The organism is Streptomyces sp. HSG2, from assembly GCF_016598575.1.
Lineage (GTDB): Bacteria > Actinomycetota > Actinomycetes > Streptomycetales > Streptomycetaceae > Streptomyces.
On record NZ_CP066801.1, the window covers coordinates 978,664 to 1,036,334 of the forward strand.

Sequence of the window (57,671 nt, forward strand, 5' to 3'; positions counted from 1 at the left end):
CGCGTACGCCACCGAGGACAACGGGTCGGAGGCGAAGACCGGAAGGGCGACTCGCTTGGGAAGCAGCGTCTCGGCCAGCCGGTCACTGCGCAGGGCGCGCCCGATGAGAATCCGTTTGGGCACGTCGGTCAGTTTGGACACAAGAGAGGATCGTAGGCCGTGGCGGAGGGGGCCGCCCACCCGCCACCCCGCCCGTCCGACGTCCGCTCTTCGGGTGACCCGGCGCCTTCGTGCGGCCCGGCGCACACCGGCGCGTCGGGGCCGCGCGACACCGGTCGATCACGCCCCGGGACCGGTGCGGCCCACCGTTCCTCCGCCGTCTCCGTGCCGGTCGCGGGGCGGCGCCACGCCGGCCGGGGGCCGCGGCGTGCCGCCGTACGGCCCGTTTCGCCGGGACGCCGACCGGCGAGGGGTCGGCCCCGGATCTCCGCAGCGGATCCCCGCCCCGTCCGGCGGCGGGGGTGAGGCCCGGCTCGCGGAACCGGCTCGCCGATCACCCCCGGCGAGGCCCCGTCGATCACACGGCCCGACGTGCCGTGGCGTAGGCTCCAGACCCGATCATCGGCGCGCCCGGGCGACCGGGGCACGGACCGCCCGGAGCGGTCCCCGGTTCCGGGGGCCGGGGGTGCGACGTCCGGGAGAACCTCGGACGCGGCCACCGGCTACGCTTCCGGCTTCGGCGTGACGCCGGACGATTGCCCCATGATGGTGCCCAGCGGTCCGCTGTCGGACCGTGGCGTGCTGCCCGGCGAGCCGAGAGAGAGACATGAGCACGAGATTCACGAGGGCCGGCCGGCCCGTGGGAAGCGTGGTGTGAGGCCATGCACGTCGTCATCATGGGCTGCGGGCGTGTGGGCTCCGCACTGGCCCAGAACCTGGAACAGCATGGCCACACGGTCGCGGTGATCGACCAGGACCCGACGGCCTTCCGCCGCCTGGGGTCCGGTTTCGGCGGGCGCCGGGTCACTGGCATCGGTTTCGACCAGGACACCCTGCGCGAGGCGGGCATCGAGGACGCGGGAGCCTTCGCCGCCGTGTCGAGCGGGGACAACTCCAACATCATCGCGGCCCGGGTGGCCCGGGAGATGTTCGACGTCGCCCATGTCGCCGCCCGCATCTACGACCCGCGACGGGCCGAGGTCTACCAGCGCCTGGGCATCCCCACCGTCGCCACGGTCCGCTGGACCGCCGACCAGATGCTGCGCAGGCTCCTGCCGTCCGGCGCGGAGCCGTTGTGGCGCGACCCCACGGGTGGGGTCCAGCTGGCCGAGGTGCACACCACGACTTCCTGGGTGGGACACAAGATCAGCCGACTGCAGGAGGAGACGGGTGTCCGGGTGGCGTTTCTGACCAGGCTCGGCGAGGCGGTCCTCCCGTCCTCGCAGACGGTGTTGCAGGACGGCGACCTGGTCCACGTGATGATGCGAACGGACGAGGTCGACAAGGTCGAGGCCGCCTTCGCCAAGGGGCCGGAAGGGGAGGGGGGGCACTGATGAGGGTCGCCATCGCCGGAGCGGGCGCCGTCGGTCGTTCGATCGCCGGAGAGCTGCTGGAGAACGCCCACGAGGTTCTCCTCATCGACAAGGCACCGACCGCCATCTCCGTGGAGCGGGTTCCTCAGGCGGAGTGGCTCCTCGCCGACGCCTGCGAGATCACCTCCCTCGACGAGGCCGCCCTCCAGCGGTGCAACGTGGTGATCGCCGCGACCGGCGACGACAAGGTCAACCTGGTCGTCTCGCTGCTGGCCAAGACGGAGTACGCCGTTCCGCGCGTCGTCGCCCGGGTCAACAACCCCAAGAACGAGTGGCTGTTCAACGAGTCGTGGGGGGTGGACGTGGCGGTGTCGACCCCGCGCCTGATGTCGGCTCTGGTGGAGGAGGCGGTCAGCGTCGGGGATCTCGTGCGGCTCCTGCGCTTCAGCCACGGGGACGCCAACCTGGTGGAGCTGACGCTGCCGGAGGAGTCGGCCTTGGCGGGCACCCGGGTCGGGGACGTGGACTGGCCGCAGGACACCTCCCTGGTGACCATCATCCGCGGCAATCGCGTGCTGACACCGTCCGGCGAGGACTCTCTCGAGGCCGGTGACGAGCTTCTCTTCGTGGCCGCTCCCGCCCGGGAGGAACGTCTGGAGGAGCTGCTGTCGGCCAGACGGGACTCCACGACGAACTGAGTGAGGCGGCGCGCGCCGGTCACGACTCGGTGCGCGCCCGCGCCGGTTCCGGCCACCACCGGGCGACGTCACGCCCTTCGGTGCCTGCCCCCGCCGTTGTCCGCCGCGCCCGTGGTGCCCGACTCGAAGGAGCCGGCGACCGGTGCGGCGTCGCCGGCTGGGGCCGTCGCACGGCCGAGGGCCTCGCCGTCCGCGGCCTCGGTGGCCTCGCGCCGCGCTCGCTCGGCCGCCTCCATCTCCGCGAAGACGTCGATCGGTGCGGGAGCCTTCGCCAGGAAGATCCAGGTCAACCACACGGCCAGCAGGAACGGCGGGATCTTCAGGGCGACCAGGACCCAGCCGAGCTGCTCGACGTTCGCCCACCAGTACAGCGGGAAGAGGATCGCGCACTTGCCGAGCAGGATCGCGCCCCAGGCGTAGCTGGCCTTGGTGTAGGCCTTCTTTCGGCCCGGGTTCCGGGAGCGCCAGGAGAGGTTCTCCTTGAAGACCGGCCCGAGCAGCAGACCGATCAACGGGACGCCGGCCATGGCGGTGACGACATAGGCGAGACCGAGGCCGAGGGTGTACAGCATGCCGGGGAGGTAGAAGTTCCGCGCGCTGCCCGTCATCATCGCGAAGACGACACCGAAGGCGACCCCGAAGACTCCGCTGAAGGCGTGCTTGACCGTGTCCTTCCGGACCAGTCGGACGGCGACCAGCACGAGCGCGGCGGCGAGCGCCGCGATGGCGGACATGTGCAGATCGCTGTTGACGGTGTAGATCGAGACGAAGAGCAGTCCGGGCAACACGGTCTCGACCATGCCCCGCACGCCGCCGAAGGCCTCGAAGAGGGCGGCCTCCGTGACCGCCCTCGCCTCGTCCGCTGCCCGACCGTCCGCGGTCGGCTTGTCCAGGGGCGTCACCGGCTACTCCCGTCCGAGGGGGCGAAGTTCGTACTTCGGGTTGAAGAGCACCCGGCGACCTCGGCTCATCGAGATCCTGCCCGATGCGATGAGCCTGCGTCCCGGCTCGATGCCGACGATGGAGCGCCTGCCCAGCCACACCACGTCCAGGGGAGCGGAGCCGTCGAACAGCTCGGCCTCGAGAGTCGGGACGCCCGCCCTGGGTCGCAGCGTGACCGTGCGCAAGGTACCAGTAACCGTGACGATCTGCCGATCCAGGCAGTCGCCGATCCTGGTGCAGCCGGCGGTCGCGGCTTCCTCCCGCAGTTCCGCGGACTCCAGGTCCTCCTGCGAGGAGGAGAGCCGGTCGATTATGCGCCGGAAGCGGCCCACCGGCTTGTCGGAACGGGGAGCACTCATACCTGAAGCGTACCGGGGCGGAACGACGGTCAGGCGGCCACCGGACGACAAGCGCCTCGGGCCCCGAGATCGCGGGCCCGCGTGCGCGCCGGGCCGGGCGATTGGCCCGTTCCGGCCCCTGCCGGCCGGCCGGACCGCCCGATCGACGGCCTCCCGGGCCCTCGATCGGGGAGGGAAGGCCCCGACCGGCGTCTAGCGGACTTCGGTGATCTCCGGCCCGCGCTGCAGCTGGCCCATGCCTCCGGAGAAGCGGGAGCCCTCTTCCTGTTGCACGCCCTCGGGGACCATCTGCGCGTCGTTGGGGAGCTTGAGCACGATCGGGTCACGCGGAGCCATCGGGCCGTCACCGCGTACGACGACGGTGTCCCGGAAGATCTGCTCCAGGAGCCCGGCCGCCTGGGGTTGCACGGCGCCCTGCCCGGAGATCACGCCGCGCAGGAACCAGCGGGACCCGTCCACGCCGACGAACCGGACGACCTGGAAGCCACCGGTGCCGTCCGGCAGCTGCACCGGGACCTGCGCCCGCAGCTCCCACCCGAGCGGTCCCTCGACCTCGTCGATGATGCCACCCTGTCGGGTGATGCCGGACGCGATCTCCTCGCGCACCTCGGACCAGATGCCCTCGCGCCTCGGCGCGGCGAAGGCCTGGAGCTGGATGGCGCTGTCGCGCAGCACCACCGTCGCCGCGACGATGGCGTCGCCGGCGACCTCGACCCGCAGCTCCATGCCGTCGACTCCCGGCACGAAGAGGCCGCCGAGATCGACACGCCCCTCGGCGGGGTCGCCGATCTCGCCGCTGTCCCACGGCCCGTCCGGTCGGGGTTCCGGTTCCAGCCGGACCCGCGAGGTCTCGCCGTCCGCCTCGGTGTCGACGCCGTCGACGACCTGCTCGGCCTCGCCCGCCGCGTCATCGGCGGCGCTCATCTTCTTGCGACGTCCGAACACGTCACTGTCCTTCCCGGTCGGATACGACCGAAGCGTATCGATTCCCGCCCGCGGAGCCACCCCCGGCGGCCGGACCGCCCGGGTTCCCGGCGGGTCGCGCCCCGGCATGGCCTCCGGTGGATCCGAGGCCGCCCTCGCCCCGAGCGGAGTCGGGGAGGTGCGCGACCTCACGGAAGCGGACCCGCTCGACCCGCTGGACGACCAGCTGGGCGATCCGATCGAAGCGTTCGAACCGCACCGGCTCGCGTGGATCGAGATTCACCACGATCACCTTGATCTCTCCACGGTACCCGGCATCGATGGTCCCCGGGGCATTCACCAGGGCGACACCGCAGCGGGCGGCGAGGCCGGAGCGCGGATGCACGAAGGCCGCGTATCCCTCGGGCAGCGCCACGGACACCCCCGTGGGAAGGACGACGCGCTCACCGGGCGCGACGACCCGGGCGACCGTGGTCCGCAGGTCGGCCCCGGCGTCCCCGGGCAGGGCGTACGTCGGGAGAGGTACGTCGGGGTCGACGCGGCGGAGGTCGACTTCGATCCCGCTGTGGCTCACGGGTTCACCTCGAAGGCGCGGGAGCGGCGGACCTGATCGGGGTCTTCCATGGCGGCGCGGATCTCCTTGTCTCGTCCGTTCCGGACGAAGTGCTCGACCTTGACCTCGATGAAGAGGGCGTCCGCCCGGACCGCCACGGCTCCGTCGGGACCGCCGATCCGCCCGGTGGCGGTCGAGTAGATCTTGCGGCCCGCGACGGCGATCACCTCGGCGGCCAGATGGAGCGTGGTGCCGACGGGCACGGGCCGCACGAAGTCGGTCTCCAGTCGTCCCGTGACGGCGACGACCCGCAGCAGCCAGTTGAGCGAGCCGAGCGTCTCGTCCAGCGCCGTGGCCAGAACCCCGCCGTGCGCCAGGCCGGGGGCCCCTTGATGCGCCGCCTGGACGGTGAACTCCGCGGTGAGCGACACGCCCTCGCCGGCCCGCGCCTGGAGATGCAGTCCGTGGGGTTGGTCGCCACCGCAGCCGAAACACTGCTCGTAGTGCGCGCCGAGAAGTTCGCCCGGCGCGGGGGCGTCGGGGTGCCGCACGGGGCGCGCCGCGTCGGCCGGGGGCTGAAGAACCGCGGAAGTACCACTCACAGGCGCAGACCTTACCCGCGCGTCCGCGTCCGGTGGACACCGTGCCAAGCTTGACGACATGCAGTCCCCCGCCGTCCCGTACGAAGAACGCCTCGCCGCGCCCCGATCCTGGTGGTTCGTCTGCCTCCTCCTGGGAGGAGCCGCCGGGCTGACGCTGCTTCCACTGGGCCTCCTCCCGATGCTGGCCGGCCTGGCGGGGGGCACGGCCCTGGCGGCGGCGGCGACGAGCGCGTACGGATCTCCCCGCATCCGGATCGCCAACGGGACACTGCTCGCCGGGGACGCCCGGATTCCGGTGACGGCCCTCGGCGACGCCCGGGTACTGGACGCGGCGGAGGCGCGCGCGTGGCGGACCCACCGCGCGGACGCCCGCGCCTTCCTGCTGTTGCGCTCCTACATCCCCACCGCGGTCCGGATCGAGGTCACCGACCCCGCCGATCCGACACCGTACGTGTACCTGTCGACACGGGAGCCCGAGCGGCTGGCCGAGGCGCTGAGCGCGGAGCGGTCCGTCGGACAGGGCGACCCGGCGGGCTGACGCTCCCCGGCTCCGCGCGGGGACCGTCAGTCGCGGGCTCGACGGCGGAACGGTCCACCGGCCGGACCCATGTCCAGCGCGTCCGGGGGTGTCTCCAGGGCGGGCAGTCCGGTCAGCGTGTCCCACGGGACTTGGCGGTCACGCAGATCACGGCGGATACGAGTGGCGAGCTTCCTGGTGTCCCGCCGGTTCATCACGGCGCCCGCGGCGGCTCCGATCATGAAGGGCAGCAGGTTCGGCAGGTTGCGCGCCACGCGTTTCATGACCTGCCTGCGCAACCTGTGGCGCATCGGCCCGTCCACCGCCGCGGAGTAGGTCGACGGTCTGGTCACGTCGACGCCGCGCTCCTCCGTCCAGGACTCCAGGTAGGCCGAGCTGCGGCGGGCGAGGTTTCCGGGGGGCCGCAGCCCGTAGACCTCGTGGAGCTCGGCGATCAGCTTCAGTTCCACCGCGGCAACTCCGGTGATCTCGGCGGCCAGCTCGGCGGGCATCGCGGGCGGCACGGGCAGCATCGCCGCGGCACCGACCCCGGCGCCCACGGTGGCGGTGCTCCGGGCGGCGCCGGCCACCAGTCGGTCGGCGATGTCCTCGGGACCGAGGCCTGGAAACTGTCGGCGCAGCGTGGCCAGGTCCCGGACGGGGATCCGGGGGGCGATGTCGATGATCCGGTCGGCGAGGCGGGACAAGGCCGCCTTGGCGGCGAATCCGCCTCTGCGGAGGCCCGCGCGCGTCGCGTCGCCGAGCGCGGCCGACCCGCGACGGGAGACGGAGGGGGAAGGAGAGGGAGGCGAGGTGCCGCGGTCCGTCGAGGCGACGACGGTCTCGAACGAGGCCGTCCCCGGATCGGTCGGGCCTCGCTCGTCGTCACGCGCGCGACGGGGGCCGCCGAGCGGCCCCGGGTCAGCCGCTCGCCAGGGCAGGCGGCGCTTCCGGGAAGGGGTCGAGCCGGTCACGGCCGACCCCGCCTCAGTCGCAGTCGCGGCAGATCGGCTGGCCGTTCTTCTCCCGGGCCAGCTGGCTGCGGTGGTGCACGAGGAAACAGCTCATGCAGGTGAACTCGTCCTGCTGCTTCGGCAGCACGCGGACGGCCAGCTCCTCGTTCGAGAGATCGGCACCGGGCAGCTCCAGACCTTCGGCGGCCTCGAACTCGTCGACGTCCACCGCGGAGGCGGACTTGTCGTTCCGCCTGGCCTTCAGCTCTTCGAGACTGTCCGAGTCGACGTCGTCGTCGGTCTTGCGTGGAGTGTCGTAATCGGTTGCCATGTCGCTCTCCCCCTCTGGGTGTCTGTGGTGTCTCCAGCGCACGTAACGCATGAGAGGCCGGACTTGTGCCCGACCTGAGGCGGAGATTTTGCCTCACATCAAGGTCTGTTACTCAATCGACACCCAACCGCACTCCTCACGAGTGATCGGCGTGGATGGCGAAGGGGACCGTACACGCTCTGGTGGCCACACCTCAAAGGCGTCTCCCCCTGTACTTCCCGTGAGGACGACCCCGGGAAACCCGGATTTTCCCGACCATCCGACGGCGGTCGCGGTCACGGAGCGTGGAAGTACGGCAGGCCGAACCTGTGATCGATCACACATCGGAATACCGGGTGCACGGGCGGCGGATTACGCGCGAAGCGAACATCCCGCCGGGTGGCTCGCCGGTCGGCACCATGATCTCAGATCGGCAGGGTGACTCGCATGACGAGTCCACCCCCCTCGCGCGGTACCGCGTGGATCCGACCGCCGTGGGCTCGGGCGACGGAGCGGGCGATCGAGAGCCCCAGCCCCACCCCCTTGTCGCTCCCGGTCCGCTCGGTCCGCAGGCGCCGGAACGGCTCGAAGAGGTTGTCGATCTCGTACGCGGGAACGACCGGACCGGTGTTGGTGACCACCAGCACGGCCTGGCCGTGCTCGACGCTCGTGGTGGCCTCGACACGGCCTCCCTCGGCGACGTTGTAGCGCACGGCGTTCTGCAACAGGTTGAGCGCGATGCGTTCCAGCAACACGCCGTTGCCCTGGACCACTGCCGGCGCCCGCTCGCCGTCGATCCGCACCCCGTTGGCCTCCGCCTCGGAGCGCACCTGGTCCACGGCCCGGTTGGCCACCTCGGCCAGATCGACCGGCTTGCGCTCGACGATCTGGTTGTCACTGCGGGCCAGCAGCAGCAGCCCCTCGACGAGCTGCTCGCTGCGCTCGTTGGTCGCCAACAGCGTCCTGCCGAGTTGCTGTAGCTCGGGGGGCGCGTCGGGGTCGGAGAGGTGTACCTCGAGCAACGTGCGGTTGATCGCCAGCGGCGTGCGCAGTTCATGGGAGGCGTTGCCGACGAAGCGCTGCTGTGCGCTGAACGCCCGTTCCAGCCGCGCCAGCATGTCGTCGAAGGTGTCCGCCAGCTCCTTCAGCTCGTCGTCCGGTCCGTCCAGCTCGATCCGGCGGGACAGGTCCGAGCCCGCCACGGCCCGCGCGGTCCGGGTGATCCGACCCAGGGGGGAGAGCACGCGGCCCGCCATGGCGTAGCCGAACGCGAAGGCGATCACGGCCAGTCCCAGAAGCGCCAGCAGGGAGCGGCTGAGCAGACTGTCCAGGGCGTGGCGTCGCTGCTCGTTGACGCACTCGTTCATGGCCTCGTTGAACTCGCTGGGCGGCGCCTCGATGGGCAGATCACAGACGGCGCTGGTGACGTGCCCGTCCGTGATCCTGAACGGAAGATCACTGCCCACGTTCATCGCCTGCGCCGCCAGCAGGTAGATGATCGACAGCAGCAGGATGCCCGCGATCAGGAACATGCCGCCGTACAGGAGCGTCAGACGCATCCGGATCGTCGGGCGAAGCCAGGGGAAGGACCCCGAGGGCTCCGGGTCCCAGGTGGGCTTGGGGGGAGCCTGCGGAGGCGTGGGAGACGCGGCCACCGGGCGTCAGATCCGATAGCCGGAGCCGGGCACGGTGACGATCACAGGGGGTTCCCCCAGCTTCCGGCGCAGGGTCATCACCGTCACCCTGACGACGTTGGTGAAGGGGTCCGTGTTCTCGTCCCAGGCCTTCTCCAGCAGCTGCTCGGCGGAGACCACGGCGCCCTCGCTGCGCATCAGCACCTCCAGGACGGCGAACTCCTTCGGGGCCAGCTGAACCTCCCGCCCGTCCCGGAACACCTCGCGCCGATTGGGGTCCAGCTTGATCCCGGCACGCTCCAGCACCGGCGGCAGCGGCACGCTCGTGCGTCGCCCGAGCGCACGTACCCGGGCGATCAGCTCGCTGAAGGCGAAGGGCTTGGGAAGGTAGTCGTCGGCCCCGATCTCCAGCCCCTCCACCCGGTCGCTCACGTCACCGGACGCCGTCAGCATCAGCACCCGGGTGGGCAGACCCAGCTCCACGATCTTGCGACAGACGTCGTCGCCGTGGACCAGGGGAAGATCACGGTCGAGGACGACCACGTCGTAGTCGTTGACGCCGATGCGCTCCTGGGCCGCGGCACCGTCGTACACGACGTCGACGGCCATGGCCTCCCGGCGGAGTCCGGTGGCCACGGCATCGGCGAGCAGCTGCTCGTCCTCGACGACGAGTACACGCACGTCGCTGTTCCTTCCTGTATCCGGCCGCACGGCCACGGCGGCACGCGCGAGCGGGGGGCGGGTGTGTCCGGTCCATCCTGCCCTTTTCGGCCATAAGTCGACGGTAAGGCGGCCGGCGCGAACGACCGGCACGGCACCCGCCGGGCTCCGCGCCACCGACCGCGCGGGATTATTCACGCCCTTCGAGAGGTTTCCCCTCCCCGGAGCGAGGGGAGGACGGCTGTACACCCCGCGATCACACTCTGCCGTATCGCCCGATCAGCGGTGCGCAGCGTTCCGCTTCCGCCAGGGCGGGCGGGGGTGTCCGGCCGCACCGCCGCGCGGCGGAGCGGCGCCCGGGCACCCTGTGACACGTGATCGCCCCTCCCGCAGGGCACACCCCCGTGCCATCGACCCACGACCCAGGACGAGGGGGCGCACCATGGACGCTTTCACCACAGGACTGCTGCAGCGCATACAGGCGACCGAGTCCGATCTGTCTCGGGCCCTCGACGAGGGCGACGACTTCCTCGTCGAGGTGGAACTCGGCGAACTGGACGATCTGCGCCGCCTCGCCGCCGAGCACGGCGTGGAGGTGCGTGCGTCCGGCGTCTGACCGGCGGCTCATCCGAGAGACCCCGCGGCGGCTTCCGTCGCGGGGTCTTTCGCTCTCCGGTTCAGTCGTGCCAGGCGCCTGCCTCTTCCAGCAGCATCCGGAGGGGCTCGAAGAGTCCTGGAGACGCCGCGATCGTCAACTCGCCCGAGGGCCGGCGACCGGGACGCCCGCCGGTGAGCGCGCCGGCTTCCCGCGCGACGAGGTCTCCGGCGGCCAGGTCCCAGGGGCGCAGTCCGCGCTCGTAGTAGCCGTCGAGTCGACCGGCCGCCACATCGCACAGGTCGAGGGCGGCCGACCCGCCGCGTCGGATGTCCCGCACCGAGGGAATCAGGCCGGCCGCGACCGAGGCCTGGTGCCTCCGGACGGCGGCGACGTAGTTGAACCCGGTGGCGACCAGAGCCTGGTCGAGGGTGGGCGAGGGTCGACAGGCGAGGGGGCGGGAGTCGCCCAGGGCATCGGTCATCCAGGCACCGACGCCCCGAACCGCCTGGTAGGTCTCGCCTCGTGGCGGGCACGCGACCACCCCGACGACCGTCTCGCCGTCCTGCTCCACCGCCACCGAGACGGCCCAGGACGGAGACCCGTACAGGTAATTGACCGTGCCGTCGAGGGGATCGACGACCCACCTGATCCCGCTGGAGCCCGACACGGAGGCGCCTTCCTCACCCAGCATGCCGTCGTCGGGCCGGCGTTCGGCGATCAGCGCGGCGATGAGCTTCTCGGCTGCGATGTCCATCTCGGTGACGACGTCGACCGGGCTGGACTTGGTGGCGGCGACGCCCAGATCGGCCGGGCGCCCGTCGCGCAGCAACTCGCCGGCCCGTTCGGCCGCTTCCCGCGCCACGCCCAGCAGCTCGGCGTGGAGGGGGTCGGTGACTCGGCTCATGTCGTCCTCACGCTCCCGGACCGTCGGCGCCCGCCGCCGCAGGACGACGGGTCCGTCCGGGACAACACCCCACCGGGCACAGGTCGTGCGAGGGTCCCAGGGCGCCCAGGGCACAAGGCGTCACCGAAAGCCCCCGCTCGGCGGACGCGCGCTCCACGACGAGATCGCGGATCCCGGCGACGAAGCGCGGGTCGGCGCCCACCGTCGCCGACCGCCGCACCGGAAGACCCAGTTCCTCGGCCTTGGCCATGGCCTCGGTGTCGAGGTCGTAGCGGACCTCCATGTGGTCGGAGACGAAGCCGATGGGAGCCATGACGACGGCGGGCACCCCGGCACCGTGGAGATCCTCCAGATGGTCGCAGATGTCGGGTTCCAGCCAGGGGATGTGCGGCGCGCCGGAGCGGGACTGGTAGACGAGCCGCCATGGATGGGCCACCCCGGTGCGCTCGCGAACGGCGTCGGCGATCGAGCGGGCCACGTCCAGGTGTTGTCGCACGTACGCGCCGCCGCCGCCGTGCCCCTCCACGGGCCCGGAGGTGTCGGCGGCGGCCGTCGGAACGGAGTGGGTGGTGAACGCGATGTGGGCTCCGTCCCGTACCTCTTCCGGGAGGTCCGCCAGGGAGGAGAGCACACCGTCGATCATGGGCTCGATGAAGCCGGGGTGGTTGAAGAAATGGCGCAGCTTGTCGATCGCGGGCGGTTCCAGACCCTCGGCGCGGAGCGCCGCGGCGGCGTCGGCGAGATTCTCGCGGTACTGCCGGCACCCCGAGTAGGAGGCGTAGGCGCTGGTGGCGAGGGTGAGGACACGTCGCCGGCCGTCCCTCACCATGTCGCGCAGGGTGTCGGTCAGGTATGGCTCCCAGTTCCGGTTGCCCCAGTAGATCGGCAGATCGAGGCCCGCTTCCGCGAAGTCCTCACGAAGGGCGCTCAGCAGGGCGCGGTTCTGGTCGTTGATCGGGCTGACCCCGCCGAAGAGGAAGTAGTGTCGGCCGACTTCCTTGAGACGTTCGGTGGGGATGCCTCGCCCCCGCGTCACGTTCTCGAGGAAGGGGACCACGTCGTCAGGGCCCTCGGGGCCGCCGAACGAGAGGAGCAGCAGGGCGTCGTAGGGACTGGCGTCGGGCACGTCTGGCATACCCCCGATCCTGCCACCCCACTCCGACGGACCGGCATCCGTGGGGTCGGCGGACGGGGGATCCCCACCCCCGGTCTCCGCGAGCGGAGCGCACGGTGAGCGACTCACCGGGGCACGCGTGGTCTCGGCACGGACCGCCTCCTCGCATTCGCGCCATACATCGCCCGCGCCGGGGTCGTGGCGGTCCCGCCCTCGGTAGGATCCCCTCCCTACCGGTCGGAGCCCTGCCGTTTCCGGCCGTGTCGCTCTCCGGCGCGGTGTCGTCCGCCGCTCCCCCCGGAGCCCGCGGCCGTCGGGCCGCGCCGTTGAGCCCGTGCCACAGGCGCGCCGACGGGCGTCGCCGGTCGGGTGTGCTCGCCGGTGGCGTGGCCACGTCCCGACCCCCCGTCGGGGCGAGGGCCTCCGGGGGTGTCCCGGCACGGGGTCCCGGATCGGGCGGGGCCGTCGCGGCGGCGGTCGGCGCCGACGGGCGTCGTCGGTCGCAGCGGCCGGCTCCGCGCGAGGGGAGGCTCCGTTGAGCGGCACACGCAGAGTGGACAGGGACGGAACGTGGCGCAACTGGGGCGGGACGGTGGCGTCCCGACCGACCCGGGTGGCGCGGCCCGCCTCGGTCGACGAGGTGGCGGGGGTGATACGGAAGGCGGCCGAGGACGGCGAGTCGGTGAAGGCCGTCGGGGCGGGGCATTCCTTCAGCCCGGTGGCGGCGACCGAGGGCGTCCTGCTCGACCTTCGCCTGTTGACGGGGATCCGAGCGAGGGACCGGGCCGCGGGGACCGTGACGGTGGCGGCCGGCACTCCGCTCCACGCGCTGAACGCCGCGCTCGCCCGTCAGGGGCTGACCTTGACGAACATGGGCGACATCATGGAGCAGACGATCGCCGGAGCGACCGGCACCGGCACTCACGGCACCGGTCGGGATTCCTCTTCGATCTCCGCCCTGATCCGGGGGATGGAACTGGTCACGGCGGACGGTTCGGTACTGAGGTGCTCCCGGACGGAGCACCCGGAGGTGTTCGCCGCGGCGCGGGTGGGCCTGGGCTTGCTCGGCGTCGTCACGGCGTTGACCCTCGCCGTGGAACCCCTCTTCCGGCTCACCGCGCGCGAGGAGCCGATGCCCCTGGAGCGCGTGCTCGCGGAGTTCGAGGAACTGCGTCGGGAGAACGAGCACTTCGAGTTCTACTGGTTCCCGCACACCGGAAGCACCCTCACCAAGCGGAACAACCGCTGCCTCGGTCCGGAACGGCCGCTGGGGCGCTTCCGGGGGTGGTACGAGGACGAGTTCCTCGCCAACGGCGCCTTTCAGGTGGTCAACTGGATCGGCCGGGCGGTCCCGGGCACCGTGCCCACGATGGCGGCCCTCACCTCCCGTGCCCTGTCGCCACGCACCTACACCGATCTGCCCTACAAGGTCTTCACCTCGCCCCGACGTGTGCGCTTCGTCGAGATGGAATACGCGCTCCCGCGCGAGGCGGCGACGGTCGTACTCCGTGAGCTACGGGCCATGGTGTCGCGGTCCCGCCTGCGGGTCGGCTTCCCGGTGGAGGTGCGCACCGCGCCGTCGGACGACATCACGCTGTCCACCGCCTCCGGCCGCGAGACGGTCTACATCGCGGTCCACATGTTCCGCGGCAGCCCCTTTCGGGACTACTTCGAAACGGCCGAGCGGATCTTCGCCGCACACGGGGGACGCCCCCATTGGGGGAAGGTGCACACCCGGGAGGCGGAGTACCTCTCCCGGGTGTATCCGCGCTTCTGCGAATTCACCGCCCTGCGGGACCGGCTGGACCCCGATAGGCGCTTCGGCAACGCTCACTCGCGGCGGGTCCTGGGCGGCTAGGGGCCGGCAAGGATCAGGCCGGCGGGCGGCCGGGGCGCCCCTCTTGTCAGAAAACGGGCGGCGTGCCCATCCACGCTGGTGGCCCGAATGGAGTACTGTGGCCAGCCCTGGGTCCGGTTTCCCGCCAGGGAGGATCAGGCGCCGTCAGGGTCCGCCGGGAGGGGGCTGGTTGCACTGGGTGGCGCGGTGGGTCACCGAGCGTTGAGCGGAGGCTACCGTGCCATGTCGACGGTCCGGGGCGCGCGCCCGACACGCCGGGTGCTCCACAAGGTTGTGACAGGCCGCGCCCGGGCAGGTCACACTTCGACAGAGCGGAAGCAGCGACGCACGTGACGTCGGCAGGCACCACCCGGGAGGTCCCCATGCCCGAACTGCGTGTCGTGGCCGTCTCGAATGACGGCACACGACTCGTGCTGAAGGCTGCCGACTCCACGGAGTACACGCTTCCTATCGACGAGCGGCTGCGCGCCGCCGTGCGTGGCGACCGGCCTCGGCTCGGTCAGATCGAGATCGAGGTGGAGAGTCACCTCCGCCCACGGGACATCCAGGCGCGGATACGCTCCGGCGCGACCGCGGAGGAGGTGGCGCAGTCCGCCGGGATCCCCGTCGACCGAGTGCGGCGCTTCGAGGGGCCGGTCCTGGCCGAACGTGCCTTCATGGCCGAGCGCGCACGCAAAACCCCGGTACGCAGGCCCGGGGAGAACCCAGGACCGCCTCTCGGCGAGGCGGTGCAGGAGCGGCTCCTGTCACGCGGGGCCGAGAAGGACACGGTCCAGTGGGATTCCTGGCGCCGGGACGACGGCACCTGGGAGGTCCTGCTGGTGTACCGAGCGGCGGGCGAAACCCGCTCGGCGATGTGGACGTACGATCCGCCGCGTCGACTGGTGCAGGCCGTCGACGGCGAGGCCCGCGCGCTGGTCGGCGAGACGGACGACCTCGCCGCGCCCGAACCGAGTTTCCCGTTCGTGCCGCGCATCGCGCGGTTGCCGCGGGACCGGTCGGCGCCGGCCGGTCAACCCTCCGAGAAACCGGAGGACGTGACGGAGAGCGAGCGCGATTCGCTCACCAGCCTCTTGGAGGCGGTCCCGAGTTTTCGGGGCGACCTGATCGTCCCCGAGCGCTCGCCCGCGACCTCGGAGGCGGGGGAGGAAGGCGAGGAGGCGGAGGAGGAGACCGCGCCCGCGGCCTCGGCGGGCGCCGGGTCCGCCTACGCCGACATCCTGATGCCCCGGTCCGTGGCCAGCCACCACGACCGGTTGATCGGAGCCACCGACCGGCAGGCGGAGGCGGACGGGGTGCGCCCGGGTCGGCGTGCCGCCGTGCCGAGTTGGGACGAGATCGTCTTCGGGACACGCCGGAAGAAGCAGGACTGACGCGTTTCGGGGTGTGCCCTCGAGAAGGTCGCGCGCGGGGCGGGTTTCCCGACCCGCGAGACGACCGGCCCGGGTGCCGCGCGGGCGCGACCGAGCCCTGTGGGTTCCGGCTGCGGGGAACCGGGCGGCCGACACCGCCGCCGCGTCCACTCCCGCCGGCCGGGCGGCGGTCCCGGGCGCGCCTGAACCGGCCAGGGCCGTGACCGCCCAGGCCGACGGGGCTCAGACGGGTGCGGATGTCACCGGGGGTCCGGGCCGACCGCGACCGGGCGTCGCGGGTCCGAGGTCCACTCGGACCACGACCCCACGTACAGCGCGGCCGGAATCCCCGCCACCGCCAGGGCGAGGACCTCGTGCGCGCCGGAGACCCCGGAACCGCAGTAGACCCCGACCTCTCTCCCGGCGTCGGCCCCCAACGCGGCGAACCGTTCCCGGAGTCGCCGGGCCGGCAGGAAGCGACCGTCGGCGGCCGTGTTCCGGTCCGTCGGCGCGGAGACCGCCCCGGGGATGTGTCCGGCGACCCGGTCGACCGGTTCGACCTCTCCCCGGTACCGCTCGCCCGCCCGCGCGTCGAGCAGCAGACCCGAGCGTGCCAGGCCCGCGGCGCCGTCCGCGTCCAGGAGACCGTGTGTGCCCGGGGACGGAACGAAGTCGCCCGGGTCCGGATTCGGGATCTCGGTGGAGAGCGGCCCGAGCCACACCGGAAGCCCACCGTCGAGAACCCGGACGTCGGGATGTCCCGTCCAACTCAGCAGCCACCAGGCTCGGGCGGCGGCCCAGCCCTGGCCACCGTCGTACACCACGACCGGCCGATGGGCCGACACCCCGGCCCGTCGCATCGCGGCGCCGAAGACCTGGAGATCGGGCAGAGGGTGACGACCTCCCGAGCCTGGCGCCGAGGCCAGTTCGGTGTCCAGGTCGACGAAGACCGCGCCGGGCAGGTGCCCGCTCGCGTATGCGGCTCGCCCGACGAACGGCGGAGCCGCGCCGGAGGGGTTGCCGAGTTGCCAGCGGACGTCGAGCAGGACGGGCCCGCCGGCTCCGGTCAGTGCGGTGGCCAGGTCGGATGCGGAGACGATGGGGTTCATGGCCCCCATCCTGACGCACCGTCGCGTCCGGCGCCGCCCTCCTCGAGGTCAGGAACGGACTTCCAACAGCGGGACGAGTTGTTCGGCGGGTGTCATCGAGCCGTGGTTGCCGACCATCGCGGACTCCTTCGGCTCGCGTTCGGACGCGATGAGCAGAACGTCGTCCCGGGCCGCCGCTATGACGTCCCCGATCCGCGGTCGGACCCTGGGTTCCACCACGGGGCCAAACCAGCCCGCGTCGACGGCCTCGTCCCCGGAGGCGATCCAGAAGCTCTCGCCGAGCACCTCACGCCAACAGGCCAGCACGTCGCCCGCCGCACCGGGAAGAGCGTAGACGTGCCGGGCCCGACCCTCGCCGCCGAGCAGGGCCACACCGGCGCGCAGTTCCCAGTCCTGATCGAAGTCGACGCGGTGCGGTTCACCGAAGGGAACGTCGACCATTCCGTGATCGGCGGTGATGTAGAGAGCGCTGCGGGGCGGCAGCCGCTCGGCAAGGCGCCGTGCCAGCCGGTCCACTTCGCGGAGGCGGTCACGCCAGGCGTCGGAGTCGACGCCGAACCGGTGCCCGGCGCCGTCGAGTTCGGCGAAGTAGGTGTACACCAGCGCGCGGTCGGCGGCGGCCAGTTCCGCGGCGGCGACGTCCATGCGTTCCTCGCCGGAGATCCTTCCCAGGAAGGTGCCTCCGCTGAGCGCCACGCGGGTGAGCGGTGTGTCACGGAAGTCCGGGGAGGAGACCTGGACCGCGTGGACCCCCGCTTCGTGCGCGAGTCGGAAGACCGTCGGCTTCGGCTGCCACACGACGGGGTCGGTCCAGGGGTGCCAGCGCAGCTGGTTCATCAGATCGCCGGTGTCGGGGTCGCGGACCGTGTAGCCGGGCAGTCCGTGCGCCCCCGGCGGCAGGCCGGTGCCGACGGAGGCCAGCGAGGCCGCCGTGGTCGCGGGGTAACCCGCCGTGATGGGACGCCCGGTGCCGCCGCGGGAGCTGCCCAGCAGGGACGTCAGGAAGGGCGCCTCCCGCGGATGCGCCAGCAGTTGCTCCCAGCCGAGGCCGTCGACCAGGAACACGCAGGCGCGGTCGACCGGGGCCAGCTCGGAGATCGTCGCCGACATGCCGGGGACCCGCATTCCCGCGGCCAGCGTGGGCAGCAGGTCGGCCAGGGAGCCGCCGCCGTACTCCGGCACGGGCGCCGTCGCCACGGGAAGCGGCTCGGGGTGGGGGTCCCAGGAGATGGCCCGCGTCATCAGCGGCCGGCCTCCGCGGTCGCCTCGGAGAGCGCCTGCGCGAAGGCCAACGCCTGGCGGACCGTCTCCGGTCCGTCCCCGGTCTCGCTGACCCGAAGGCTCAGGTCGTCGGCCGTGGAACTCCCGGTGTAGCCGTGGTCGGCCTCGCACCCTGGGTCTCCGCAGGCGGCGGGTTCCAGGTCGACGCGCGAGACGGCGCCCCACCCGACGGTCAGCACGACCTCACGGGGAGCCGTCCCCGGTCGGTACTTCTCCGGGTTGGCGACCACCCGACTGACCACGACCGAGGAGATCCGACCGATCTTGACGGACTCGGTGGACGTCGTCGCGTACGGCGTGGGCGAGGTGTCGTCGGCGCCCTGCTCGTCGGTGTGGCTGACGATGAAGCGGTTGTGGGTGAGAACCAGCACCGTCACGTGCCGGCGGACCTCGTTCTGATCGAACGTGGTCTCCTGATGGACCAGGTACGAACGGACCGGCTCGCCGCCCACGGCGGCCTCCACCGCCTCGGCAACGAGAGCCGGGTAGTAGCCACTGCGCTCGATCGCCGCGCGCAGCCCCTGTGTCGTCGTACTGGTCTTGGCCATGCGTTCCATCCTACGGGGGTCATGGCCTTCGGGAGACCGCCCGTCCGCTCTGCCCTCGCGGGCGGGAGTGCCGAGCGTGACTCCCCCGGGTCAGTACGAAGGGAGCGTGCGCGGACCGAGATCGTCACGAGCGGGGGGCGGGGCCAGGCGGACCGAGGCGCCCAGGATGGTGAGCCCGCGCGACGCCACGACCACCGGTTCCAACGTGACCGCGACCACCTCGGGGTGATCGTGGACCAGTCGGGACACTCTCAGCAGAAGCTCCTCCAGCGCTGGAGTGTCCACGGGTGTCGAGCCGCGCCAGCCGAACAACAGGGGCGCGGTCCGGACTGATCGCACGAGGGAGGCGGCCTCCCGGTCGGTGACCGGGATCAGGCGGTGAGCGACGTCTTCGAGCAGTTGCCCCGCCGCGCCGGCCAGGCAGAAGGAGAGCACCGCACCCGCGGCGGGGTCGATGACGGCACGGATCACGGTGTCCACCCCCCTCGGTGCCATGGACTGGACCACCGGACGCGTCTGCTCGGGAGGGCCGAACTGCGCCGTCAGCTCCTCGTAGGCGCGACCCAGCCGCTCCTCGTCGGTCAGGTCCAGCCGCACGCCGCCCAGGTCGGCGCGGTGCCGCAGATGGGGGGCGGTGGCCTTGAGCGCCACCGGATAGCCGAGGTCACGGGCGGCGGCGAGGGCCGCCGGCCGGTCGGGGGCGTGCCGGTCGGGCCACACACCGATCCCGTACCGACCGAGCAACTCGCCGGTCTCGTCCGATTCGAGGGTGAGGCCACGCCCGCGAGCGAGGAGGCGGGCGATGAGGTCGGCGGCCCCCTTCTCGTCCACGTCCGCGAAGTCGGGCACCCTGCCGGGGTCCGCGGCCTCACGGCGCCATCGGGCGTAGCCGACGGCCTGGGCCAAGGCACTGACGGCGCGCTCGGCGGCCGGGTACGCGGGGATGAGCCGCCCGTCCTCCGGTGCCGGGGGCGGCGCTTCCCCTCGGGCGACGGGCTCGGCGCCGGGGCGGTCCAGGAGGGGCGGGGCGGTCGCACCCTCCCTGGCCCCGGGCGCCGTGCCGGCGGCGGCGGAGAGTGCCTCGGCCAGGCCGCCGAGCTCCACGTGCACCACGAGGACGGGCTTGTCGGGCGCCGTCGCCGCAGCCGAGCGCAGCGCTTCGGCCAGCTCGGCGTCGCCGGTGGCGACGGAGTCCTCACCGAGCGTCGGGATGGCAGCAACCACGACCGCGTCGCAGCCGGTGTCGGACAGCGCGCGGGTGAGCGCGCGCTGGAAGTCCGCCGGGGTGGCGGAGGTGGTGAGGTCGAGTGGCGCGTGCGGACGAAGCCCCTCCGCCAGGCAGGCGTCGTAGGTGAGCAACCCCAGGGACTCGGAGTTGCCGAGGATCGACACCCGGGGGCCGGCGGGGAGCGGCTGCCGGGCGAGCAGCAGCCCGGTGTCGACGAGCTCCGTGATCGTGTCGACCCGGATCACACCGGCCTGCCTCAACAGGGCGGAGACGGTGGCATGGGACAGCCGGGTGGCCCGCACGGCGTGACCCTGGGGGGCCGCGCTGCGATGGCGCGCCCCCTGCACCACGACCACGGGCTTGGCCGCCGCCGTCCGGCGGGCGAGACGGGTGAACTTGCGAGGGTTGCCGATCGATTCCAGGTACATCAAGGCCACGTCGGTGTCCGGGTCGTCGTACCAGTACTGGAGGACGTCGTTGCCGGAGACGTCGGCACGGTTGCCCGAGGACACGAAGGTGGAGACGCCGGTCACGCCCGTGACCCCGCCGCCCCGCCGGTGGAGTCGGGACAGCAGCGCGATGCCTATGGCGCCGGACTGGGCGAAGAGGCCGATCCGACCGGCGCGGGGCATGCGCGGCGCGAGGGAGGCGTTGAGTCGGACCTCGGGCGAGGTGTTGACGACACCGAAGGCGTTGGGGCCGATGATCCTCATCCCGTGGGCCCGAGCCTGGCGCACGAGTGCGCGCTGGCGCTCGCGACCGTCCGGGCCGCTCTCCGCGTAGCCGGCCGAGACCACCACGAGCCCTTGGACCCCGTGGGCGCCGCAGTCGGCGACGACGTCCGGGACGCGCTCGGCCGGTACCGCGACCACCGCGACGTCGACGGGGGCCGCGATGTCCCGAACCGATCGATGGGCGGGAACGCCGTCGATCTCGCCGCCTCGCTCGGGGAAGCACCGGTTGACCGCGTAGAGGCGCCCGGGGTATCCGGCCTCCCGGATGTTCCCCAGGATGCTGCGCCCCACACCGCCCGGTGTGCGTCCGGCGCCGACGACGGCGACCGAGCCGGGGGCCAGCAATCGCTGCACGGACCTCGCCTCGGCCCGTTGCTCGCGCGCGTACTGCACGGCGAGGCTGCGGTCGGTGGGTTCGAGATCGAGTTCCAGACGGACGACGCCGTCCTCGAAACTGCGTTGTTGCGTGTAGCCGGCGTCCGTGAAGACCTTGATCATCTTGGTGTTGGCGGGCAGTACCTCGGCGGCGAACCGACGGATGCCCCGCTCTCGTGCGACGGCCGCGATGTGTTCGAGCAACGCCGAGGCGACGCCGCGACCCTGGTGCGCGTCCTGGACGAGGAAGGCGACCTCGGCCTCGTCGGCCGGGGCGGGGGCCGACATCCCGTCCGGACCGATCCGGTCGTAGCGCACGGTGGCGATGAACTCGCCGCCGACGGTGGCCGCCAGGCCCACCCGGTCCACGAAGTCGTGGTGGGTGAAGCGTCTGACGTCCTTCGCCGACAGCCGGGGGTACGGTGCGAAGAAGCGGTAGTACTTGGACTCCTCCGAGACCCGTTCGTAGAAGCCGACCAGCCGGTCGGCGTCGTCCACGTCGATGGGGCGCACCCGCGCGGTGCCGCCGTCGCGGAGCACCACGTCGGCTTCCCAGTGGGCGGGGTAGTCGTGCCGGTCCGGCGGCGTCTGCATGGGCCCAGCGTACGACTCCGGGGCGTTGCCCGACGCGACGCGGGCGGCCCGCGTCCGTGCGGCGACCCGCCCCGTCGGTGGGGCGCCGTCGGCCCGGTCCCGTGGGAGACTGGCGCGGACGACCTCGGACGTCCCGAAGGGCAGCAGCACATGGTCGAACGCCGCGTCACCGTCGGCTGGGCGGAGGGCCTCCACGCCCGACCCGCCTCCCTCTTCGTCCGCGCGGCAACGGCCACGGGCGTCCCCGTGGCCATCGCCAGACCCGACGGCGCGGCCGTCAACGCCCGCTCGGTCCTCGCGGTGCTCGGCCTCGGCGTGCGGGGCGGCGAGGAGGTCGTCCTGACCGCTGACGCCGAGGGTGCCGACCCGGCGTTGGACCGGCTGGCGAGGTTGGTGGCCGAAGGCCTGGAGGAGCTTCCCGAAGCGGACTGAGGGCCCCGGTCCCGGAGTGGACCCCATCACGCGCGGTCGCTCGGGTCCCGTGGGGCGGCGAGTGCGACCGAGGCGACTTCCTCGCGAAACCGCCGACATTCCTCCGGTCGGACCGGCACGGACGGAGGAAATGTCATCGGCCGCGCGGGAGAGTCATTTTCGACCGGCAGGCGTTGTCCGTTCCCCCTATTTCCGCTTTCCCTTATCCGACTCGCGTCAAGCGCGTGTGACCGTCGTGTGCACGGGATGTTTCGGGATCCTCGCCCGGCCCGGCGTCCGCGGGCGCGGCCGGTGGGCCGCCGTCGCTCGCTCGACATGCGCGGTGGTGAGCCGACGGGCACGCTCGCCGTCCCCGCGCGCCACCGCGTCGACCACCGCTCCCCGCTCCTCCCACGAAGCCAGCGGGTGAACCTGCGCCTCGACCGTGAACATCCAGGCGATCTTGTGACGGAGCTGGGCCAGCATGGCGACGAGCGGCGGACTGTCCGAGGCCTGGGCGAGCGTCTCGTGGAACCAGCCCTCCAGGGAGCGCAGGTCGTCGCCGGTACCCTGCCGAGCCCGCCGCCGGCCCAGGCGCACCAGTCCGCGCAGCACCTTCAGATGGGCCTCGGTGCGGCGTTCGGCGGCACGGGCCGCGCCCAGCGGCTCCAACAGGAGTCTCATCTCCAGCAGGTCGGCGGCCTCGCGCTCGGTGGGCTCGGCCACACAGGCGCCGGCGTGTCTCCTGGTGACCACGAAGCCCTCGGCCTCCAACGTGCGCAAGGCCTCGCGGACGGGGACCCGCGAGACGCCGTAGCGCCGCGCGAGCGGTTCCTCGGTCAGTCGACTCCCCCGGGCGTGGACTCCGGCGACGATGTCGTCCCGGATCGCCGTACAGACCGACTGCGCCGGAACACGCATGACCGACCTCCGCCTCGATCCCCTTGCGACGTCGCCGACTTGACGCTCGTTCCGTGACTCTATGGCAATGCGCGGGAATCTCCGACGACGGGCCGGATTTTATGACGGACTTTTGGACACCGAAACGGCGGCGAATAGCGGCGAGCCGGGACCTCGCCCCCACGTGGGCGGGTGGTCGTGCCCGCGCCGGGCCGACGACGCCGGGCGCGACGCACTCGCGCCGGCGACGCGCCGGTCCCGCGGCGAGCAGCCGACGGTCCCGGCGGGTCGCCGGTCCCGCGCTATTCCGTCGACAGCACGGTGACTTCGCCGATGTCCAGGGACTCCACCTCGGCCTTGATCTCCGAGGCGTCGCCGACCAGTACCGTGACCAGGCGGTCCACCGGGAAGGCGGCCACGACCGCGGCGGTGGCCTCGACCGTGCCGGTCGCCGCCAGCCTCCGGTAGAGGTCGGCCTGGAAGTCGTCCGGGAGGAACTGCTCGACCTGGTCGGCCAGGGTCCCGGCCACCGCCGCCGCCGTCTCGTACTTCAGGGGCGCCACGCCGACGAGGTTGCGCACGGCGCTGTCGCGCTCGGCGTCGGTGAGCCCCTCGGCGGCCAACGTGCGCAGGACGCTCCACAGATCGCGCAGCGCGGCTCCGGTGTTCGGCGTGTCCACGGAGCCGCTGATGGCGAGCATGGAGGCTCCGGTGCCCTCGGGGTTGGAGAGCAGCACCTGGGCGAAGGAACGCACACCGTAGGTGTAACCCTTCTCCTCGCGCAGAACGCGGTCCAGGCGGGAGGTGAGGGTGCCGCCCAGGCAGTAGCTGCCCAGGAGTTGAGCGGACCACACCGGGTCGTGTCGGTCGGGCCCGGCCCGGCCGATCAGCAACTGTGTCTGGACGGCGCCGGGACGATCCACGATGACGACCCGCCCGCGATCGTCGGCGGACACCGCGGGCACCGGTCGAGCCTCGGCCGACGAGCCCGTCCAGGTGCCCAGTGTCTCGGCGAGGAGCCCGTCCAGGTCGATGCCGGTGAGGTCCCCGACGACCACCACGGTGGTGGTGGCGGGGCGCACGTACCGCTCGTAGAAGGCCCGAACGGCGGCCGAGTCGATGGTCTCGACGGTCTCCCGGGTGCCCTGGCGGGGGCGCGAGACGCGCGCGTCGACGGGGAACAGCTCCCTGGACAGTTCCTTCGCCGCGCGACGGGCGGGGTTGGCGAGCTCGTGGGGGATCTCGTCGAGCCTGTTGCGGACGAGGCGTTCGACCTCGGTGTCGGCGAACGCGGGGGCGCGCAGGGCGTCGGCGACCAGACCGAGCCCCTTGGCCAGACGGGACGCCGGGACCTCCAGGCTCAAGCGGACGCCGGGGTGGTCCGCGTGGCAGTCCAAGGTGGCGCCGCACCGCTCAAGTTCGGCGGCGAACTCCTCGGCGGAGTGCTTGTCGGTGCCTTCAGAGAAGGCACGAGCCATGATCGTGGCGACACCGTCGAGACCTGCCGGCTCGGCGTCCAACGGGGCGTGCGTCGACACCTCGACGGCGACGACCCGCTGGCCGGGGCGGTCGCAGCGCAACACCGTCAGGCCGTTCCCCAGCGTGGCGCGGTCGGGGGCCGGGAAGGCCCACGGCTTGGGCTCCCCCGCCTGCGGCCGGGGGTGGAAGTCCATGGGGGCGAGTTCGGTCACTGGGCCGACTCCTCGGTCTCGTCGGTGGCCTCCGCGGGGGTCGCGGCGTCGGGTGCGGTCGGCTCGTAGACGAGCGCCGCTCGGTTGTCGGGGCGCAGCCGGGCCGCGGCTACGGCGCGGACCTCCTCCGCGTCGACGGCGAGGACGCGGTCGACGGCGGTGAGAGCCAGCTGCGGGTCCCCGAACAGGACCGCGTAGCGGCACAGCTCGTCGGCGCGGCCGGCCACCGTGCCGAGCCGGTCCAACCACTCGCGCTCCAACTGGGCCTGGGCCCGCTCCATCTCCTCGGGCGTGGGGCCCTCCTCCGCGAAGCGGGCCAGCTCCTCGTCGATGGCGGCCTCGATCGTCGGGATCTCCACGTCGCCGGAGGCCTTCACATCCAGCCACCCCAGAGAGGGCGCGCCGGCGAGCCGGAGCATCCCGAACGCAGCGGATGCGGCCGTGCGGTCCCGTCGGACCAGCCGGTTGTAGAGGCGGGACGACTCCCCGCCGCCGAGCACCGTCAAGGCCAGGTCCGCGGCGTCGCAGGCCCGGGAGCCGTCGCTGGGCAGCCGGTAGGTCGCCAGCAGCGCCCTGGCCGGCACCTCCTCCCGCACGACCTGCCGCACCGGCTCGCCGATCACGTCCGGAAGGGTGCCGTCCCGGGGCGCCGGCTTCCCGTCGTGCCCGGGGATGGAGCCGAAGTACTTCTCGATCCAGGCGAGCGTCCGCTCCGGGTCGATGTCGCCGACGACGGAGAGCACCGCGTTGTTCGGCGCGTAGTAGGTGCGGAAGAAGGAGCGGGCGTCCTCCAGGGTGGCGGCGTCGAGATCGGCCATCGACCCGATGGGAGTGTGGTGGTAGGGGTGACCGGCGGGGAACGCGAGCGCCGTGAGCTTCTCGAACGCGGTCCCGTAGGGGACGTTGTCGTAGCGCTGGCGCCGTTCGTTCTTGACGACGTCGCGCTGGTTCTCCATCGACTCGTCGTCGAGGGCGGCGAGCAGCGAGCCCATGCGGTCCGCCTCCAGCCACAGGGCGAGCTCCAGCTGATGGGCCGGCATCGTCTCGAAGTAGTTGGTGCGCTCGAAACTCGTGGTGCCGTTCAGCGACCCGCCGGCGCCCTGGACCAGCTCGAAGTGGCCGTTTCCCTCCACCTGTCCCGAGCCCTGGAACATGAGGTGCTCGAAGAGATGGGCGAGGCCGGTGCGCCCCTCGACCTCGTGCCGGGAGCCGACGTCGTACCAGAGGCACACCGCCGCGACCGGGGTCAGATGGTCCTCGGAGAGCACCACGCGCAGGCCGTTGGCCAAGCGGTGCTCGGTCGCTGTCAGGCCGCCGGAGCCTGCCTCGGCGGTGGCCGTGTGACCCATGGGCATGTACGTCCCTTCGATCGCGGAATTCCTGTGAGGAGGCCCCTCGGCCTCACCGGGTGGGACCGGGGGATCCCCGCCGGTCCTGCCACTGTATGCAAGCGTGCGGGCGATCCGCGAAGTTCCGGCACACCGTACGCCGAGAGCGAGAACGCCACCGAGGTCGCGTCGCGTCGTGCCCGCTGTCGCCGGGGGTCGCCCGACGTCGCGGGACTCACGGGTCGCCGCTGCCGGCCGGGGCGGAGGGCGTAGCCTGCGGGCAGCACCGGACGGGCGGTCCGCGATCGCCTGGTCGGTCGCTGTCACCACCGCGGGCCACAATGGTCCGCGACAGATCACCGTTCACGCTTCAGCAAGGAGCCGGCAGCGATGGCCCGCCGTAGCACGAAGACCCCGCCGCCCGACGAGTCGTACGAGGAGAGGATCCTCGACATCGACGTCGTCGACGAGATGCAGGGCTCCTTCCTCGAGTACGCGTACTCGGTCATCTACTCCCGCGCGCTGCCGGACGCGCGGGACGGCCTCAAGCCCGTCCACCGCCGCATCGTCTACCAGATGAGCGAGATGGGGCTCAGGCCCGATCGCGGGCACGTCAAGTGTGCCCGTGTGGTCGGCGATGTGATGGGCAAGCTTCACCCGCACAGCGACTCCTCGATCTACGACGCTCTGGTGCGCATGGCCCAGCCCTTCTCGATGCGGGTGCCTCTGGTCGACGGCCACGGCAACTTCGGCTCGCTGGGCAACGACGACCCGCCGGCCGCGATGCGGTACACCGAGTGCCGCATGGCGGAGGCCAGTGTGCTGATGACGGAGTCCATCGAGGAGGACACCGTCGATTTCGCCCCGAACTACGACGGGCAGGAACGCGAGCCGGTGGCCCTGCCGGCGGCCTTTCCCAACCTCCTCGTCAACGGCGCGTCCGGCATCGCCGTCGGCATGGCCACGAACATGCCCCCGCACAACCTGCGGGAGGTGATCGCCGCGGCCCGTCACCTCATCCGATACCCCAACGCCGACCTCGACGCCCTCATGAAGCACGTTCCAGGGCCCGACCTGCCCACCGGCGGCCGGATCGTCGGCCTCCCCGGCATTCGGGACGCCTACGCGACGGGGCGCGGCACCTTCAAGATCCGGGCCTCGGTGTCGGTCGAGCCGGTCACCGCCCGCCGCAAGGGTCTGGTCGTGACCGAGCTGCCCTTCACCGTGGGTCCGGAGAAGGTGATCTCCAAGATCAAGGATCTGGTCGGGGCCAAGCGCGTCCAGGGCATCGCGGACGTCAAGGACCTCACCGACCGCGAACACGGCCTGCGCCTGGTCATCGAGATCAAGAACGGTTTCGTGCCGGAGGCGGTACTGGAACAGCTCTACAAGCTGACGCCGATGGAGGAGTCCTTCGGCATCAACAACGTGGCTCTGGTGGACGGTCAGCCTCTCACCCTGGGTCTGAAGGAGCTGCTGGAGGTCTACCTGGACCACCGGTTCACCGTGGTCCGGCGGCGCAGCGAGTTCCGGCGAGGTCGCAGACGCGACCGGCTGCACCTGGTCGAGGGGCTGCTGACGGCGCTGCTCGACATCGACGAGGTCATCGGACTGATCCGCTCCAGCGAGAACTCAGCCCAGGCCAAGGAGCGTCTGATGGAGCGCTTCTCACTGAGCGAGACACAGACCCAGTACATCCTGGACACCCCGCTGCGCCGGCTCACCAAGTACGACCGTGTGGAGCTGGAGGCCGAGAGGGAACGCCTCGGCGAGGAGATCGAGGAGCTGACCCGGGTCCTGGAGTCCGACGCCGAGTTGCGCAAGCTCGTTTCCGGCGAACTTGCGGCGGTGGCGAAGAAGTTCGGCAGCGATCGTCGCACGGTCCTGTCGGAGTCCCCGGCCGCTCCCGCGGCGACGCTGCCGCTCCAGGTGGCCGACGCGCCCTGTCGGGTGCTGATGTCGTCCACCGGCCTGCTGGCCCGCACCGCCGACGACGCCCTGGCCTCCGACACCGCCGCCAAGCGGACCCGGCACGACGTGATCGTCTCGTCGGTGGCGGCGACGGCCCGCGGAGAGGTCGGCGTCGTCACCTCGGCCGGGCGGTTGCTCCGACTGAGCGTCGTCGACCTGCCCCAACTGCCGCCGGGCCCGCTGTCGAACCTTTCGGGCGGAGCGCCCGCGGCGGAGTTCGTGGCGCTCGGGGACGGTGAGTCGGTGGTCTGTCTGACCGGGCTCGACGAGTCCTCGCCGGGCCTGGCACTCGGCACGGCACAGGGCGTCGTGAAGCGTGTGGCCCCGGACTACCCCGCGAACAAGGAGGAGTTGGAGGTGGTCACGCTCAAGCCCGGAGATCGCGTCGTGGGAGCGGCCGAGCTGCGTACCGGCGAGGAGGACCTGGTCTTCGTCACGGACGACGCGCAGTTGCTCCGTTTCCAGGCCTCGCAGGTGCGCCCGCAGGGCCGAGCGGCCGGCGGGGTGGCCGGGATCAAGCTCGCCGACAGGGCCAGGGTCATCTCCTTCACCGTGGTCGACCCGGCGAGCGAGGCCGTGGTGTTCACCGTCGCCGGCGCTCGCGGGACACTCGACGACTCCGTTCAGACCACGGCCAAGCTGACGCCGTTCGACCAGTACCCCCGCAAGGGCCGAGCCACCGGCGGGGTGCGCTGCCAACGGTTCCTGAAGGGCGAGGACTGCCTGGCCCTCGCCTGGGCCGGCCCCGCGCCGGCGCGCGCCGCTCAGAAGAACGGCTCCCCGGCCCGGCTTCCGGACCCCGACCCGCGACGGGACGGCTCGGGGGTTTCGCTGCCCCGACCGGTGTGGGCCGTGGCCGGCCCGATCGCGTCGGACTCCTAGCGCGTGTCCGACACGCCGCGTCGGCCGCCCGAAAGGGCCCGGCGACGGTCGGTGCGTGCGATCGCGAGGTGGAGGGTCGCCCCGATCCCGGACGCGTCGGGGTGATCCCGGCAGCGCGGCGTGCCGGTGCACCGGCACGCTGCCGGGCAGGAGGGGCTTCGACACTCTTCCTAGACGCCGGGGCCCCTCGCGAGACGCTCCGCCACGTCCTCCGTCTCGTCGGGATCCGGGACGTGGCGGAGGACGCCCCACATGCCGATCTCGTCGACGTGCGGGGTGACGCTCCGGCACGCCCGCAGTTCCTCTTCCAGGGCGGCGGCGTCGATTCCTGTCCCGATCAGGACGAGTCGGGTGAGGCGATCCTCGGTGGGCTCCCAGGGGCTCGGGCGCAGGCGGAGGAACCCGCCGACGGCGTGCAGGGAGTACCGGTTGCGGAGGTCGTTCGGGCCGAAGTCGACGTACCCCTTGATCCGGTAGAGCCCGCGCGGGCGGCCGTCCAAAAACCGCGTCAGACGACGAGGGTCCATGGGGACGTCAGAGACGAACGACAGGCTGTCGTACGCTGCGTGCAAGTGTGGAGTCGCGGCATCGGTCTCGACCCGGTCGTGCAAGTCGTCGAAGGAGAGCTGGCCGACGCGTTCTTCCGCCGGTCGGCAGTCGAAGAGGAACGCGGGGTCGACTCGGCCGTGGGTCGCGGGGAGCACCGCCGCGCCGGCCGCGAGCGACTCGACGAGGGCGACGACCCGCTCGCCGTCGGGGGTTCGGTCGAGCTTGTTGACCACGACGAGGTCGGCCATGGCCAGGTGCCGGTCGATCTCGGGGTGCCGGGCGCGCGTGTCCTCGAACTCGGCCGCGTCCACCACCTCGACCAGCCCGCCGTAGGCGACGGTGGGCAGTTCGCTGGCCAGGAGCATGCGCACGAGTTGCCGCGGCTCCGCCAAGCCGCTCGCCTCCACGACGATGACGTCGACTCCGGTCTCCGCACGGGACAGGCGCTCGAGGTAGTCGTCCAGTTCCGCCGGATCGACGGAGCAGCACAGGCAGCCGTTGCCCAGCGAGACGGTCGAATCGCCCAGCGCGCCTGCCACGGCCATCGCGTCGATCTCGATGGCGCCGAAGTCGTTGACGATCGCCCCGATCCTGCTGCCACCACTGCGGTGAAGCAGGTGATTCAGGAGGGTCGTCTTTCCGGAGCCGAGGAATCCGGCGAGCACCACGACGGGGATCTGCGGCCTCGGACGGTCCCCCACGGTGCGGCCTCTCTCACGTGTCCCCCTTGCCCCGGGACGGCTGGGCTCCGCCCGGACGGGACGGCGACAGAACCAGGATACGGGCGGAGCGGACACGGTCTCGGGTGCCCGGGACCGGCCCACTCCGCGGCTCGTCGGGCGGGCCGGCCGGTCAGACACGCCGGGCGGTCTCCCGCTCGGCCGCCCGAACCGGCAGAGGCGCGGGGGCCGGGGGTCCAACGTACCGAGCCGCCGGACGAATGATCTTCGGGTCGGCGGCCTGCTCCAGGATGTTGGCGCTCCAGCCGACCGCGCGCGCCACGGCGAAGGTCGGCGTGAACATCTCCCGTGGCAGTCCGCATCGCTCCATCACCACGCCCGCGTAGAACTCCACGTTGGCGTGCAGTTCCCGGCCCGGCTTGAGCTCTGCCAGGATGTCGTCCACCCTCCGTTCGACCTCGACGGCGAACTCCACCAGAGGTCCTCCCAACCTCAGCGCCACATCGCGGAGCAGGCGCGACCGAGGGTCCTCGGTGCGGTAGACCGGGTGACCGAAGCCCATGACGCGGTCCCCCGCGAGGACGCGTGCCCGGACCCACTCGTCGATCCCGTCCACACTTCCGATGGCGTCGAGCGCGTCCAGGGCGCGGCTGGGCGCGCCGCCGTGCAGCGGGCCCGACAGGGCTCCCACCGCGCCGACCAGGGCCGCGGAGACATCCGCCCCGGTCGAGGCGACCACTCGTGCGGTGAAGGTGGACGCGTTGAAGCCGTGGTCCATCGTGGATATCAAGTACTGCTCGACGGCTCTGACCCGTGCCGGGTCGGGCTCGGAGCCGGTCAGCATGTACAGGTAGTTGGCCGTGTGGGTCAGATCCGTGCGGGGCTCCACCGGGTCGAGACCGCGGCTCAACCGGTACAGGGCGGTGAGCAGCGTGGGCACGGCGGCGACCGCCGATTCGGCGTCGGCCAGGCGCTGTCCCGGATCGATGTCGTAGACGGGGCGGAAACCCCGCGCGGTTCCGAGGAGGCCGAGCGCGGCACCGAGACCGGCCAGGGGGCCGGAAGCGGCCGGTCCACCCACCGCCGCCAGGGCCGGGAGGGCGGCACTCACCCGTTCGGGCAACCGCCGCAGTCCGGCGGTGTGGGCGAGGAAGGCGTCCCGTCGCGCCTCCTCCGGCAACTCGCCGTGGAACATCAGGTGCCAGACGTCCTCGAAGCCGAGGCGCGACGCGAGTTCGACGGCGGAGTACTGGCGGTAGTGATAGAAGCCCTCTCTCCCGCGCACGTCCCCCAGCGCGGTGTGGGTGACGACGACGCCCGCGAGGCCCGGGGGCGCCTCGATCGGACCATGCGCGGGATGCGTGTTCGACATGACGTCCTCCTTGACTTGATTCGAATGTCCAGCATGCACTCTCATCTGTCAATATTGATTTAGTCAACATAGACACCCTTGACGGAACGGAGTCGCTAGCGTGGCGCGCATGGACGACACAGAGGCCGACTCACCCGCCCCGGGAGAGCGGCGGCTCACCACGCGGGAAGCGGCCGACCTGCTCGGCGTCAAGCCGGCAACGGTCTACGCCTACGTCAGCCGCGGCCGACTCGACAGCAGGAGGTCACCGGACGGCCGGGGAAGCACCTTCGACCCGGCGGAAGTCCGCGCTCTGGCACGGCGCCCCAGGTCGACGACCACGACCGCTCGGCCCGACGACCAGACACGGGTACGCACCGAAATCACCCTGATCACCGAGGGGCGGCTCTACTACCGGGGCATCGACGCCGTCGAGCTGGTGAGTCGTCACGGCTACGAGGAGGTGGCCGAGTGGCTCTGGACGGGGACGACCGGGGCGGGTACGGGATTCGCCGCGACGGAGGCGAGTCTCCTCGCGGCCCGACGCTCGGTGGAGGCCCTGCCCGAGCACGCCGGCCCCACGGACCATCTCCGCGTGGCCGCCGTCGCCACCGCCGCGACGGACCCCTTGCGCTTCGACCTCTCGAAAGAGGCGGTGCTGGCCTCGGCCCGGGTCCTCATCCCCACCATGGTGACCGCGCTGCCCGCCGCACGGCACGGACACCGGGTGGACAAGGGCCCCCTGGCCGACCGTCTCTGGTCCAGACTCGCCGAACGCACGGCGGACGACGCCTCCCTGCGCGCGTTGGACGCGGCACTCGGACTCCTGGCCGACCACGATCTCGCGGCCTCGACACGCGCGGTGCGCGTGGCCGCGTCCGCGCGAGCCCACGTCTACGCCGCCGTGTCGGCCGGACTCGGGGTGATCGAGGGTCCCCTGCACGGCGCCGCCTGCGGGGAGGCTCACCGGCTGCTCCAGGAAGTGCTCGCGCGAGGGAACGCCGCTCCCGTGATCGCGCAGGAGCTACGGGCGGGCCGTCGGATCCCGGGGCTGGGGCACAGCCTCTACGCCGGGGAAGACCCGCGAGCACGGGCCCTCTTCGCCCTCTTGGAAGACGTGCCCGGCGCGGAACCGGCGCTCGCCGCCGCACGCGAGATCACGACGGGAGCGGCACGCCATGCCCCTCTGCACGCCAACGTGGATCTCGCGCTCGCGGCTCTGTGCACCGCGACCGGCATGCCGGCGTCGGCAGGCGAAACGATCTTCGCCGTGGCGCGCACGGCCGGATGGGTCGCACACGCGCTGGAGGAGTACCAGGAGCCACCGCTGCCCCTGCGACCCTCGGGCCTCTACGTGGGGCCGCCTCCCCGGCACTGAGGACGACCGGTCGCGAAGCGCGACCGACGAGGCTCCAGCGGGCATCGGCCCTCGTCGTGCGGAGCGCCCGATGCCCCGGTCGGTCCGCTCCCCCGCCCTTGCCCGGACGGCCCGAACGACAATGGGCGACCGGGCTTGTGTCCCAGAGCGACGCCCCCGTCTCTCCCTGCCCGAAAGCCGGGGCGGATCGCGTCAGGCGTCGATGCGGGAACGGTCGAGCGTGGCGGCCGAACCGGAGATGAATTCCTTGCGGGGCGCGACGTCGTTGCCCATGAGAAGATCGAAGACCCGCTCAGCCGAATCCAGATCGGTGAGGTTGATCCGTCGCAGGGTGCGCCGACGAGGGTCCATGGTCGTCTCCGCCAGTTGGTCCGCGTCCATCTCTCCGAGGCCCTTGTACCGCTGGATGGAGTCCTTGTAGCGGACTCCCCTGCTTCGGAAATCGGTCAGCTTGTCGCGCAGTTCGCGGTCCGAGTAGGTGTAGACGTACTTGTCCTGACCCTTCTTGGGCTGGGTGACCTCCACCCGGTGCAGGGGCGGCACCGCTGCGAAGACGCGCCCCGCCTCCACCATGGGACGCATGTAGCGGTGGAAGAGCGTGAGCAGCAGCGTCCGGATGTGGGACCCGTCGACGTCGGCGTCCGTCATCATGATGATCTTGCCGTACCTGGCGGTGTCGATGTCGAAGGTCCGGCCCGACCCCGCCCCTATGACCTGGATGATCGCGCCGCACTCGGCGTTCTTCAGCATGTCGGTCACCGAGGACTTCTGAACGTTGAGGATCTTCCCTCGAATCGGGAGCAACGCCTGGAACTCCGAGTTTCGGGCGAGCTTGGCCGTGCCGAGCGCCGAGTCTCCCTCGACGATGAACAACTCGCTGCGGTCCACCTCGTCGCTGCGGCAGTCGGCGAGCTTGGCCGGCAGCGAGGAGGACTCCAACGCGGTCTTGCGGCGCTGCGCGTCCTTGTGCTGCCGGGCGGCGATTCGCGTGCGGGCCGCCGCGACGGCCTTCTCCAGGACGGCACGCGCCTGTTGGGCCGCGTCGCGCTTGGTCGAGACCAGGAACGCCTTGAGTTCCTTGGCGATCACCTGGTTGACGATGCGACGCGCCGCCGAGGTACCGAGGACCTCCTTGGTCTGCCCCTCGAACTGCGGCTCGGCCAACCTGACGGTGACCACGGCCGTGAGGCCCTCCAGAGCGTCGTCCTTGACGATGTCGTCCTCGGCGACCCGGAGCAGCTTCTTGCCGCGCAGCACCTCGTTGAGCGTCTTGGTCACGGCCTGCTCGAAACCGGCGACGTGGGTACCGCCCTTGGGGGTGGCGATGATGTTGACGAAGGAGCGCACCGTGGTGTCGTAGCCGGTGCCCCATCGCAGGGCGACGTCCACTCCCAGGTCGCGGGTGACCTCGGTCGGGGTCATCTGGCCGTGTTCGTCCAGGACCGGGACGGTCTCCTTGAAGCTCCCCCGGCCACCGAGACGGAGGACGTCGCAGATGGCCCGATCGGCGGCGAGGTACTCGCAGAACTCGCTGATGCCCCCGTCGAAGCGGAAGGACTCCTCACCCTTGCTTCCCCCCTGGCCGAGCCCGAACTCGTCGCGCACGACGATGGTCAGCCCCGGCACCAGGAAGGCCGTCTGGCGCGCCCGCTGGTGCAGCGTCTCCAGGGAGAGCCGGGCGTCCTTCAGGAAGATCTGCCGATCCGCCCAGTACCGCACACGAGTGCCCGTACGCGCCTTCGGGACCTTCCTCACCTTGCGCAGGCCGCCCCCGGCCTCGAACCGACCCTCCGATCCGGCCCCGGCGAAGGCTCCGGGCACGCCCCGGCGGAAGCTGATCGCGTGGGTATGGCCCCCTCTGTCGACCTCGATGTCCAGGCGCGCGGAGAGCGCGTTCACCACGGAGGCGCCCACCCCGTGCAGTCCGCCCGAGGCGGCGTACGAGCCACCCCCGAACTTGCCTCCGGCGTGGAGCTTGGTCATGACCACCTCGACACCGGAGAGACCGGTCTTCGGTTCGACGTCGACGGGGATGCCCCGGCCGTCGTCGCGCACCTCGACCGAGCCGTCGTCGTGCAGGACGACCTCGATCCGCTCGCAGTGCCCTCCCAGGGCCTCGTCGACGGAGTTGTCGATGATCTCCCAGAGGCAGTGCATCAGTCCTCGACTGTCGGTCGAGCCGATGTACATCCCCGGGCGCTTGCGGACGGCCTCCAGTCCCTCCAGTACGAGGAGGTGCCGCGCGGTGTAGTTGGAGCCGTCCCGGTCTGCTCCTGCCAGCAGGGCGGTGGACGGCACGGTCGAATCGGCGGTCACGCGGTTCGCTCCTCGCTGAATTTCCGATGGGCCCTGCGGGGGAGGGCACGGCGTCGTTCGCCGCTCAGAGGGTACCCAGGTCCTGGTGGGGCGGTTCTCACGCCACCCTGGACGGGGTTGCCACCCTAGGGCACGTCGCATACACGTTCGATCCCCCGAGGGGGTGAAGCACACATCACGTTCCCTTCGAGGCATGAACCATTTAGGCTCCGGGCACGTCCTCATGAACAAACCGGCAATCCGGCCGGAGGACCCGACACCACCGACAGCGCGAACCCGTACGACACAGACTCGTGATACGGCACATTCGCCGCCAACCGGCAGCAGCCAGCCCCCTCGGAGATTTTTTCAAGGAGAAGCCACGAGCGGGAACGTTTCGAGGCTGGTTGGATGTTGACCCTGGTACGACAGCTCGTCGAGCTAGAGAAGAGGCGACGTGACTACTGTTCTGACTTCCGCGAGCCCGCTGACGGCCGCAGACCGCTGCGACCGCTGCGGCGCCCAGGCCTACCTGCGCGTCGTCCTGCTCAACGGCGGAGAGCTGCTCTTCTGCGCCCACCACGGTCGCAAGTTCGAGCCGGAACTCAAGAAGATCGCCGCCGAGATACAGGACGAGACCGAGCGACTCACCTCCGTTCCGGCCTCGGCCTCCGAAGAAGAGCGCTGATCCGACCCCCGTTCCCTCGACCAGTCGTCCGACACGAGCCGACGAGACGGGCGGCCTCCCCGCTGGGGGGGCCGCCCGTCTCGCGTGCGTCGTGGCCACACAACGACCCACGGCCCCCTGTCGAGCTCCGGGGAGAGCACGCCCGAGGGCCCTCGATCGGCTTCCGTGCGCCGCGTCGCACGATCAGGGCGTATCCCACCCCAGGGCCTTGAGTACGGCCGACACTCGCGTGTAGACGCCGGGGCTGTCCGGTCGTCCGCAACCACTCCCGAACGAGACCAGACCGATCAGCTTGCCTCGGGCCACCAGGGGCCCTCCGCTGTCTCCCTGGCAGGCATCGCGCCCACCCGTCTCCTCCCCCGCGCAGAGCATGGTCTCGGGCCTGTACCTGCCTCCGGCGAGGCCCGGATAGGCGGCGGAGCAGCGGCGATCGGGGAGCACATGGACAGAGGCACCACGTAGGGTGCCCGCGTAGTCACCCCTCCCCGAGGTGTCCCCCCAGCCGAAGACCACGGCACTCTGCCCGGGTGCGTACGCCGGATCACCCTCGGGAGCCATCGCTATGGTGGACCCGGCCGGCAGCTTCCGCGACAGCGTGACCACGGCGAAGTCCCCGGAGTTGCTGCCGCGATCGTGGTCCGGGTTGACCCAGACACCGCGGACGGGAATCTCGCGTCCCTGTCCGACGGCACCCAGGTCCGTGCGCCCCACCACCACCCGGAGATCGCGCACAGGGTCCGCGGGCGTCCCGAGAACCTCCTCCCCCAGACAGTGGGCGGCCGTGAGGACAGTGGTCCGTCCGACGGCGACGCCCCCGCAGAACTGCCCCGACCGGGTACCCCCGAATCGGTCACGGCTGGCGAGGGCGACCGCCCAGGGGACATCGGCCGCGTCGACGGCGAAGCCTCCCAGGATCTGCCGGTCGGCCGCCGCCGGAGCGGCGGCGGCCGACGGAAGGACCGCCCCGAAGGCGAGCAGGACCAGCGTCCGGGCAACCGCCCGGACAGCAGCGTGACGCATACCCACTCCTCACTGAAGGGTGACGACTGAGCACCCAGAGTGATGCCGGCCGTCACACCTCGCACCCCGGCGCGGCTCGGCGGTCGAGCCCGGCGCGCTACACCGGAGCCGACCTGCGGCGCGTCGCGGACCTCTGGGGCGTTGGCGTGGAGGAGGTGGCGCGCGTCCACGCGGCGACCGACGACGCCCCCCGCGCCCGGCATCGCCGAGCTCAGCCGCCCACATACTCCGCGAGGTGTTCGCCGGTGAGGGTGGAGCGGGCCGCGACGAGATCCGCGGGCGTCCCCTCGAAGACGATCCTCCCGCCGTCGTGTCCGGCGCCGGGGCCGACGTCGATGATCCAGTCGGCGTGCGCCATGACCGCCTGGTGGTGCTCCACGACGATCACCGACTTCCCCGCGTCGACGAGTCGGTCAAGGAGGTCGAGCAGATGTGCCACGTCGGCGAGGTGCAGGCCACTGGTCGGCTCGTCCAGGACATGGATCCCGCCCCTCTCCGCCATGTGAACGGCCAGCTTCAACCGCTGCCGCTCACCGCCGGACAGGGTGGTGAGCGGCTGGCCGAGGGCCAGGTACCCGAGGCCCACCTCGACGAGCCGACCCAGGATCCGCTGGGCGGCCGGCACGCGCGCCGCCTTCGTGGAGAAGAACGCCCGCGCCTCCCCGACGGACATCGCCAGCACCTGACCGATGTCCCGCCCTCCGAGCCGATACTCCAACACGCGCGCCTGAAAGCGCCTCCCCTCGCATTCCTCGCAGGGAACGGCGACACCGGCCATCATCGCCAGATCCGTGTACAGCACTCCCGAACCCTGGCAGACGGGGCAGGCGCCGTCCGAGTTGGGGCTGAACAGCGACGGGCTCACACCGTTGGCCTTCGCGAACGCCTTGCGAATCGCGTCGAGAAGGCCGGTGTACGTGGCCGGATTGCTGCGGCGGGACCCCCGGATGGGGGTCTGATCGACCGCGACCACACCCGCCTCGGGCGGCAGCGAGCCGTGCACGAGGGAGCTCTTGCCCGAACCGGCGACGCCCGTGACGACGGTGAGGACGCCGAGTGGGATGTCGACGTCGACGCCGCGCAGGTTGTTCCGTGTCGCCCCACGGACACGGAGCACTCCCGTTGCCTCCCGCACCTTCTCCTTCAGCGCGGCGCGATCGTCGAGATGTCTGCCCGTCACGGTGTCGCTCCGGCGAAGCTCCTCCACGGAGCCCTCGAAGCAGACGACACCGCCGTCCGCCCCGGCCCCGGGACCGAGATCGACCACGTGGTCGGCGATCAGGATCGATTCCGGCTTGTGCTCCACCACGAGCACGGTGTTGCCCTTGTCCCGCAGTCGGAGCAGGACGTCGTTCATCCGCCGGACGTCGTGAGGATGCAGGCCGACCGTGGGCTCGTCGAAGACATAGGTGACATCCGTGAGCGAGGACCCCAGATGGCGGATCATCTTGGTTCGCTGTGCCTCGCCACCGGAGAGGGTGCCCGAGGAACGGTCCAGGGAGAGGTACCCGAGCCCGATGTCGGTGAAGGAGTCGAGCGTGTGCCCGAGCTTCGCCAGAAGCGGCCCGACGGACGGCTCCCGCAGCCCCTTGACCCACTCGGCCAGGTCACGGATCTCCATCGCGCAGGCGTCGGCGATGCTCGTCCCGGCGATCCGGGAGGACCGCGCAGGAGCGCTGAGCCGCGTGCCCCCGCAGGCGGAGCACTCGGTGAAGGCCACAGCCCGGTCGACGAAGGCCCGGATGTGCGGCCGCATGGATCCGCGGTCCTTCGACAGGAACGACTTGCGGATCTTCGGGACGAGCCCCTCATAGGTGAGTTTGACCCCCTGGACACTCACCTTGACAGGCTCTCTGTACAGGAAGTCGTGCCGTTCCCTCGCGGTGAAGTCACGGATGGGCTTGTCCGGATCGAAGAGGCCGGACTCCCGGATCACGCGCACCACCCACCCGTCCCCGGTGTAGGTCGGGATGGTGAAGGGATCCTCGTTGAGCGACTTGGACTCGTCGTAGAGTTCGGTGAGATCGATCTCCGAGATCGTGCCGCGGCCCTCGCAGTGCGTGCACATGCCGCCGGTCCGACTGAACGTCACCTTCTCGGTCCTCGTCCTGTCGGCTCCCTTGTCGACCGTCAGTCCGCCGCTCGCCGACACCGAGGCCACGTTGAACGAGAACGCCCCCGGGGGGCCGATACGCGGCTCGCCCAGTCTGCTGAACAGGATGCGCAGCATGGCGTTGACGTCCGTGGCCGTGCCCACCGTGGAGCGCGGATCGCCGCCCATGCGCTGTTGGTCGACGATGATGGCGGTCGTCAGGCCGTCCAGGACGTCGACCTCCGGTCGCCCGGGGGTGGGCATGAACCCCTGCGCGAAGGCGCTGTAGGTCTCGTTGATCAGCCGCTGGGACTCCGCCGCGATCGTCTCGAACACCAGCGAACTCTTGCCCGAACCCGAGACTCCGGTGAAGACGGTCAATCTGCGCTTCGGGAGGTCGACGCTGACGCCCTTGAGGTTGTTCTCGCGCGCGCCGTGGACCCGGATCAGGTCGTGTGCGTCGGCGGGATGGGTTCCGGTGGATTCAGTTGGCTTGTGCGTCGCCATGTTCGCTTCCGCCTATTTCCGTCGTAGCGTGACCCTTCCGACGGGGGCGGCACCGGCCGCAGGCGTCGGTCGGGCTTCCGTACCCTCGACTTCGACGCTAGTAGCCGGTACCGACAACGGACCGGGACCCGACCGGATGACACCCGGGGCGCCCGTTCGCGCGGCCCCGCCCCGAACTCCGACCCGGCCGCGAAACGACTCCGTGCCCCGATCCGAGGGATCGAGGCACGGAGTGAACGGTCGGCTCAGTCGAGGTAGTCGCGCAGGACCTGCGACCGCGACGGGTGGCGCAGCTTGGACATCGTCTTGGACTCGATCTGTCGGATGCGCTCGCGGGTGACCCCGTAGACCTTGCCGATCTCGTCCAGAGTCTTCGGCTGCCCGTCGGTCAGACCGAATCGCATCGAGACCACGCCCGCCTCTCGCTCCGAGAGCGTGTCCAGGACCGAGTGCAACTGCTCCTGCAACAAGGTGAAGCTCACCGCGTCCGCCGGTACCACGGCCTCGGAGTCCTCGATGAGGTCGCCGAACTCGCTGTCGCCGTCCTCGCCGAGAGGGGTGTGAAGCGAGATGGGCTCGCGACCGTACTTCTGGACCTCGATGACCTTCTCCGGGGTCATGTCGAGTTCCTTGGCCAGTTCCTCGGGGGTCGGCTCCCGCCCCAGGTCTTGGAGCATCTGGCGCTGCACACGCGCGAGCTTGTTGATGACCTCCACCATGTGCACCGGGATGCGGATGGTGCGGGCCTGGTCGGCCATCGCGCGGGTGATCGCCTGCCGGATCCACCAGGTGGCGTACGTGGAGAACTTGTAGCCCTTGGTGTAGTCGAACTTCTCCACCGCACGGATCAGACCGAGGTTGCCTTCCTGGATCAGATCGAGGAAGAGCATGCCGCGACCGGTGTAGCGCTTGGCCAGCGAGACCACGAGACGGAGGTTCGCCTCCAGCAGGTGGTTCTTGGCCCTGCGGCCGTCCTCGGCGATGATCTCCAACTCGCGCTTCAGCTTCGGTGCGAGCTTGTCGGCGTTGGCCAGCTTGTCCTCGGCGAACAGTCCCGCTTCGATGCGCTTCGCGAGCTCGACCTCCTGCTCGGCGTTGAGCAGGGGTACCTTGCCGATCTGCTTGAGGTAGTCCTTGACCGGGTCCGCCGTGGCGCCGGCCGCGGCGACCTGTTGGGCGGGGGCGTCGTCCTCGTCGTCGTCGGAAAGGACGAAACCGGCACTCTCGGTGCCTTCGGGCTCCTCCGGAGCCTTGCCCTCCTCCAACGCCTCGTCCTCGAGGACCTCGCCGTCGTCCTTCTTCGTGGCGGCCTTCTTGGCGGTCGCCTTCTTCGCGGTGGTCTTCTTCGCCGCGGCCTTCTTCGCGGTGGTCTTCTTCGCCGCGGCCTTCTTCGGCGCGGGAGACTCCTCCGCGGCGGCTCCCTCCGATGCGGAGGCCTCCGTCCGGGCGGTGCTCGCGGAGGCCTTCCGGCCCGCCGCGGCCTTGGCGGCGACCGCCTTGGTCGCCGTCCGCTTGGCGGGGGACTTCGCCGCGACGCTCTTGCGGGTGCGCTTGGGTTCTGCGGCACTGACCATCAGCGTCACACCCTCTTCCTCGAGGATCTGGTTGAGGCTGCGCAGTACGTTCTTCCACTGAGTGGCCGGAATCTGGTCGGCTTCGAAGGCCCGGCGCACGTCGTCGCCGGCGATCTGCCCCTCAGCCTTTCCCCGTTCGATGAGCGCCATGACAGAGACGGACTCGGCGATCTCCGGCGGGAGCGTACGGGATGTGCTGGCCGACACGAACAACCTCTCGGAACGTTGGAAAGCGGCTTCCGGCACCGTCCGGGCGGACGGGAGCCGACCGTCGACTTCGGATCGGGTCGACGGCGCGGGCGGGGCCGGGGAGGGGCACGACGCCGTCGCTCGACGTCCGCCTTCCCTCCTCGACTGTCACCTCTTAGGTCATCGCGCTGCTCCCGCGAGCGTTACGCCCGATCCGCGTGGCCCGAGTCACACTCGAAATACCGGCAAGCGGGTCGAAAAGGAGCACTCCGAGTCAATGACGATCCTCCCGCCGAACCCGGGAATCCGGCGCTCACCACCCCCGCGGGTGAGCGCCGGATCCCGTGGCGCCACCGCGACGCGGGACCCGACAGGCCAGGGACGCGAGGGCCCGCCATCCACGCCGTCCCGCCCCGGGCGGCCACCCTCCCGGGCGGGCGGCGACAGATCAGTGCTCGCGAGGCGCGGGGACGACCCGATCAGACTCGGGCTGCACCGTGAGCAGCTGCCGCATGGCGGACTCGGCCGCCGCACCGTCACCCGCGGACAGCGCGTCGACGATCAGACCGTGCTGCGACAGCGTCGCCTCGTTCAGGCGGTCACAGCCCGTGACCGGCCCCCCTGAGACCTGAAGCGCGGCGGAGACGATGCCCGACAGGTGGTCCAGCATGCGATTCCCGGCGACCTGGATGAGGAGCATGTGGAACTCGGCGTCCGCCCGCGAGAAGGTGAGGGCGTCACCCTGCCCGGCCGCGTGTCCCATGATCTGGACCATCTCGGACAGACGCTGCTGGACGTCCTCTCGACCGTGGCCGGCGGCGAGCCGCGCGGCGAGCGGTTCGATCGTCCAGCGCAGTTCGCCGAGCTCGCGACGCTGGTCGTCACGCTGCGGTCCGAACGCGCGCCACTCGATGATGTCCGGGTCGAGGAGGTTCCAGTCGCTGACGGGACGCACCCTCGTGCCGACGTTCGGGCGGGCGCTGACGAGGCCCTTCGCTTCCAGGACGCGCAACGACTCGCGGACGACGGTGCGCGAGACCTCGAAACGCTGGCCGATTTCCTCGGGGACCAGCGGACGGTCGGCTCCCAGATCGCCGGAGACGATCATCTGGCCGAGTTGCTGGACGAGTTGCCCGTGAAGCCCTCGCCCCCGGCTCCCGGCGGCGCGCCGACTCACCCGCCCCAACTCGGGCTCACCGCCGTCCCACGCGGGAGGGCCGGGGCGATCGACGGTGGGCCCGTCTGCGTAGGGGCGGCGGTCGCGTTCGCCGGGACTCGCGACCCCGGGGTCGGCGGAGCGGGCGGTGGTCATCATCGTGTGCGCAAGGGTACTCACGCGTTCTTTGTCGGCGACCTGCCCAACTCCCTTGAGCGCTTTGGTGAAAAGCACACGAAAGGGTGATCGCTCGCCCCGCCCCAATTGACGCCTTATCGGAAAGAAATGGGCTTCGACCGGGGGAGTTGCGCACAGCTTCGGAGGCCCGGGACACCGACCGCCTTCAACGCGCACGACCCCTCAGCCAGATCAGCAGACAGCCACCGAGCAGCACGAGAAGCGACAACACCACTGCCGAGTCCAGGGGTTGCCCCACCAGCCGCGAGAAAGCCGCCCACGAGGGCCACCCTTCGGAGAGCCACCCCGGCGACACCGCCTCACCGGCCCGAACGGGGGGACCCGCGGCCGCGGTCACCGGGACGCCGTCGCGCAACCGGCCGAGGAGCGGGGCGACGACGACGGGAACGGCCACCGCCGCGGCGAGCCCGGCCGCGGTGGACCGGAAGAGCCCGGCCCCCAGCACCCCCAACCAGGAACACCCCACGATCAGCCCCACCCAACCGCCGACCTGGGCCGCCCAGTCCGCGGGCACCTCACTCGCCGAACGGCCGGGCACGAGGAGGAGGGCCGCGACATCGGCGAGCACGACAACGGCGGCCAGGACCGCCGCCATGGCGCCGACCAGGAGGAGCTTGGCGGCCAACAGCCCGAACCGCTGCGGAACCGCGCACCGGTCCAGCGTCAGGACCGGATACCGGAACTCCTCCCCGGAGGCGAGCGCGCCGAGCAGGGCGGCCCCCAGGGCGGCCGGCGGGAGAGGGAAGGCCCCCGGCCACGCGGCCAGCACCCGCGCCGGTGGCGCGTGTCCCACGTGGGCGAGCACCGCGGCCGACACCATCGACGCACAGACCACCACGGCCCCCACTCGCACGGCGGTTGCCAGGTGGGTCGCGCGCCGAAGTTCGTAGCGGAACGGACGCTGGGGACCCGGCACGGTCCTCGCCCGAGAACCGTGCGTCCGGACTCGGGGCGCCGGGCCCAAGCCGGCCCGTCCCGGGCGGGCGCCGGTTCTGCCCGAGGCGGAGGAAGCCGAGGTCGGGCCGGAGGCGCCGCGGTGCGGGGACGTGTCACCGGGAGGCGCCGGGAGGAGCGCTGCTTCGCCCGGCGGTCGGCCGGGGTCGCGATCCGAGGTCGGTTCGTCGGGAGTGTCCTCGACACGACGCATCCGACCGCCACCGAGGGCCGCGGGTACGGTGCCACCGGCGACAGGCGACATCGCACTCGCGACGGGGCTCGCCTCGTAGGGCCGGTCGCCGGCCGCGTGGTCGAGGCCCGGCGCACCGCCATCGCCGGGCGCTCCCATGTCCCCGGTCTCGTCGGCCAGTCGGTGGACGGGGATTCCGCTTCGGAAGGCCGCCTCGCCGATCTCGGCGCAGGAACCCCCGAACACGGTCAGGCGGTTGCCTCCGTCGGGGACGACCTCCACCGGTCGGCGCTCGGCCCGGGCCTGCCGCGCGAGGACGGCGGCGAGCCGAGCGGCCTGTGGGCTGCGCACGACCACACGCGGTCGGAGACGCGTCCGGGCGAACTCGCCGACTCCCTGGTCGGCGACGACCCTTCCCTTGTCCAGCGTGACGACTCGGTCGGCGATCCGAGCGGCCACCTCGGCGTCGGTGGTGGCCCAGAGCACGGTGCCACCCTGGGAGGCGTAGGCACGTACGGTGTCGAGCATCGGACGGCTGTCCACTCCGGCCAGACGCCCGGTCGGATCGTCGAGCACGAGGGTGTGCGGGTCCGTCGACAACGCGACGGCCAAGCCGAAACGGCGTTCCATTCCCGGGGAGAGCGTGCCGAGTCGCTCGCCACGCATCTCGCTCAGACCGACCGTCTCCAACACCTCGTCGGCTCGACCGACCTGTACCCCGGCGGCCGCGCAGACCATGGCCAGGTGATCGCGGAGCGTCCGCCCCGGGTTTCCCCGCACGTCACCGAGCAGGACACCCACTTCGCGCGCCGGGTACGCGATGCGGTGCAGCGGTCGGCCTCTGAAGTACGTGACGCCTCTGCCCCGTTGCAGCCCGAGCATGAGGCGGAGGGCTGTCGTCTTGCCGGAGCCCGGCGTCCCGAGCAGGGTCGTGACGCGCCCTCCCGAGGCCTCGAACGAGACGTCGTCGAGGGCGAGTGGGAGTCCTCGACGAGGGGCGCTGGTCAGTCCGAATGCCTGGATCACCCGAAGCAAGATAGCGCGATACGCACCTTTTGACGCGAAACGCGCACTCTTGGGCGTTCAGGTATCGCGCCCCACTCGCCTTCCGCGGGCACGGGATGTCAGACCTCGGGGCGGAGCATGGGCGGATTCAGAAGCGTGGCGCCACCGGCGCGGAAGAGCTGGGCCGGTCGACCGCCCTGTCGAGTCGTGGTGCCGCCGGTGGGTACCAGAAAGCCGGGTGTGCCGGTCACCTTGCGGTGGAAGTTGCGCGGGTCGAGCGTCACGCCCCACACGGCCTCGTAGACCCGACGCAACTCGCCGACAGTGAACTCGGCGGGGCAGAACGCCGTGGCCAGAGACGAGTACTCGATCTTCGAGCGGGCCCGCTCCACACCGTCGGCCAGGATCAGATCGTGATCGAAGGCCAGCGGAGCCGCCGCCTCGGCGACACGGCCCTCCCCGACCCGGCCCAGCAACTCCTCGACCGGTGCCCACCTGACCGTGTTCGCGTCGCCCCCCGCCCTGGGCGCGGGGAGGTCCGGCGCCAGCGCCAGGTGGGCGACGCTGACCACGCGCATCCTCGGGTCTCGGTCGGGGTCGCCGTACGTGGCGAGTTGCTCCAGATGGGCACCGTCGACGCGCGCGGGTTCGCCCGGATCGTGGACTCGCAGCCCGGTCTCCTCGGCCAGTTCGCGTGCCGCGGCCTGGGCCAGGTCCTCATCGGCACGGACGAAGCCCCCGGGAAGGGCCCAGCGCCACTGGAAGGGGGGTTCTCCTCGGCGCACGGCCAGGACACACAGCGAATGACGACGCACGGTCAGCACGACCAGATCCACGGTCACAGCGAAGGGCGGATGGGCAGACGGGTCGTAGGGCATACGACGATGATAGTCGTCTTCCTGACGATAAACACGTCGTTCTCCGTCCCTGCGGGGGGCCGTTCCCGGCGGGCTCGCGAGCGGCGTCCCGCACCCGCGTGGGGCCCAACGCGTGCGCCGCGGAACGTGGCCGTCGACGGATGCGGACGCCGCCCGGGGCGGACTTGCCGGTGCGCGAGTCGGAACGTCCCGCCCCGGTCCGGCTCGCGCACCCTCGCGCCTCGTGCGAACGCCGAAGCCGCCGCGATGCCCGGGCCGGGCGGCGGGGAGGAGCGGTCTCCCCAGGGCCCCTCCCCACCCCTCCTGCCCCTTCCCCACGACTCGGGCCGCCCGGCCCCCCGCCGCTCCTACCGTTCGTCGGTGCCGGGGCCCGACTCCCCACCGGGGTCCCTCTCCTCTCGCCGGGGCGCGTCGTCGCGGGCCTCGGGGGCCGCGCGACGCGACCCGGGACGACAGGCTTGCCCGCGACCGGGCGGACGCGTGTCCGCCGGTCGCCTGCCGGCCGCGTTTCCGCGGCGCGTGGCCACTTCGCCGGAGACTCCCCGGCCCCGAGCCACGGAGCGACGGCCGCCACCGGCCCTCGCTCTCGCGCCGGTCCGAGAACCGCGTGCCGGGTTGGCCGGGGGACTCGAAGTGGCCGCCGCCCCTGTCGGTTCGACGGACGCGGCGGCCGGGAGTTCACCGGCCGCTTCCTCCCGCTCCACCGCGACGCCCCCGAAGCGCTCGGCCCGCAGACACCGACGGATCGACTCGGGATCGAAACCCTCGTCGCAGGCCTGGTGGAGCAGTCGGGCGAAGAGGTAGTCCGCATCCGCTCCCAACGCCATGGCCAGAGCCTCCCGGGCCTCGAGTTCGTCGCCTGCCGACCACGCCACCCATCCGGCGAGGGTGAGCGGAGCGGCGGCGTACTCGCCGTAGGTGCCGACGCAGCGCCGGGCCAGCGCCCGCCACATCCGAAGCGCGGGGGCGGCGTCCGCTCCCTCCATCCACGCCGCCGCGCGGTCGCGGGTCGTGCGGTCCTGCAGGCCGAGCAACAGCGCCGCGGCCTCTTCGTGTCCGATCAAGGAGTCGTCCCGCCGGTCGGCGGCGGCCGTCCCCGGGCCTGGAACCACCCCGGCCAGTCGGCGCATGACACGTCGGGCCAGACGCAGAGTCCGATGGGCCACCTCCTCGCGGCCCCGCTCGTCGAGAATCCTGGGGAGGAGTTCGGGACCCGCCGCGTCGAGAGCGGCCTCCTGCCCGGCGAGGTCGCCACTCTCCCAGGGGCGCAGGCGCGCGTGCAGGTCGCTCAGGGAGCCGGGCCGCGGCAGGCCGGCGTAGGTCGCGGCGGCGGCGAGGACCGAGGTGCCCGGCAGCCGCAACGGTGTGCCCTCGGCCGGACAGCAGCCGTGGTCGTCGCAGCAGTATGACCAGAAGCGGCCTGCCGAGATGCACAGCGCCTCCACGACGGGCACGTCGAGGGCGCCGCACTCGACGCGGAGCGACTGGGCCAGTGGTCGCAGTCGCTCCATCACCCGGGCCCCCGACCTCTCCCCGGCCGGCTCTCGACACACGTAGGCCACCATCCTCTCCGGCCGGGCACCGCGCCGCTCGGCACCGAGGATCAGTCCGTGTGCCACCTGCCGGGCAGCGAACGGCCAGTCACCCTCGTCCTCCGGGATCCCCATCCGCGCCCTGCCTCCGAGCCGGCCCCGACCATCGACGTCCCGGACGGCGACCAGGACGATGCTGTTCTCGGGGCGATAGCCCAGCAGATAGGGCAAGGCGTCGGCGAGTTCGCCGGCCGTTCGCAGTGTGACCCTTGGTCGACCGTCGGCCTCGTGGCTCGGCGGCGGCGAGCCGGACTCGCCACGACCCGCGACGCCGTCGCCTTCCGGTGATCCCGTCGTGCCGTTCTCGTTCGTCATGGAACGACGATCTCGCGGAATGCGAGCCTCCGGTTGGCCTGTGGACAACTCCAATCAGGTGCACGTCACGCGCCGGTTCGCACCGACGGCACGGCTCCACTCCTTCGAGGCCACGACGCCGTTGCCCCCCCACCGCGCCCCCGGGTACAGTCCTGGACGTGAACACCGGACCGGCTCACCGCCACACACGGATCGGCCACCCGGTGGGCGACTGAGCGGCCTCCGGGGGCCCTTGGCGCTCGCCCCCGCCTCGGCACGTGGACCTCCCTGCGCTCGTGCAGGCGAGATTCCCGTTCCCTCTGCAAGACGACGAGGTCAGCCGAGTGACAGCCACGTTCGATCACACCATCATCGCCGCCGAGGATCGTCACGTCTCGGCACGATTCTTCCAAGACCTGCTGGAGGTCCCGGAGGCTCCCTCCTGGGGGCCCTTCACGAACATCCAGCTCCCCGACGGCGTACTGTTGCAGTTCGCCGAGCCGCCGGTGGAGATCCAGATGCAGCACTACGCCTTCGCGCTCGACGACGAGCACTTCGATCGCGCCCACCGGTGGCTCCTCGACCGCGGCATCGAGCACTGGGCCGACCCCCAGATGCGGCGACCCGGCGAGATCAATCACGGCCATGGCGGCCGGGGCGTGTACTTCAAGGACCCCGCCGGTCACGCGATCGAGCTGATCACCGGGTCCTACCTGTAGGACCCGGGCCCGCTCTCACCGGTGCCCGGCCGGTCGATCGAAGGCCGGGCACCGGCCGTCTCGTGAGCGGCACCGACCGAAGGCGGCGGCCCGGTGTTCACGCCCCCGGCCCGCCGGCTCGGTCCCTTCCGCGCGCGGGCCTCACCCCACCGTGGCGAGCACCAGGGGCAGGACGCGTTCGCACCCCGCTCGACGCAGCAGACGGGCGGCGACCGCGAGGGTCCACCCCGAGTCCGTGTAGTCGTCGACCAGCAGCACGGGCCCCGTGGAGCGTCGCAGCGTCTCGGTCACGTCGTCCGGCAGGGCGAAGGCGTCGGAGAGCTCCCTCAGCCGTTGGGCGGAGTTGCTTCGCCTACCACCGGCGGATCCGGCCCGCTCGTGACTCAGCGTGCCCAGGAAGGGCAGCCGCCCGGTGTCGGCGATCCCCCGGGCCAGGGAGTCGACCAGCGTCGGCCGGGTCCGCGACGGCACGGCGACCACCCCCACCGGGCGCCCGGACGCCCCTTCGGCCGGCGACGCCCAACCACCCGGAGAACGGGCCCAATCGGCCAGCACCGCCACGGCAGCGCGCAGAACGTCCTCGGGGACGGCATGATCCGCCGCGTTCTCCGCGAGCAGCGGGCGCAACCTGTTCCCCCAGCCGATGTCCGAAAGCCTCCCCAAGGCCCGGCCGGGAGAGCAGCGCTCCGTCGGCGGGATCCTCCCCTTGAGGTCGAGCCCCAAGGCGGCCATCCCCGTCGGCCACATGCGGCGTGGTTCGACCTCCACCCCCGGCCGGTCCAGCTCGCTCTCCGCCCCCTCGAGGGCGGACCGGGAGACCGACGCGTCGACCCATCGCCCCACACAGTTGTCGCAGCGCCCGCACGGCACGGCGCCCTCGTCGTCCAACTGCCGACGCAGGAACTCCATCCGGCACCCGGACGTGGTCGCGTAGTCGAGCATGGCCCGCTGTTCGGCCGCACGCCGTCGAGCGACCCGGGCGTACCGCTCCGCGTCGTACACCCAGTCCACTCCCGTGGCCGCCCAACCGCCCTTCACCCGCCGCACCGCGCCGTCGACGTCCAACACCTTCAACATCGTCTCCAGCCGTGCGCGTCGCATGTCCACCGAGGCCTCCAGCGCCGGTACGGACAACGGTCGTCCGGCCTCCGCGAGAACCGACAAGGTCTGTCGGACCTGGCTCTCCGGAGGGAAGGCGGTGTCCGCGAAGTACCGCCAGATCGCCTCGTCCTCCTTGCCCGGCAACAGCAGTACGTCGGCGTGGTCGACGCCGCGCCCCGCACGCCCGATCTGCTGGTAGTAGGCGATCGGCGAGGACGGTGCTCCGAGATGGACCACGAAGCCCAGGTCCGGCTTGTCGAAGCCCATGCCCAACGCCGAGGTGGCGACCAGGGCTTTCACGCGGTTGCCCAGCAGGTCGATCTCGGCCCGCAGCCGATCGGCGTTCTCGGTTCGCCCGGTGTAGGAGGCCACCTCGAAACCACGTTGCCGCAGGAAGGTCGTCGTCTCCTCGGCCGCCGCCACCGTGAGCGTGTACACGATCCCCGAGCCCGGCAGAGTCCCCAGGTGCTCGGCGAGCCAGGCGAGCCGGTGGGCCGCGTCCGGCAGGCCGACCACCCCCAGCCGCAGACTCTCGCGCTCCAGCGGGCCCCGAAGCACCAGCGTCTCTCGCTCCCCGGTGCCCAGTTGCTCGGCCACGTCCGCGGTGACGCGGGCGTTGGCGGTCGCGGTCGTGGCGAGCACGGGCACGTCGGGTGCCAACTCGGAGAGCATCGCGCGCAACCTGCGGTAGTCGGGCCGGAAGTCGTGCCCCCAGTCGGACACGCAGTGCGCCTCGTCGACGACGAGCAGACCGGTCGTGGCCGCCAGTTCGGGGAGCACGCGCTCGCGGAAGCCGACGGAGTTGAGCCTCTCCGGACTGACCAGGAGAACGTCCGCGTCGCCCCGCTCGATCTCCTCGTGGATCTCACCCCATTCCTCCGGATTCGCGGAGTTGATGGTGCGCGCGCGGATGCCGGCCCGCCGCGCCGCCTCCACCTGGTTCCGCATCAACGCGAGCAACGGCGAGACGATGACGCTGGGTCCCGCGCCACGACGCCGCAGCAACACGGTGGCGACGAAGTAGACCGCCGACTTGCCCCACCCTGTGCGCTGCACCACCAGGGCACGCCGACGGTCCCGGACCAGGGCCGACACCGCCCGCCACTGGTCGTCCCTCAGGCGCGCGGAGCCCCCGGGGCTCCCCACGAGTTCGGCGAGGACGGCGTCGGCTTCGGCACGCAACCGCTGATTGTCCATGGAACCATGCAACCCGATGGCCGCGTCCGTCGGCCATCCGGGGGCGCGACACGGAGGAGCACGGCCCCGGGAACCGGGTCGAGCGTGAGGGAAAAGCGGGCCGACGCCGCGACCGGCGGGACCGGCGGGACGACACCGGAATCCGAAGGCGGAAGATAGGGCACGCATCGTCGGATATCGGTCGGCCGCCCCGATTGCCCGTTGCCGCATCTGCCTTCGGCAGGAAGAATCGGAGTCCGCTCCCCGCGCGGCTCGGCCGTGGTCCGGAAGGGCTTCGCCGCGGGGCGCGCTCCCACGCATCCGAACCGCCCGCTGTCCGGGCGTGCAGCCGAAGGGAGGGACGTGACCTTCGGATTCGCTCCGTCGAGGGCGGCGTCGTCCCCTGGGGCGGGGTCCGCCACTCGTGTTCTCGAACCGGCGGAGTGGACGGCCGCCGGCATCCCCCTCCTTCGAAGCCCGAGGGACGTCGTCAGCGGACTGTACTCCCGTCATTTCCCTCGACCCGCCACCGTCGTCGTGGCGGTCCTCGACCACGAGGAACGGCTGCGCGCGAGTGCCTCGTTCCGCAGCCGCTCGCCCCTCGCGGACGGCTGGATGCACCGCAACGCCCTTCTCGCACAGCTCCGCCGGGTGATCCCCCACGACCTGCGCCGCCGCACCCCGGTCCGCACCGCGGTCCTGCTCCACTGCCGTCCCGGCGAACCGCGTTGGACCGTGGAGGACGGCGCGTGGATGTGGGGGCTCCGCGACGCCTGCACACTGCACGGCCTGCGCTGTGGGGCGTACATCACGCTCACCGACGAGGGATGGCGAGTCCTCGGCGAGGACCGAGCCGGTCGGCGCCCCCACACGGCGTCCGCGACGACGTCGGCCTCGTCGGGCCCCGAGGGGACACCAGGAGACGTAGCCGGAGAGGGCGTTCTACCCCGAGCCGTCGCCGGCTGACCCGGGCTCCGGCGCGCCTGGGCCCGCCTCGACCCGCGTGCGCCGCCACCCCGAGGCCTCGGTGCGGGGGTCCGCCGACGGGTGACCGGTCCGGGCCGTCGACGAGGCGCGTGTCCGCCCCCTGGGGTCGCTCCCCTCCTCGTGGGAGCGACCCGGACGGGACGCCGGGAACACCGCCGCGCCGGTCCTCACACGGCCACTCCGGTCGCCCCGAAGGAGCCGGAAGCCCGACGCCGGGTCAGGCGCCCGTGGTGGAGGTCGCGTCGACGTGCCGCGGATCGCCGCAGACGATCAACAAGGCACCCGCCCGAGCGCGACCCGACGACGGCGCGGTGGCCACCACCTCGTCGGCACCGCCGTTGAGGGCGACGACCACCACGGGGCGGACCGCCGCTCGCGCCGCCGCGGAGACGTCCGCGTAGAAGACGTCCTCGCCGGCATCATGCTGGGACCAGTAGGAGGCCTCGCCGAAGGACAGCTCGTGAGCCGCCCAGGGGTGCGGTTCGCCGGTGGTCAGGAACAGCACCTCACCAGGGCCGTACCCGGATTCGAGCAAGAGGTCCACCGCTTCCTCGGCGGCGTCGAGAGCGCTCTCCGGGGAGGCGGGAATCAGTTGGAGCCGCGGCTCGGCCGCGGTACGGCCCTCGATCGGGGCCGAGGGTCTGGATGGAGTGGGGGCCGCGTCACGGGGCGTTCGTTGCGTCGGGGGCGCCGGCCGATGCTGGCCGGGGCGACCGGGACGCGGCGGAGCCGCGGGGCGGGGACCGGGAACGGGGCGAGGGTTCGACGCGCTACGGCCGCCGGCCGAAGTGGCGTGGGAACCCTGGGCACTCTCGTAAATCTGAGGCTCCTCGGGACTGAGAGGCATGGGTGGGTGTCAGGTCTCGGTGCCGTCCGCTTTGACGGATGGCACATACATGAGAGTGGAAGCGTCAGAAATCGAAACCCAACTGGCCTTCGATGCCCGGAACGCTTCCCTCCGTCCAGCCGCGAGCCTTCTTGAGGTGCCGCCAGCGAGGCAGCGCGTCGAGATAGGCCCACGACAACCGGTGAAGCGGGGTCGGGCCCCGCTCCGCCAGTGCGGCCTTGTGCACCGGGGACGGATACCCGGCGTTGTCCGCAAAACCGAAGTCTGCATGGTCGACCCCCAGGTCGGCCATGGTCTTGTCGCGGTGAACCTTGGCGATCACCGAGGCCGCGGCGACGGCCACACAGGACCGGTCGCCCTTCACCACCGTCCGGACGCGCCACGGCGCGCCCAGATAGTCGTGCTTGCCGTCGAGGATGACCGCGTCCGGGAGCACCGGAAGGGACTCCAACGCTCGCACGGCCGCGAGTCGCAGCGCGGCCGTCATCCCCATGGCGTCGATCTCGTCCGGTCCTGCGTGCCCCAAGGAGTAGGAGACGACCCAGGTCCGAAGCTCCTCCGAGAGTCGCGTCCGGCGCTTGGCCGTCAGCAGCTTGGAGTCGGTCAGCCCCTCGGGGGGTCGGCGCAGTCCGGTGACGGCCGCGCAGACGGTGACCGGTCCGGCCCAGGCGCCCCGCCCCACCTCGTCGACCCCGGCGACGACCTTCGCTCCGGTCGTGGCGCGCAGAGAGCGCTCGACGGTGTGGGTGGGTGGTTCGTACGGCATGACGCTGCCAGCCTACGCCGCCCAGTTCCCGTTCCGACACCCACCCCGCCCTCGCCCGGACACGGCGGACCGCCTCCGGCGGAGACCCCGCGCGGCGCCCCGCCACCGCGCCGCCCCGGTCGACGGTCGAGACGAGGTCACGGCCGGCCTCGCGGGCGGCCACGAGGTTGCGCCATCCGAAGTCGACTTTCCCGTAGCATCGTTCGCCGATGAGCGAAGACACCACCGAACACCGACACCCGACGGATCTCGATGTCGTCCGCGCTTCCTACGATCGCGTGGCGGACGGCTACGCCCACATGGTGACCTCCACGGGGATCGGGGACATTCGGTCCCATCCCTGGCACCGGGCGGCGATCGACGCCTTCGCCGGCACCGTGGAAGGGCTCGGGCCGGTGCTCGACGTCGGGTGCGGTCCGGGCACGACGACCGCGTACCTCGCCGAGCTGGGCCTCGACGTCTCGGGGATCGATCTCTCGCCTCGCATGATCGAGAACGCCCGCCGCCTTCATCCCCACTGCCGATTCGGCGTCGCCTCCGCCACGGACCTCGACCCGGCCCCCGGCACGCTCGGCGGCGTCCTCGCGTGGTGGTCTCTGTTCAACCTTCCCCGCGACCTCCTCCCCGGCGTCCTCTCCCGGTTCGCGCGCGCCTTGGTCCCCGGAGGCGCCTTCCTCACCGCCACGCACGCGGGCGACGAGGACGTTCTCCGCACGGAGGCGTACGGAGGTGTGCCCGTCCGCTGGACGACACACCTGTGGCAGCCGGAGCGCCTCGTCGAAATGATCACGAGCGCCGGTATGCGGCCGGTGGCCGAACTGCGACTGCCCGCGACCGAGTACAGCGGACCGGGCGTGGCGGTCATGGCGGAACGACCCGGCCGATAGCCCTCGGAGTCGGGGCGCGCCCGACCCGTGGGGCACACCGCGCGCGGTGGCGTCCTTCCCGGCCGCCCGATCGAGTCGCCCCGCGGGAGGTCAGGGCGGAGTTGCCGCCCAGGTGGGCAGCGGCTCCGTTCGCCTGATCCACTCGGCCGGGGGCGCGCCTCCGATCCCGGCGGCGATCACTCCGCACGCGATGGCGCACGTGGTGTCCACGTCTCCTCCACCCCGCGCGGTGGTCCAGAACCCCTCCGCGAAGTCGTTCAGCCCTCGCGCCGCCGACCAGAGCGCGAACGGAACCGTGTCGTGCGCCGCGGTGCGCCGTCCGGAGCCAAGGACGGCCGCGACGGTGTCGGCGTCTCCGTGGTCGAGCATGTCCCGAGCGCGTCTGAGCCCCGCCCCCACGGCGCTCCGGGCCGGGATCAGCTCGATCACTCCGGCCAGCAGCGTCTCGGCGTCCCGTGGGCCGTCCGCTGCCGCGGCCAGCGACGCGGCGGCGGCGACGGCCATGGCCCCGACCACCGCCTCCCGGTGCTGGTGGGTGGGGTAGGCGGAGATCTCGGCCTGGTGCGTGGCCTGCTCGGGGTCGTCCGCGTACCAGGCGCCGAGCGGCGCGACGCGCATCGCGGCGCCGCTGCCCCAGGACCCCTGGCCACCGAAGAGTCCGGCTGCCGACGCACGCCAGTCTCCCCCGTCCCGCACCAGCCGCAGGAGGCGGGCGGACGCCCGGCCGTATCCCCGATCGGAGTCGTGGCGCTCGACGAGAGAGCGAACCAAGGCGTCCTGATCGATCCGCCGATGCCCGGCGAGGACCAGGACCACCGAGCACGCCGTCTCGGTGTCGTCGGTCCAACGCCATCGGCCCGGCGGCAGCTCACGGCGCCTGATCAGCGGATGGCGCCCCGGAGCGAAGAACTGGGCGCCCAGCGCGTCACCGACCGACAGGCCACGCAGACTGGCCAGGGCCCGCGCCAGGCGCTCTTCCGAGGACTCCGCCGTCATGGCCACCTCACCAGCCGCTTCCGTAGGGTTCCGGGTCCCGCCAACGCGCGAAGGGGCGGTCGAGGGTGTAGCGACCGTCCTTGCCGAGTACGAGCATGCGCATCTCCCCGTTCCCCGGATTGGACAGGCACTCGAACTCGGCGACGGTCCAGTGGAACCACCGCATGCAGAAGAGTCGCATCGCCAGACCGTGGGTGACGAGGAGTACGTTCGGGGGGTGGTCCGGCGCCTCGAAGCTGCGGTAGAGGCTCTCCAGGAAGTTGCCGACCCGGTCGTAGACGTCGGCGCCCGATTCCCCCTGGGCGAAGCGGTAGAAGAAGTGCCCGTAGGCGTCCCGGTAGGCCTTCTGCGCCCGGACCTCCTCCCGGTCCTGCCAGTTTCCCCAGTCCTGCTCGCGCAGGCGGGGCTCCTCGCGCACCCGGATGAGGTCCGGGTCCAGCCGGAAGGCACGCAGCGTCTCGTGGGTCCTGCGGTAGGGGGAGACGTAGACGCTGACCCGCTCCGAACCGAAGGTCTCGCGCAGCGCGTCGCCCGCCGCGGCGGCCTGCCGGCGCCCCCGCGAGGTGAGCCCCAGGGCGTGGTCGGGCACCTTCTCGTACACGGAGTCGTCGACGTTTCCCGTCGACTCGCCGTGGCGGACAAGAACGATGCGCCGTGGTCGTGCCATGGTCAGCACCCTAGTGCTCCGGCGGACACCGTTCCCCGCGAGGGACCGGCGCCACGAGGAGGCCCGAGTCGCCGGGATGCCACGTCGGACGCGGACGATCGAAGGGACGCCGGGGACGGACCGATCCGGGGCCCGGAACTCTCCCGATCTCCGCTCCGGGCCGAGCCCGCGGCGGCGCGGCGCGCGGATCACACCGTCCAGGACGGTTCCAACTCGACGATGTCCCCAACGAGGTCCGCGACGTCCGCCTCCGTCTGCGCCCGCAAGGCGAGCCTCTCGATGCGCTCCGCACGGTACTTGCCGTGTTCCGCCGCGGACCGCCACATGGAGAGCACCAGGTACTCGGGGCCCGGGGCTTCGCCGAACAGACCGCGGACCATGCCGGGCGACCCTGCCATGGCGGGGTTCCAGATCTTCTCCTGCATCAGGACGAAGTGCTCTGCGCGTGACGGACGGACCCGGCAGAGGGCGACGCGGACCACGTCCACGTCGGCGAAGCAGGGCGCGAAGCCCGTCTTGACGTCGAATCGGTGATCGAACAAGTGTGTCCGCGCGCTCCGGAACGTGCCGGTCTGGGAGGCGGCCAGACGGTTGTGAGAGCGCGCCATGAAGGAGTCGTAGAACGCCCGGCTCTCCCAGAACGCGAAGAGATGGGCCACGTCCGGCCTTCCTCGGCTCCAGCCACCCCCCTGCCCGCGAAATCCCGGCTCACCGGGAAGCCCGGCCCATCTCCTCTGCCCCCGCTCGAAACCGCGGCGGTCCACCACGGCACAGCGAGTCCACTTGACCAGCACCGCGTCATGTTGACGCGCCGACCGACCCGAAGTCCAGAACGGCCGGCCCGGATCGGGTGACCCGAGCGGAGGCTCCCCGCCCGACGAACGTGGCAGGATGGACAATCAGACGTGGGTTCCGCGCAGTTGGGGTGGACGGCCCGAACCGAGACGCTTGGAGGACAGCGCCGTGGACGACCTGAGCAAGGGCATCGGCAAGGTCGAGGTGGCCCTCCGGTGGGATCCGAGCCCGGCCGGGCAGTCTCCCACCGACCTGGATCTCGTGGCCGCGACGTACTCGACCGGGTCCCCGTACGGCGAGCCGGTCTACGTGGTGCACTTCGACAGCCGCTCCCCCGACGGGACGATCGGACTCGACAGGGACAGCAGGGACGGCAAGGGCTTCGGGTTCGACGAGGTCATGACACTCGAGCTGGAGCGACTGGACCCGCGGTACGCCCGTGTGGTGGTGGGCGTCGCCATCCAGCAACGCTGGGGGCGCCGCGCCTTCGCCCAGGTCAGCCGCCCCGGGCTGCGCATCCGCGAAGGCTATGCCGACTTGGCCGTCGACGACTTCGCCGGGGTTCCGGAGGCCGTGGCGGCCACCGTCGCCGAGTTCAGGCGAGACGGCGGCGGCGCGTGGGTCTTCCATCCGGGAGTGCGCGGGTTCGACGGAGAACCGACCAGCTTCACCCGCACGATGGGCGGAGCGGGCGGCGCCTGACGCCCAGGATCGACCCGGGGCTACGGGCGGCGCCCGCCCCGCCCCGGCGTCCGTACCCACTCGGCCCCTGGCAACGCGTCAGGCTCGGCGACACTTCTCGTTCTTCACGACGACGGCCGGTCGGCCCGCTCGGCGCGGAGCTCGCGCACGTCCCGGTCGGAGCCGCCCCTTCCCCCCAACCACCCCCGGCGGTCCGCCAGGAGCGGCTGGGCAGGAGCGGGAACATCGGAGGTACCGGGGAACCAGCGGCGCAAGCCGTCCGATCCGTAGAGCGACTCCCCACCCCGCGACTCGTCCTCCGGCGCTTCCCGCCGCCCGCGAGGCCGGGGGGACGACTGATCCGGCGTCCCGGCCACCGGGTCGTCCCACCCACCGGGCGGACCGTGACCTGCTCGAACCCGAGATCCGTGACCGAGGCGACCCGCGTTCGGTCCCGCACTCCGGAACGACGTCGAGCGGGGCACCGATCGTGGTCGGTGCCCCGCTCGCTCGGCCCTCTCGACGGTCGTGGACGTGACCGGTCGGCGGGCCGTCGGTTGTCAGCTGCAGCCGCTGGTCGAGCCACACCCCTCGCAGATGTAGCAGGACCCGGCGCGCTGCATCTTGGTGCCGCAGGAGAAGCAGAGCGGCGCGTCGGCCTGGAACCCCATCTGCATCTCCACCAGTTCCGCACTGGTGTGAGCCTGCCCGGGTGCGGGCTTGACCGACTCGGCGCCCGTCCGCGCGTCACCTACGGCCTTCGGCTCCAGGGCACGCGGCGCGGACTGGGCGAGGCCCTCGACGTCCAACTCGTCGTCGGAGGGCTCGTAGGAGCCCGTCTCAAGATGACGCTGGCGCTCCTCGGCGGAGTGGATGCCGAGGGCGGACCGGGTCTCGAAGGGGAGGAAGTCCAACGCCAGCCGACGGAAGATGTAGTCCACGATCGACTGGGCCATGCGCACGTCCGGATCGTCC

Annotated in this window: 50 protein-coding genes and 1 pseudogene (2 of these 51 only partly in view); 15 read left to right on the forward strand and 36 right to left on the reverse strand. The window is 71.8% G+C overall.

Going from position 1 to position 57,671, the window contains the following annotated elements; genetic code table 11:
• Positions 1-141, reverse strand: the 5' portion of a protein-coding gene (locus JEK78_RS03810; protein ID WP_200262681.1) for an APC family permease. 1,908 nt of this gene lie to the left of the window's left edge; the window shows 141 of its 2,049 coding nt (coding positions 1-141); its start codon is at positions 139-141; its stop codon lies off the left edge, out of view.
• 680 nt (positions 142-821) lie between these two features.
• On the opposite strand from JEK78_RS03810, the gene JEK78_RS03815 reads away from it, so the two are divergent.
• Entirely contained in the window at positions 822-1,493 is a 672-nt protein-coding gene (locus tag JEK78_RS03815) for a TrkA family potassium uptake protein (RefSeq protein WP_200262682.1), read from the forward strand.
• The gene (locus JEK78_RS03820) at positions 1,493-2,170 is read left to right on the forward strand and encodes a TrkA family potassium uptake protein (protein WP_200262683.1); all 678 of its coding nucleotides are present in this window, start codon (positions 1,493-1,495) and stop codon (positions 2,168-2,170) included. The genes JEK78_RS03815 and JEK78_RS03820 overlap by 1 nt, the downstream gene beginning before the upstream one ends.
• Positions 2,171-2,238: 68 nt before the next feature.
• Here JEK78_RS03820 and JEK78_RS03825 read toward each other — a convergent pair whose 3' ends face one another.
• The 5 genes from JEK78_RS03825 to JEK78_RS03845 all read right to left on the reverse strand — a co-directional run bounded on the left by JEK78_RS03825 (position 2,239) and on the right by JEK78_RS03845 (position 5,550).
• On the reverse strand, positions 2,239-3,072 hold the full coding sequence (locus JEK78_RS03825; protein WP_200262684.1) for a DUF3159 domain-containing protein: 834 nt from the start codon (positions 3,070-3,072) through the stop codon (positions 2,239-2,241).
• Positions 3,073-3,075: 3 nt separating this feature from the next.
• Positions 3,076-3,471, reverse strand: coding sequence for an OB-fold nucleic acid binding domain-containing protein (locus tag JEK78_RS03830; RefSeq protein ID WP_200262685.1), 396 nt, complete (start codon positions 3,469-3,471; stop codon positions 3,076-3,078).
• A gap of 192 nt (positions 3,472-3,663) precedes the next feature.
• Positions 3,664-4,416, reverse strand: coding sequence for a DUF3710 domain-containing protein (locus JEK78_RS03835; RefSeq protein ID WP_200262686.1), 753 nt, complete (start codon positions 4,414-4,416; stop codon positions 3,664-3,666).
• Position 4,417: 1 nt separating this feature from the next.
• On the reverse strand, positions 4,418-4,969 hold the full coding sequence (dut, locus tag JEK78_RS03840; RefSeq protein WP_200262687.1) for a dUTP diphosphatase: 552 nt from the start codon (positions 4,967-4,969) through the stop codon (positions 4,418-4,420).
• Positions 4,966-5,550 (reverse strand): PaaI family thioesterase, encoded by a 585-nt coding sequence (locus JEK78_RS03845; RefSeq protein ID WP_200262688.1) that lies wholly within the window; start codon positions 5,548-5,550, stop codon positions 4,966-4,968. Before JEK78_RS03845 ends, dut begins: the two co-directional genes overlap by 4 nt.
• A gap of 58 nt (positions 5,551-5,608) precedes the next feature.
• Between JEK78_RS03845 and JEK78_RS03850 the strand changes: the two genes are divergently transcribed.
• Positions 5,609-6,088: a DUF3093 domain-containing protein gene (locus tag JEK78_RS03850; RefSeq protein WP_200262689.1), complete on the forward strand. Its 480-nt coding sequence runs from the start codon at positions 5,609-5,611 to the stop codon at positions 6,086-6,088.
• Between the two features lie 26 nt (positions 6,089-6,114).
• On the opposite strand, the gene JEK78_RS03855 is transcribed toward JEK78_RS03850, so the two are convergent.
• From JEK78_RS03855 to JEK78_RS03870, 4 genes are all read right to left on the reverse strand, one after another.
• Positions 6,115-7,041 (reverse strand): hypothetical protein, encoded by a 927-nt coding sequence (locus tag JEK78_RS03855; protein WP_200262690.1) that lies wholly within the window; start codon positions 7,039-7,041, stop codon positions 6,115-6,117.
• A 13-nt stretch (positions 7,042-7,054) separates the two neighbouring features.
• Entirely contained in the window at positions 7,055-7,351 is a 297-nt protein-coding gene (locus JEK78_RS03860; RefSeq protein ID WP_003993510.1) for a DUF4193 domain-containing protein, read from the reverse strand.
• 404 nt (positions 7,352-7,755) lie between these two features.
• Positions 7,756-8,985: a HAMP domain-containing sensor histidine kinase gene (locus tag JEK78_RS03865; RefSeq protein WP_200262691.1), complete on the reverse strand. Its 1,230-nt coding sequence runs from the start codon at positions 8,983-8,985 to the stop codon at positions 7,756-7,758.
• 6 nt (positions 8,986-8,991) lie between these two features.
• Positions 8,992-9,645, reverse strand: coding sequence for a response regulator transcription factor (locus JEK78_RS03870; RefSeq protein WP_200262692.1), 654 nt, complete (start codon positions 9,643-9,645; stop codon positions 8,992-8,994).
• Between the two features lie 421 nt (positions 9,646-10,066).
• Here JEK78_RS03870 and JEK78_RS03875 point away from each other — a divergent pair, with 421 nt between their 5' ends.
• On the forward strand, positions 10,067-10,240 hold the full coding sequence (locus tag JEK78_RS03875) for a hypothetical protein (RefSeq protein ID WP_200262693.1): 174 nt from the start codon (positions 10,067-10,069) through the stop codon (positions 10,238-10,240).
• Between the two features lie 61 nt (positions 10,241-10,301).
• Here the strand turns inward: JEK78_RS03875 and JEK78_RS03880 are convergent, their stop codons facing one another.
• Together JEK78_RS03880 and JEK78_RS03885 are read right to left on the reverse strand one after the other, a co-directional pair.
• Complete coding sequence (locus JEK78_RS03880; protein ID WP_200262694.1) at positions 10,302-11,126, reverse strand: inositol monophosphatase family protein; 825 nt, start codon at positions 11,124-11,126, stop codon at positions 10,302-10,304.
• 7 nt (positions 11,127-11,133) lie between these two features.
• Entirely contained in the window at positions 11,134-12,261 is a 1,128-nt protein-coding gene (locus tag JEK78_RS03885) for a ferrochelatase (protein WP_200262695.1), read from the reverse strand.
• 514 nt (positions 12,262-12,775) lie between these two features.
• Between JEK78_RS03885 and JEK78_RS03890 the strand changes: the two genes are divergently transcribed.
• The gene (locus JEK78_RS03890) at positions 12,776-14,098 is read left to right on the forward strand and encodes a D-arabinono-1,4-lactone oxidase (protein WP_200262696.1); all 1,323 of its coding nucleotides are present in this window, start codon (positions 12,776-12,778) and stop codon (positions 14,096-14,098) included.
• A 362-nt stretch (positions 14,099-14,460) separates the two neighbouring features.
• Positions 14,461-15,471: a septation protein SepH gene (gene sepH / locus JEK78_RS03895; RefSeq protein WP_200262697.1), complete on the forward strand. Its 1,011-nt coding sequence runs from the start codon at positions 14,461-14,463 to the stop codon at positions 15,469-15,471.
• A gap of 239 nt (positions 15,472-15,710) precedes the next feature.
• On the opposite strand, the gene JEK78_RS03900 is transcribed toward sepH, so the two are convergent.
• The 4 genes from JEK78_RS03900 to JEK78_RS03915 all read right to left on the reverse strand — a co-directional run bounded on the left by JEK78_RS03900 (position 15,711) and on the right by JEK78_RS03915 (position 21,319).
• Positions 15,711-16,559: a sulfurtransferase gene (locus JEK78_RS03900; RefSeq protein WP_200262698.1), complete on the reverse strand. Its 849-nt coding sequence runs from the start codon at positions 16,557-16,559 to the stop codon at positions 15,711-15,713.
• Positions 16,560-16,607: 48 nt separating this feature from the next.
• Positions 16,608-17,801, reverse strand: a complete 1,194-nt coding sequence (locus tag JEK78_RS03905; protein ID WP_200262699.1) for a nucleotide pyrophosphatase/phosphodiesterase family protein — start codon at positions 17,799-17,801, stop codon at positions 16,608-16,610.
• Positions 17,801-18,388, reverse strand: a complete 588-nt coding sequence (locus JEK78_RS03910) for a DUF5998 family protein (protein WP_200262700.1) — start codon at positions 18,386-18,388, stop codon at positions 17,801-17,803. The genes JEK78_RS03905 and JEK78_RS03910 overlap by 1 nt, the downstream gene beginning before the upstream one ends.
• A 90-nt stretch (positions 18,389-18,478) precedes the next feature.
• Positions 18,479-21,319, reverse strand: a complete 2,841-nt coding sequence (locus tag JEK78_RS03915; RefSeq protein ID WP_200262701.1) for a GNAT family N-acetyltransferase — start codon at positions 21,317-21,319, stop codon at positions 18,479-18,481.
• A 150-nt stretch (positions 21,320-21,469) separates the two neighbouring features.
• Between JEK78_RS03915 and JEK78_RS03920 the strand changes: the two genes are divergently transcribed.
• Positions 21,470-21,751 carry an HPr family phosphocarrier protein gene (locus JEK78_RS03920; protein ID WP_200262702.1) on the forward strand — a complete coding sequence of 94 codons (282 nt, stop codon included), beginning with the start codon at positions 21,470-21,472 and terminating at the stop codon, positions 21,749-21,751.
• Positions 21,752-21,967: 216 nt separating this feature from the next.
• On the opposite strand, the gene JEK78_RS03925 is transcribed toward JEK78_RS03920, so the two are convergent.
• From JEK78_RS03925 to JEK78_RS03935, 3 genes are all read right to left on the reverse strand, one after another.
• Positions 21,968-22,651 carry a GntR family transcriptional regulator gene (locus tag JEK78_RS03925; RefSeq protein ID WP_200262703.1) on the reverse strand — a complete coding sequence of 228 codons (684 nt, stop codon included), beginning with the start codon at positions 22,649-22,651 and terminating at the stop codon, positions 21,968-21,970.
• 281 nt (positions 22,652-22,932) lie between these two features.
• On the reverse strand, positions 22,933-24,321 hold the full coding sequence (locus JEK78_RS03930; RefSeq protein ID WP_200262704.1) for a pitrilysin family protein: 1,389 nt from the start codon (positions 24,319-24,321) through the stop codon (positions 22,933-22,935).
• Positions 24,318-25,676 carry a pitrilysin family protein gene (locus JEK78_RS03935; protein ID WP_200262705.1) on the reverse strand — a complete coding sequence of 453 codons (1,359 nt, stop codon included), beginning with the start codon at positions 25,674-25,676 and terminating at the stop codon, positions 24,318-24,320. Before JEK78_RS03935 ends, JEK78_RS03930 begins: the two co-directional genes overlap by 4 nt.
• A gap of 363 nt (positions 25,677-26,039) precedes the next feature.
• On the opposite strand from JEK78_RS03935, the gene JEK78_RS03940 reads away from it, so the two are divergent.
• Positions 26,040-28,502, forward strand: a complete 2,463-nt coding sequence (locus tag JEK78_RS03940; RefSeq protein ID WP_200262706.1) for a DNA topoisomerase IV subunit A — start codon at positions 26,040-26,042, stop codon at positions 28,500-28,502.
• 170 nt (positions 28,503-28,672) lie between these two features.
• Here JEK78_RS03940 and JEK78_RS03945 read toward each other — a convergent pair whose 3' ends face one another.
• Entirely contained in the window at positions 28,673-29,752 is a 1,080-nt protein-coding gene (locus tag JEK78_RS03945; RefSeq protein ID WP_200262707.1) for a GTP-binding protein, read from the reverse strand.
• Positions 29,753-29,903: 151 nt separating this feature from the next.
• Positions 29,904-31,103 carry a citrate synthase gene (locus JEK78_RS03950; protein WP_200262708.1) on the reverse strand — a complete coding sequence of 400 codons (1,200 nt, stop codon included), beginning with the start codon at positions 31,101-31,103 and terminating at the stop codon, positions 29,904-29,906.
• A 109-nt stretch (positions 31,104-31,212) separates the two neighbouring features.
• Between JEK78_RS03950 and JEK78_RS03955 the strand changes: the two genes are divergently transcribed.
• Positions 31,213-32,460, forward strand: coding sequence for a citrate synthase (locus JEK78_RS03955; protein ID WP_200262709.1), 1,248 nt, complete (start codon positions 31,213-31,215; stop codon positions 32,458-32,460).
• A 192-nt stretch (positions 32,461-32,652) separates the two neighbouring features.
• Here JEK78_RS03955 and JEK78_RS03960 read toward each other — a convergent pair whose 3' ends face one another.
• Positions 32,653-34,776, reverse strand: a complete 2,124-nt coding sequence (locus tag JEK78_RS03960) for a DNA topoisomerase IV subunit B (RefSeq protein WP_200262710.1) — start codon at positions 34,774-34,776, stop codon at positions 32,653-32,655.
• Between the two features lie 436 nt (positions 34,777-35,212).
• Here JEK78_RS03960 and JEK78_RS03965 point away from each other — a divergent pair, with 436 nt between their 5' ends.
• Entirely contained in the window at positions 35,213-35,443 is a 231-nt protein-coding gene (locus JEK78_RS03965; protein WP_200262711.1) for a hypothetical protein, read from the forward strand.
• A 183-nt stretch (positions 35,444-35,626) separates the two neighbouring features.
• Here JEK78_RS03965 and JEK78_RS03970 read toward each other — a convergent pair whose 3' ends face one another.
• The gene (locus JEK78_RS03970) at positions 35,627-36,463 is read right to left on the reverse strand and encodes a serine protease (protein ID WP_200262712.1); all 837 of its coding nucleotides are present in this window, start codon (positions 36,461-36,463) and stop codon (positions 35,627-35,629) included.
• Positions 36,464-36,552: 89 nt separating this feature from the next.
• On the opposite strand from JEK78_RS03970, the pseudogene JEK78_RS23190 reads away from it, so the two are divergent.
• Positions 36,553-36,645: pseudogene (locus JEK78_RS23190) on the forward strand (allophanate hydrolase subunit 1); the annotation flags it as partial.
• Positions 36,646-36,674: 29 nt separating this feature from the next.
• Here JEK78_RS23190 and JEK78_RS03975 read toward each other — a convergent pair.
• From JEK78_RS03975 to JEK78_RS04000, 6 genes are all read right to left on the reverse strand, one after another.
• Positions 36,675-39,062 (reverse strand): excinuclease ABC subunit UvrA, encoded by a 2,388-nt coding sequence (locus tag JEK78_RS03975; RefSeq protein WP_200262713.1) that lies wholly within the window; start codon positions 39,060-39,062, stop codon positions 36,675-36,677.
• A 245-nt stretch (positions 39,063-39,307) separates the two neighbouring features.
• Positions 39,308-40,843 (reverse strand): RNA polymerase sigma factor, encoded by a 1,536-nt coding sequence (locus JEK78_RS03980; protein ID WP_200262714.1) that lies wholly within the window; start codon positions 40,841-40,843, stop codon positions 39,308-39,310.
• 430 nt (positions 40,844-41,273) lie between these two features.
• On the reverse strand, positions 41,274-42,161 hold the full coding sequence (locus tag JEK78_RS03985; protein ID WP_200262715.1) for a FadR/GntR family transcriptional regulator: 888 nt from the start codon (positions 42,159-42,161) through the stop codon (positions 41,274-41,276).
• Positions 42,162-42,324: 163 nt separating this feature from the next.
• Positions 42,325-44,331: an ABC transporter ATP-binding protein gene (locus JEK78_RS03990; protein ID WP_200262716.1), complete on the reverse strand. Its 2,007-nt coding sequence runs from the start codon at positions 44,329-44,331 to the stop codon at positions 42,325-42,327.
• A 98-nt stretch (positions 44,332-44,429) separates the two neighbouring features.
• Complete coding sequence (locus tag JEK78_RS03995) at positions 44,430-45,188, reverse strand: NUDIX hydrolase (protein WP_200262717.1); 759 nt, start codon at positions 45,186-45,188, stop codon at positions 44,430-44,432.
• A 347-nt stretch (positions 45,189-45,535) separates the two neighbouring features.
• Entirely contained in the window at positions 45,536-47,095 is a 1,560-nt protein-coding gene (locus JEK78_RS04000; RefSeq protein ID WP_200262718.1) for a DUF4192 domain-containing protein, read from the reverse strand.
• A gap of 323 nt (positions 47,096-47,418) precedes the next feature.
• Between JEK78_RS04000 and JEK78_RS04005 the strand changes: the two genes are divergently transcribed.
• Entirely contained in the window at positions 47,419-47,793 is a 375-nt protein-coding gene (locus tag JEK78_RS04005; RefSeq protein WP_200262719.1) for a VOC family protein, read from the forward strand.
• A 141-nt stretch (positions 47,794-47,934) separates the two neighbouring features.
• Here JEK78_RS04005 and JEK78_RS04010 read toward each other — a convergent pair whose 3' ends face one another.
• Complete coding sequence (locus JEK78_RS04010) at positions 47,935-50,091, reverse strand: DEAD/DEAH box helicase (RefSeq protein WP_200262720.1); 2,157 nt, start codon at positions 50,089-50,091, stop codon at positions 47,935-47,937.
• Positions 50,092-50,433: 342 nt separating this feature from the next.
• Here JEK78_RS04010 and JEK78_RS04015 point away from each other — a divergent pair, with 342 nt between their 5' ends.
• Positions 50,434-51,036, forward strand: a complete 603-nt coding sequence (locus JEK78_RS04015; RefSeq protein ID WP_200262721.1) for a hypothetical protein — start codon at positions 50,434-50,436, stop codon at positions 51,034-51,036.
• A gap of 238 nt (positions 51,037-51,274) precedes the next feature.
• Here JEK78_RS04015 and JEK78_RS04020 read toward each other — a convergent pair whose 3' ends face one another.
• The gene (locus JEK78_RS04020) at positions 51,275-51,904 is read right to left on the reverse strand and encodes a hypothetical protein (protein WP_200262722.1); all 630 of its coding nucleotides are present in this window, start codon (positions 51,902-51,904) and stop codon (positions 51,275-51,277) included.
• A 64-nt stretch (positions 51,905-51,968) separates the two neighbouring features.
• On the reverse strand, positions 51,969-52,670 hold the full coding sequence (locus tag JEK78_RS04025; RefSeq protein WP_200262723.1) for a ribonuclease HII: 702 nt from the start codon (positions 52,668-52,670) through the stop codon (positions 51,969-51,971).
• A gap of 209 nt (positions 52,671-52,879) precedes the next feature.
• On the opposite strand from JEK78_RS04025, the gene JEK78_RS04030 reads away from it, so the two are divergent.
• Complete coding sequence (locus JEK78_RS04030) at positions 52,880-53,557, forward strand: class I SAM-dependent methyltransferase (protein WP_200262724.1); 678 nt, start codon at positions 52,880-52,882, stop codon at positions 53,555-53,557.
• Between the two features lie 90 nt (positions 53,558-53,647).
• Here the strand turns inward: JEK78_RS04030 and JEK78_RS04035 are convergent, their stop codons facing one another.
• From JEK78_RS04035 to JEK78_RS04045, 3 genes are all read right to left on the reverse strand, one after another.
• Positions 53,648-54,553, reverse strand: a complete 906-nt coding sequence (locus JEK78_RS04035) for an ADP-ribosylglycohydrolase family protein (RefSeq protein WP_200262725.1) — start codon at positions 54,551-54,553, stop codon at positions 53,648-53,650.
• Between the two features lie 7 nt (positions 54,554-54,560).
• The gene (locus JEK78_RS04040) at positions 54,561-55,220 is read right to left on the reverse strand and encodes a histidine phosphatase family protein (protein ID WP_200262726.1); all 660 of its coding nucleotides are present in this window, start codon (positions 55,218-55,220) and stop codon (positions 54,561-54,563) included.
• A gap of 188 nt (positions 55,221-55,408) precedes the next feature.
• Positions 55,409-56,014, reverse strand: a complete 606-nt coding sequence (locus tag JEK78_RS04045; protein ID WP_200262727.1) for a YdbC family protein — start codon at positions 56,012-56,014, stop codon at positions 55,409-55,411.
• 169 nt (positions 56,015-56,183) lie between these two features.
• Between JEK78_RS04045 and JEK78_RS04050 the strand changes: the two genes are divergently transcribed.
• Positions 56,184-56,717, forward strand: a complete 534-nt coding sequence (locus JEK78_RS04050; protein ID WP_200263982.1) for a TerD family protein — start codon at positions 56,184-56,186, stop codon at positions 56,715-56,717.
• A 539-nt stretch (positions 56,718-57,256) separates the two neighbouring features.
• Here JEK78_RS04050 and JEK78_RS04055 read toward each other — a convergent pair.
• A protein-coding gene (locus JEK78_RS04055) for a vitamin B12-dependent ribonucleotide reductase (protein WP_200262728.1) crosses the window boundary here: on the reverse strand, positions 57,257-57,671 show its 3' end. Its footprint extends 2,471 nt past the window's final position; 415 of the gene's 2,886 nt are visible here — the last part of the coding sequence; the start codon falls outside the window, past its right edge; its stop codon occupies positions 57,257-57,259.

Bases quoted from the DNA above. Each gene is read 5' to 3' on its own strand.
- JEK78_RS03950 (WP_200262708.1), bottom strand. From the start codon at position 31,103: ATGTCGAACACGCATCCCGCGCATGGTCCGATCGAGGCGCCCCCGGGC.
- JEK78_RS04030 (WP_200262724.1), top strand. From the start codon at position 52,880: ATGAGCGAAGACACCACCGAACACCGACACCCGACGGATCTCGATGTC.
- JEK78_RS03955 (WP_200262709.1), top strand. From the start codon at position 31,213: ATGGACGACACAGAGGCCGACTCACCCGCCCCGGGAGAGCGGCGGCTC.
- JEK78_RS03820 (WP_200262683.1), top strand. From the start codon at position 1,493: ATGAGGGTCGCCATCGCCGGAGCGGGCGCCGTCGGTCGTTCGATCGCC.
- JEK78_RS03875 (WP_200262693.1), top strand. From the start codon at position 10,067: ATGGACGCTTTCACCACAGGACTGCTGCAGCGCATACAGGCGACCGAG.
- JEK78_RS03885 (WP_200262695.1), bottom strand. From the start codon at position 12,261: ATGCCAGACGTGCCCGACGCCAGTCCCTACGACGCCCTGCTGCTCCTC.
- JEK78_RS03975 (WP_200262713.1), bottom strand. From the start codon at position 39,062: ATGGCGACGCACAAGCCAACTGAATCCACCGGAACCCATCCCGCCGAC.
- JEK78_RS04000 (WP_200262718.1), bottom strand. From the start codon at position 47,095: ATGACGAACGAGAACGGCACGACGGGATCACCGGAAGGCGACGGCGTC.
- JEK78_RS03900 (WP_200262698.1), bottom strand. From the start codon at position 16,559: ATGAACCCCATCGTCTCCGCATCCGACCTGGCCACCGCACTGACCGGA.
- sepH (WP_200262697.1), top strand. From the start codon at position 14,461: ATGCCCGAACTGCGTGTCGTGGCCGTCTCGAATGACGGCACACGACTC.
- JEK78_RS03970 (WP_200262712.1), bottom strand. From the start codon at position 36,463: ATGCGTCACGCTGCTGTCCGGGCGGTTGCCCGGACGCTGGTCCTGCTC.
- JEK78_RS04040 (WP_200262726.1), bottom strand. From the start codon at position 55,220: ATGGCACGACCACGGCGCATCGTTCTTGTCCGCCACGGCGAGTCGACG.
- JEK78_RS03935 (WP_200262705.1), bottom strand. From the start codon at position 25,676: ATGCCCATGGGTCACACGGCCACCGCCGAGGCAGGCTCCGGCGGCCTG.
- JEK78_RS03925 (WP_200262703.1), bottom strand. From the start codon at position 22,651: ATGCGTGTTCCGGCGCAGTCGGTCTGTACGGCGATCCGGGACGACATC.
- JEK78_RS03905 (WP_200262699.1), bottom strand. From the start codon at position 17,801: ATGACGCGGGCCATCTCCTGGGACCCCCACCCCGAGCCGCTTCCCGTG.
- JEK78_RS03850 (WP_200262689.1), top strand. From the start codon at position 5,609: ATGCAGTCCCCCGCCGTCCCGTACGAAGAACGCCTCGCCGCGCCCCGA.
- JEK78_RS03880 (WP_200262694.1), bottom strand. From the start codon at position 11,126: ATGAGCCGAGTCACCGACCCCCTCCACGCCGAGCTGCTGGGCGTGGCG.
- JEK78_RS03995 (WP_200262717.1), bottom strand. From the start codon at position 45,188: ATGCCCTACGACCCGTCTGCCCATCCGCCCTTCGCTGTGACCGTGGAT.
- JEK78_RS03910 (WP_200262700.1), bottom strand. From the start codon at position 18,388: ATGGCCAAGACCAGTACGACGACACAGGGGCTGCGCGCGGCGATCGAG.
- JEK78_RS03815 (WP_200262682.1), top strand. From the start codon at position 822: ATGCACGTCGTCATCATGGGCTGCGGGCGTGTGGGCTCCGCACTGGCC.
- JEK78_RS04025 (WP_200262723.1), bottom strand. From the start codon at position 52,670: ATGCCGTACGAACCACCCACCCACACCGTCGAGCGCTCTCTGCGCGCC.
- JEK78_RS03920 (WP_200262702.1), top strand. From the start codon at position 21,470: ATGGTCGAACGCCGCGTCACCGTCGGCTGGGCGGAGGGCCTCCACGCC.
- JEK78_RS03940 (WP_200262706.1), top strand. From the start codon at position 26,040: ATGGCCCGCCGTAGCACGAAGACCCCGCCGCCCGACGAGTCGTACGAG.
- JEK78_RS03830 (WP_200262685.1), bottom strand. From the start codon at position 3,471: ATGAGTGCTCCCCGTTCCGACAAGCCGGTGGGCCGCTTCCGGCGCATA.
- JEK78_RS04010 (WP_200262720.1), bottom strand. From the start codon at position 50,091: ATGGACAATCAGCGGTTGCGTGCCGAAGCCGACGCCGTCCTCGCCGAA.
- JEK78_RS03860 (WP_003993510.1), bottom strand. From the start codon at position 7,351: ATGGCAACCGATTACGACACTCCACGCAAGACCGACGACGACGTCGAC.
- JEK78_RS04020 (WP_200262722.1), bottom strand. From the start codon at position 51,904: ATGCCTCTCAGTCCCGAGGAGCCTCAGATTTACGAGAGTGCCCAGGGT.
- JEK78_RS03915 (WP_200262701.1), bottom strand. From the start codon at position 21,319: ATGCAGACGCCGCCGGACCGGCACGACTACCCCGCCCACTGGGAAGCC.
- JEK78_RS04035 (WP_200262725.1), bottom strand. From the start codon at position 54,553: ATGACGGCGGAGTCCTCGGAAGAGCGCCTGGCGCGGGCCCTGGCCAGT.